Here is a 56,690-nt window from a genome sequence, read left to right on the forward strand (position 1 = left end):
CTTGGCGCCGTTGTCGGCGTCGGTGGCGGCGAGCTGGCCGCTGATCTGCGCATCTTCCTTCACGGTGCCAGTGGTGGCGCTGGCCACCGGTGCATCGTTGGTGCCGTTGATGGTCACGGTCACGCTGCTGCTGGTGCCGTCGGCGGCCTTCACGGTGAAGGTGTCGGTGAGCTTGTCGCCGACATTCAGCTCGTTGTAGGCGCTGTTGGCGGTGTAGGTCCAGGTGCCGTCGGTGCCGAGATTGAAGGTGCCGTGCAGGCCGGCGACGTTGCTCTGCGCCTGGAAGCTGGCCGGGCTGTCGACGTCGCTGATGTCCAGCTTGCCGCCGAGGGTCAGCGGGGCGTCGGTTTCATCGGCGCTGACGCTGCTCTGCCCGGTGATCACCGCCGCGTCGTTGGTGCCGGTGACGGTGATGGTGACGGTCTGCGGGTCACTCAGCGCGCCGTTGTTGTCCTTGGCCTGGTAGGTGAAGGTGACGTCGCGGGTTTCGCCATCGGCCAGGCTGTCGAAGTCCTTGCCGGGGTTGAAGCTGTAGCTGCCGTCGGCGTTGAAGGTCAGGCTGCCGTTGCCCTGGCCGACGCCAGTGGTCAGCTGGTAGCCGGTGACGCTGCCGTCCACGTCGCTGGCGGCCGGCACCTGGCCGTTGAGAACGGTGTTCTCCTCGGTGGTGGCGCTGCCCGGCTGGGCGACCGGGGCGTCGTTGGTGCCGGTGACGGTGATGGTGATGGTCTGCGGGTCACTCAGCGCACCGTTGTTGTCCTTCGCCTGGTAGGTGAAGGTCACGTCGCGGGTTTCGCCCTGGGCGAGGCTGTCGAAGTCCTTGCCGGGGTTGAAGCTGTAGCTGCCGTCCGGATTGAAGGTCAGGCTGCCGTTGCCCTGGCCGACGCCAGTGGTCAGCTGGTAGCCGCTGACGCTGCCGTCCACGTCGCTGGCGGCCGGCACCTGGCCATTGAGCACGGTGTTCTCTTCGGTGGTGGCTGCGCCCGGCAGGGCCACCGGCGCGTCGTTGGTGCCGGTCAGGGTCACGGTCAGCGTGGCGCTGCTGGTGGCGCCGTGCTCGTCGGTGACGGTGTAGGGCACCTGCACCACCTGGGTTTCGCCCTCGGCCAGGTGCTGGTAGGCCGGGTCCTTGCCATCGAAGGTCCAGCTGCCGTCCGGCTTCAGGGTGAAGCCCGCCGGCGGGTTGCCGTTGGTGGTGAAGGTCAGGGTGCTGCCGGTGTCGCGGTCGGTGGCCTGCAGTTGGCCGCCGATCACGCTGTCCTCGGTGACGCTGGCCTGGCCATCCTGGGCAACCGGCGTGTCGTTGGCGCCCTGCACGTTGATGGTGATGACGCGGGTGTCGGTAGCGCCGGACGGGTCGGTCACGGTGACGGTGAAGCTTTCGCTCGGGTTCTGCCCCAGGGGCAGGGCGTTCACCGCATTGGCGTCGACCACGTAGGTGTAGCTGCCGTCGGCGTTGACGGTGAGTTCACCGTAGGCGCCCTTGGTGCTGCCGCTCCAGGTCAGGTTGGTGTCGTCGACGTCGGTGGCGGTCAGTTGGCCCTTGATGTCGGCGAAGCTGTCGTTGGCGGCGGTGTCGGTGACGGTGCTGGTATAGGTGCCAGTGGCCACCGGAGCGTCGTTCACCGGGGTGATGCCGACGTTGACGACGAGCGTGCTGGACGCGCCACGGGCGTCGGTGACGATCACGGTGAAGCTGTCGGCGCCGTTGTAGTCGCCGTTCGGGTTGTACTGCCAGGTGCCGTTGGGATTGAGCACCAGCAGGCCGTTGGCCGGCGCCTGGCCGACGCTGTAGCTGATGGTGTCGCCGTTCGGATCGCGGGCGGCGAAGGTGCCCGTGAGCAGGGTGTCCTCGGCGGTGGTGAGGTTCAGCACACCGTTGCTGCCTTCGCCGAATTCGGGCGCGAGGTTGGGCGGCAGGTCGCCCTGGCGCTCGTCGCCCGCGGAGCCACCGTTGTCCAGGCCGGCGGTGGTGTAGCCGATGGTCGGGTCGACGTGCCCGGCGGTGGCATCGAGCACCACGAAGCTGTGACCGCCGCCAACGCCACCATTGCCGCCAGCTGCCGACGGAGCGGCAGTCGGGCCCGCTGCGGTGGGGGCGAGGGCCTGGGTCGGGTCGAGACCGGCGGCGATGGCCTTCTGCAGGTCCTCGGTGCTCGGCGCGTTGTTTGCCTGCACGGCTGCGTGGTGCGTCTCGGCCTGCGGCAGGTCGGCGCTGCTCCACTGGCTGTCGCGGCCCAGGTCAACCAGCTTGCCCTTGCCGACGTCGAGCGTCACCGCGCCGGAAGCGCCAGTGAGCAACTGCTCGCCCTGGTAGATGCGGTCACCTTCAACCAGGACGCGCTGGACGCCCTCGGGGGACACCGCAATCACTTGGCCGATGATGCTTTTTACGACGGCGACGACGCTGCTCATGCACTTCTCCTGGTGAGGCTTGCCTGGTTGCCGACCGGCCGCGTGCGAGGTCGGCTCAGGAGGCATTCCCTTGTCTGTAAGAGCAAAAAAGTTGGCGTCAAAATCATGGCTTATAGCGGATAGAAATTACGTATATGCCAATGTATTGACCATTCGATTGCCATCCTAAACAATTGGCAAATCGATGTCACTTTGATATCGGTGGCTCGCCCAAAAAAATTTAGCGTGAAATTCATCACGCTTTTTGATGCTTTCCTTGCAGCCATTCGCCGGTCTTTTGACGCTGATTGCGGCAATCGAATCGCTGCGGCTATCTCACTGATAAGGATGTTTTCCTCATGCGCATGCGATTCGCCCCTGTAGTGCCCTTCGCCCTGGCATTCGTGCTCCCCGTTCAAGCTGACTCGCTCAACCAGGCCATGCAGAAGGCTCTGGAGTACCACCCGGAAATCCAGGCCGGGGTGAATTCCCGCCTCGCCGCGGACAAGCAGCTGCGCGCTGCGAAGGGTGGCTACCTGCCGTCCGTCGACCTGACCGCCGGTTACGGCCGTGAAGGCTCCGACAACACCACCACCCGCGGCCAAGGCGACCACTGGGAAACCCTGAACCGTGGCGAATCCAACCTCGCCCTGCGCCAGATGGTGTTCGACGGCTTTGCCACCTCCAGCGAAGTCGGCCGCCAGCAGGCCAACGTGAACTCCCGCGCCTACGCATTGCTCGGCACCTCCGAACGCACCGCGCTGGATGTCGCCCAGGTCTACACCGATGTGCTGCGCCGTCAGGAAATGGTTCGCCTGGCCGAGGAAAACCTGAAGAATCACCAGCGCGTCTACGACCAGATCAGCCTGCGCAGTTCCCGTGGCGTCGGTCGCCTCGCCGACCAGGACCAGGCCGAGGCCCGCCTGGCCCAGGCGCAGAACAACCTGATGACCGAGAAGACCAACCTGGCCGACGCCCGCACCAACTACTACAGCGTGGTGGGCAGCGACCCGGTGGACCTGAGCGACCCGAGCGGTCTTGCCGGCCAGCTGCCGGATGACCTCCAGGCCGCCCGTCGCCAACTGGTCGAGAACAGCCCGATCCTGCGCTCCGCGGAGTCCGACGTGGCTGCCGCCGAGAAGCAGTACGAAGCAGCGAAATCGACCTTCTATCCGAGATTCGATGCAGAACTTTCCCGCGGTGCCGATAACAACCTCGACGGAGAAGAAGGCCACAACAACGAATGGCAGGCCATGCTGCGCATGCGCTACAACCTGTTCGCCGGTGGCAGCAACAAGGCCGAGCTGGAAGCCAAGTCGTACGAAGCGAACCAGGCCCTGGATATCCGCAACAACGCCCTGCGCCAGTTGAACGAGGAACTCGGATTGTCCTGGAACGCCCTGAACAACGCCCGTGATCAGCTGCCGATCGCCCGCCAGTACGTGGACTACAGCACCCGCGTGCGCGAGGCCTACCAGAAGCAGTTCACCATCGGCGAGCGCACCCTGCTCGACCTGCTGGACAGCGAGAACGAACTATTCAACGCTTCGCGCCGTCTGGCCGACCTGAAGTACACCGAGCTGTTCACCCAGTACCGCATCAAGGCCACCCTGGGCGAACTGCTCAAGAGCCAGGGTGTGGTCGCGCCGATGGCCGCGGTGGCTTCCGAAGACGTCAAGCCGAAAGTCCAGCTGCCCGGCCTCAACTAACCTGCCCGAGAGAGCATCCGCGTGGATCAAGAAGTCAGCGCCGTACCCCTAAGCCACGATCCACGCGGTCTGCTCGACGACCCGCTGCTGGACAGCCTGCTGACGCTCTGTCAGCTGCACCAGAAGCCGGCCAGCCGGGCCATGCTCACCAGCGGCCTGCCGCTGCCCGGCCAGCGCCTCTCCGCCGAGCTGCTGCCCCGCGCGGCCGCTCGCGCCGGCCTGCAGGGGCGCCTGCTGCAGCGCAAGCTGGAGCAGATTCCCGCCCTGGCGATGCCGGCCATGTTGCTGCTGCGCGAAGGACGCTGCGCGGTGCTGCTGGGCTGGGAGAGCAATGGCGATGCGCGCCTGCTGCTGTCCGAGAGCGACGGCGGCGAAGTCCGCGTCAGCCGCGAACTGCTCGGCGAGGACTACGCCGGCCAGGCCTTCTTCGCCCAGCCGCAGCACAAGTTCGACCTGCAGCACGGCGAACTCATCCCGCGCGCCAAGAGCTGGTTCCGCGACACCCTCAAGCGCTCGCGCTGGCTGTATGTCGACGCCGTCGCCGCGAGCCTGCTGATCAACCTGATCGCCCTGGCCGCGCCGCTGTTCGTGATGAACGTCTATGACCGCGTGGTGCCCAACCAGGCCGCCGCCACCCTCTGGGTGCTGGCCATCGGCATCAGCGGCGCCTACCTGTTCGACCTGCTGCTCAAGACCATGCGCGGCCTGTGCCTGGACCTGGCCGGCAAGAAGACCGACCTGATCATCTCGGCGACGCTGTTCGAGCGTATCGTCGGCATGAGCATGAAGTACCGCCCGGCGCGGGTCGGCTCGTTCGCCCAGAACATCCACGAATTCCAGACGCTGCGCGACTTCCTCAACTCGCTCACGCTGACCACCCTGATCGACATGCCCTTCACCCTGCTGATCCTGCTGGTGATCGGCATCATCGGCGGGCCGCTGGTGTTCGTCCCGCTGATTGCCTTCCCGCTGGCCGCCGGCCTGGGCTGGCTGATGCAGCGGCCCCTGGTGGAAACCATGAACCGCACCATGGCGCTGGCCGCCGAGCGCCAGTCGAGCCTGATCGAGACCCTCGCCAGCCTCGACGCGGTGAAGGTCAACAACGCCGAGAGCGAGCGCCAGTACCTCTGGGAGCAGACCATCGGCACCCTCAGCCGCCTGGAGCTGCGGGTCAAGCTGCTGTCGACCCTGGCAATGAACATCACCGTGCTGATCCAGGCGCTGGCCGGGGTCATCATGATCATCGGCGGCGTCTACCTGATCATCGCCGGCGACCTGTCCATGGGCGGCCTGATCGCCTGCTACATGCTCAACGGCCGCGCCCTCGGCCCGCTGACCCAGCTCTCCGGGCTGATCCAGCGCTACCAGCAGGCGCGCCTGTCCATGGCCACCACCAACCAGATGATGGAGCTGCCGCAGGAGCGCAATGCCGACGAACGCCCGCTGACCCGCTCGCAGCTGCGCGGCGGCATCGAGATGCGCGGCCTCGACTTCGCCTACCCGAACCAGCAGGTCGCGGCGCTGCACGGCATCAACCTGCAGATCCGCGCCGGCGAGAAGATTGGCATCATCGGCCGCAGCGGCTCGGGCAAGAGCTCCCTGGCCAAGCTGATCGTCGGCCTGCACCAGCCCGACAACGGCAACCTGCTGGTCGACGGCGCCGACGTGCGCCAACTGGACATCAGCGAGCTGCGCCACAACATCGGCTACGTGCCGCAGGACATCAGCCTGTTCAGCGGCACCCTGCGCGACAACCTGGTCAGCGGCGCGCGCTACATCGATGACGAACGCGTGCTGGAAGTAGCCGAGCTGACCGGCGTGAACGAGTTCGTCCGCCTGCATCCGCAGGGCTACGAACTGCAGGTTGGCGAGCGTGGCCACAACCTCTCCGGCGGCCAGCGGCAGAACGTCGCCCTGGCCCGCGCATTGTTGCTCGACCCGCCGATCCTGCTGCTGGACGAACCCACCAGCGCCATGGACAACGCCGGCGAGGAGCGCCTGAAACAGCGCCTGCAATCGATCATGGGCGAGAAGACACTGCTGCTGGTCACCCACCGCGCCTCCATGCTCAGCCTGGTGGAGCGCCTGGTGATCATCGACAAGGGCCGCATCATCGCCGACGGTCCGAAGGACGTGGTCATGGATGCACTGAAGAAGGGGCAGATCAGTGTCGCTTAATCCTCTGGGCAGTATCCGCCACTCTGTCCGTGGCTATTTCAAGGGCGGCGACAACCTCGCCGGCCAGCCGCTCCCGGAAGTCAGCAAGGCGCTGATCGAGGACGCGCCGCGCGTGGTGCGCCTGACCATCTGGATCCTCATCGGCTTCGTCGCCTTCCTGCTGCTCTGGGCACACTTCGCGCAGATCGACGAGGTCACCCGCGGCGAGGGCAAGGCCATCCCCTCGTCCAAGGTGCAGAAGATCCAGAACCTGGAGGGCGGCATCGTTTCGCAGATTTTCGTCCACGAAGGGCAGGTGGTGCAGGCCGGCGAGCAGCTGATGCGCCTGGATCCGACGCGCTTCCAGTCCAACGTCGGCGAAACCGAGGCCGACCGCCTGGCGATGTTCCTGCGCGTGGAACGGCTGTCCGCCGAGGTGGAAGAACGCGCGCTGAACATCCCCGATGACGTTCGCGCCAAGGTGCCCGGCCAGGCCAGCAGCGAAGAAGCGCTGTTCCACAGCCGCCAGCAGCAGCTCAAGGACGAAACCGACGGCCTACAGCAGCAACTGGTGCAGAAGCAGCAGGAACTGCGCGAGTTCGTCTCCAAGCAGGCGCAGTACCGCAACAGCCTGAACCTGCTGCGCCAGGAGATTTCCATGTCCGAGCCGCTGGTGGCCCAGGGCGCGATGTCCCAGGTGGAGCTGCTGCGCCTCAAGCGCGGCGAGGTGGAGAACCGTGGCCAGCTCGACGCCACCACCCTGGCGATCCCGCGGGCCGAGGCGGCGGTGAAGGAAGTGGAGCGCAAGGTTGCCGAAACCCGCTCGCGCTTCCGCAGCGACGCGCTGAAGGAGCTCAACGAAGCCCGCACCGAACTGAGCAAGGCCACCGCCACCGGCAAGGCGCTGGAAGATCGCGTCAGCCGCACCCTGGTCACCTCGCCGGTGCGCGGTATCGTCAAGCAGTTGCTGGTGAACACCATCGGCGGCGTGATCCAGCCGGGCAGCGACCTGATCGAGATCGTCCCGCTGGACGACACCCTGCTGGTGGAAGCGCGCATCCGTCCGCAGGACATCGCCTTCCTGCGACCCGGCCAGCACGCCATGGTCAAGTTCACCGCCTACGACTACACCATCTATGGCGGCCTGCAGGCGGACCTGGAGCAGATCGGCGCCGACACCGTCACCGATGACGACGGCAACAGCTTCTACCTGATCAAGCTGCGCACCCGCAAAAGCCACCTGGGCAGCGACGACAAGCCGCTGCTGATCATCCCCGGGATGATCGCCACCGTGGACATCATGACCGGCAAGAAGAGCATCCTCAGCTACCTGCTCAAGCCCATCCTGCGGGCCAAGGCGGAGGCGCTGCGCGAACGCTAAGCCGAGAAGGCCTGCGCAAAAGGGCCATCCCGTGGGATGGCCCTTTTTTGTGGGTGCAGGGTTTCAGCTGTGCGGGAGCAGGCTCTGTCTGTGATCAGCTCCACCCCTGCGCGTTGGCTTGAACACGCTTCGCGAGCAAGCTCGCTCCTACAAGAGCGCCATGCGGCAACCGGTATCTGTAGGAGCGAGCTTGCTCGCGAACCCGCCGAAGCGAATCAATACGCCACGGTAAACCGCTGCTGGTGATGGTTGGCCTGCTCGGCCTCGTCGAGCATCGCCACCGCCAGGTCCGGCAGGGAGATGCGGCTCTCGCCGTTGCCATCGAACAACACCTGGTCACCGCCGACGCGGAAGCTGCCGCTGCGGGTTTCGCCATCGAGCAGCATCGCCGGGCTGAGGAAGGCCCAGTCCAGTTCCTTCTCGGCGCGCAGCTGGTCCAGCGCGTCGGCGGCGCCCAGCGCACCCTGTTTCCATTGCTCGGGGAATTCCGGGCTGTCCACCAGACGTTGGCCGGGGGCGATCTCCAGGCTGCCGGCGCCGCCGAGCACCAGCAGGCGCTTCACATCAGCCGCCTTCACGCCGTCGAGAATGGCGCGGCTGCCCTTGGCGTGGGCGCCACGGATATCCGGATTGCCCCAGCCGGCATTGAAAGCGCTGATGACGACATCCTGGCCAGCGACGGCACGGGCGACCTGCGCCGGGTCGTAGACGTCGGCCTGGACCACCTTGAGGTTGTCGCGCGCCGGCAGCTTAGCCGGGTCGCGCACCAGTGCGGTCACGCTATGGCCACGGCGCAGGGCTTCTTCGAGGAAGTAATGGCCGACGTGGCCGGTGGCGCCGATCAGGGCAATGTTCATGGAATCACCTATTCGTGGGAGGGAAGGCCGCGCCTTGCAGCTATGGCCGGCAGGTGATTCATCTTCGTCCGGGTGTGGCTGTGGATAAAGCCACCCTCACGCCATGCACTCGTAAGCGTGGCTTCACAATAAGGTCAGTTATCGAAGAGTTTCTGCACCACCGAGAAGTCCTGCTCGCCATGCCCCTGTTTTACCAGCAGGCGATACAGCGCCAGTGCCAGGCTGCCCATGGGCGTGCTGTTGCCGCTGACCTGCGCCGTTTCCAGCGCCAGGCCCAGGTCCTTGGTCATCAGCGACGTCATGAAGCCACCGCTGTAGCCGCGTGAGGCGGGGGCATTCTCCATGACGCCGGGCCAGGGGTTGTACACCTCCAATGCCCAGTTGCCGCCGGAGCTGCGGCGCATGATCTCCGACAGCACGGCAGGGTCCAGCCCGTTGGCGGCGCCGAGGGCGAGGGATTCGGCGGTGCCGATCATCAGCACGGCGAGCAACTGGTTGTTGCACACCTTGGCGACCTGCCCGGCGCCGTCGCCGCCGGCGTGGAAGATGTTCCGGCCCATGGCGGAAAACACCGGGCGGGCGCGTTCGAGCACTTCGGCGTCGCCGCCGACCATGAAGGTCAGGGTGCCGGCGATGGCGCCGCCGGTACCGCCGGAGACCGGGGCGTCGAGCATGGCAATCCTGCGTTCGGCGGCGGCCTGGTGGACCTTGCGCGCCGAGGCGGGGGCGATGGTGGAGCACTCCAGCACCAGGGTGCCGGGGGCGATGTGCGCCAGCAGGCCCTCATTGCCCAGGTAGAGCCCCTCGACGTGCCCGCTGGCCGGCAACATGGTGACCACCATGTCGGCGCCGTCCACTGCATCATGAGCGCTGCGCGCAGCACTGGCGCCCTGGGCGACCAGGCCGTCGATGGCGCTCTGCACCAGGTCGAACACGCGCAGCAGGTAGCCGGCCTTGATCAGGTTGGCGGCCATGGGCGCGCCCATGTGGCCGAGGCCGATGAAGGCGATGGTTTGCATGCTGGTTTCCTCCTGTTCAACGACGACAGGCACTCCAGCGCTTTTGCTGTTTGTAGGAGCGAGCTTGCTCGCGAATCTGGCCCCGCTGCGAGGCCGTTCGCGAGCGAGCTCGCTCCTGCAGGGGGCTAGAGGTCCGCCAGCGGATGCTCGCCCTCCCAGGTCGCGTCGAAGTGCGCATTCACCACAGCATCAGGTATGGCAGCGATATCCGGCCAGTGCCAGTGCGGGGTGTTGTCCTTGTCGATCAGCCGGGCCCGCACGCCTTCCGGGAATTCCGGGTGGCGGCAGCAGTTCAGGCTCATCGCGTACTCCATGCGGAACACCTCGGCAGTCGACAGATGGCGCGCGCGGCGTATCTGTTCCCAGACCAGATGGGCGGTCAGTGGGCAACCTGCGGCGAGGGTCTTCGCCCCACGGGCAATCAGCGCGTCCTCGTCGTCGACCAGCGCGGTCAGCGCGTTCCAGGCCTCGGTGATGTTGGCGCTGTCGAGCACCGCGTCCAGGCGTTCGCGGCGCGGCAGCAACTGGGCATCCGGCAGCTCACCGCGAGCCTCGTTTTCCAGTGCCTGCAACAGGCTGTGCAGCTGCACCTCGGCCTGTTCGCGCCAGTTCAGTTGCACCAGGCCGTCGATCAGGTCTTCCTGCTGGGTGTCGAGCAGGAAGCGGTCGGCGAGGTCCAGGTCCAGGGCGTCGCGGGCGTTCATCTGCGTGGCGGTCAGGCCGAGGAACAGGCCGAGGCGGCCGGGCAGGCGGGCGAGGAACCAGGTCGCGCCGACATCCGGGTACAGGCCGATATTCACTTCCGGCATGGCCAGGCGGCTGCTCGGGGTGACGATGCGTATGCCGGCGCCCTGCATCAGGCCCATGCCGCCGCCCATCACGTAGCCGTGGGCCCAGCAGATCAGCGGCTTGCCGTAGGTGTGAAGGAGGTAGTCCAGGCGGTATTCGTCGGCAAAGAAGCGACGGGCCAGCTCCGGCACCTCGCCGGGCTTCTCGCGGCAGGCATCCACCAGCTTGCGTACGTCGCCGCCGGCGCAGAAGGCCTTGCCGCCATTGCCGCGCAGGACCACGCAGGCGATCTGCTCGTCGGCCTGCCAGACGCGCAGCTGGTGGTTCATCGCCTCGATCATCGGCAGGCTCAGGGCATTCAGGCTCTTCTCCGCATCCAGCGTCACCACGCCGATGCGGAAGCCGTGCAGGCCGGGGCGTTCTTCGAACATCACATTCATGGTCGGGGCCTTATTGGTTGCGCCAGTGCGGGTCGCGTTTTTCCAGGAAGGCATTCACGCCTTCACGAGTGTCGTCGGCGTCGAACAGGTCGACGAAGCGCTCGCGCTCCTCCGGCAGCCAGGTGCTCGGGCCGCGTTCGCGGGCGCCCTGGATCAGCGGCTTGATGGTGCGTACCGCCACCGGGCTCTGCCGCGCGACCTTGGCTGCCAGCAGCAGCGCCGTGCCGCGTGCTTCGCCGGTGTCGACGACCTGCTCGACCAGGCCGATGCGCAGCGCCGTCTCGGCATCCACGCGCTCGCCGCAGAGGATCATGCGCTTGGCCCAGCCTTCGCCCACCAGCCAGGGCAGTGCCTGGGTGCCGCCGGCGCAGGGCAGCAGGCCCACGGTCGCTTCGGGCAGGGCCATCTGCGCCTGACGTTCGGCGATGCGGATGTCGCAGGCGAGCGCGCATTCCAGGCCACCGCCCATGGCGTAGCCGTTGATCGCGGCGATCGACACGCCACGGAAATCGCGCAGCGCCTCGAAGGCTTCGCCGAAGCGCCGGGCCATCTCGCGGGCGCGGGCCTTGTCACCGTCGGCGAACATGTTCAGGTCGGCGCCGGCGGAGAAGAATTTCGGGCCCTGGCCGGTTACCACCAGGGCGTAGATGTCGTCGTCGCGGTTGAGGTGCTCGATCACCTGGCGCAGGCCGATCAGCGAATCGCGATCCCAGGTATTGGCCGGCGGATGGTTGATGGTGATCAGCGCGGTGTGGCCGTGTTTCTCGACGGTCAGCTTGTGGGTCAGGTCGAAGACTCCGGGCTTGTAGGGCTCGAGGGCGTTGCTCATGGGCATCTCCTTGTCGGTCATGGGCATGGACTCTAGGTGTGCGCGGCAGGGCGCGTCCATGTCCGATCTGTTCGATCGCACCCGCATTGGCGGGCGGTTTTTCCAGTGCCAGGCTCTTCGTAGGAGCGAGCTTGCTCGCGACCCAACCCCGCTGCGGAGATGGTTCGCGAGCAATAACGATGGCGTCCCCCTCGCTCCTACAGGGAAGGCTTCACAGCAAGCGGTCCAGTTACGTAGGGCGAATAACGCGCCAGCGTTATCCGCCATCCAGGCGTCGGCGGATAACCTGTTCCAGGTTATGCGCCCTACGGTTCGGCCATTTGATTTCAGAGCAGGCGGTCCAGCATCCCACCCTGTTCCAGTAAACGGCGGGCGACGATCACCCGCATGATCTCGTTGGTGCCTTCGAGGATCTGGTGCACGCGGCTGTCGCGCACCCAGCGCTCCAGCGGGTAGTCGTTGAGGTAGCCGTAGCCGCCGTGGAGTTGCAGCGCCTCGTTGCACAGGGCGAAGCAGCGGTCGGTGGCAAAACGCTTGGCCATGGCGCAATACAGCGTCGCCTCGCCGTCCTTGTGGTCCAGCTTGTGCGCGGCCAGGCGCACCATCTGCCGGCTGGCGGTGAGGTCGGTGAGCATGTCGGCGAGCTTGAACTGCAGCGCCTGGAACTCGGCCAGCGCCTTGCCGAACTGCTTGCGCTCCTCGACATAGCGCAGCGACTGCTCCAGCGCCGCCTGGGCCGCGCCGAGGGAGCAACTGGCGATGTTCAGGCGGCCGCCGTCCAGGCCCTTCATGGCGTAGACGAAGCCCTGGCCCTCCGGCCCGATGCGATTGCCGGCGGGAATGCGCACGCCTTCGAAGGTGATGGTGCGGGTCGGCTGGGCCTTCCAGCCCATCTTGTCCTCGTTGCGGCCGTAGCGGATGCCCTCGGCGTTGGCCGGCACCAGGAAGCAGGAGATGCCCTTGGCGCCTTCCTCGCCGGTGCGCGCCATGACGATCAGCACGTCGGTGGCGCCGGCGCCGGAGATGAAGGTCTTGGCACCATCCAGCACGTAGTCGTCGCCATCGCGCTTGGCGCGGGTGCGCAGGCGCGCGGCGTCGGAGCCGGCGTCCGGCTCGGTGAGGCAATAGGAAGCGAGCAGTTCGCCGCCAATCAGCCCCGGCAGCCACTGCTCCTTGAGCGCGGCGTCGCCGAAGCTGGCGAGCATCCAGCTGGCCATGTTGTGGATGGTCATGTAGGCGGTGGTGGCGACGCAGCCGGCCGCCAGTTGCTCGAAGATCAGCGAGGCAGACAGCCGCGACAGGCCCAGGCCGCCGTCTTCCTCGGCGATGTACAGGCCCAGGTAGCCCTGCTCGGCGGCGCGGCGGATCACCTCCACCGGGAAGTGGTGCTGGCGATCCCAGTCGGCGGCGTGGGGCGCCAGCTCGCGGCTGGCGAAGGCACGGGCGCTATCCACCAGCAGGCGTTGTTCTTCGGACAGATCGAAATGCATGCAGCTACCTCTGGTTGTTCTTGTCGGCTACAGCAGCGTGCGCAGGGCACGCCTGGTTGTTCGGTTATAGCGGTTGCGTCTGCCGCTGTGGATTGACGATCTTGTGTAGGGGATGGACGATCTTGGTCTTGCCGTCGCCGGAATACCGAACATGTCCCGTCCGCTGATTTCCACCTGGCCGCTGCCGCAGCAAGGCGTTCGCTTTATCACCCCACCGCGCCTGCGCCGTGCGCTGGACCGCCATCCGCTCGGTCAGGCCTGCTATCCGCTGGCCCTGGGGTATTACCCGGCGGCGGTGGGGCACCGCATGGAGCGGCAGGTGCCGGACGATCACCTGCTGATCTACTGCAGCGCAGGGCATGGCTGGCTGGAAACGCAGGATGGACGATTCGAGGTAACCGGCGGCGACCTGCTGGTGCTGCCCAAGGGCCGCGCGCATGCCTATGGCGCCGATCCCCAGCGGCCCTGGTCGATCTTCTGGGTGCACCTGGAAGGCCGCCTGGCGGAGGACTTCCTGCGCCCGCTGGGCAAGTCGCCGCGCCTGCGCGTGGGTGTGCAGCCGCGCCTTCTCGGGGAGTTCGATGCGTTACTGGCGCTGCGTCGGCAGGGCCTGAGCCTGCCGCACTTCATCCATGCCGCTCACCTGTTGCAGAGCCTGCTGACCTCGCTGGCCCTGCGCCCGGCGCGGGCGCGGCTGAAGTCCGGGCGGGTGCTGGACGTGGAGGCGGTGCAGGCGATGATGCACGAGCACCTGCACGATGCGCTGAACCTCGACGAGCTGGCGGCGCAGTTCCGCCTGTCGCGCTTCCACTTCGCCAAGACCTATCGCGCACTGACCGGGCAGGCGCCGATCCAGGACTTCATCCGGCTGAAGATGACCCACGCCTGCCGCCTGCTGGACCAGGGCAATCTCGAAGTACGCCAGGTCGCCGAGCAACTGGGCTACGCCGATCCGTACTACTTCTCGCGGCTGTTCAAGAGCGTGGTGGGCATGGCGCCCAGTCACTACCGGGCGCTGCATACCGGCTGAGTCATTGCAGGGTCAGCGGCTTGCCCGCGGCGCTGCGTTCGGCCTGCCACTCGGCGAGGCTCGGAGCCGCTTCGGGGCCGTCCATGTGCTCGACGATCTCGAAGTAGTCCTGGTGCAGCGGGTCGCGCAGTACCTCGTCGCGCGGCTTCACCTTTACCACGTAGACGCGCTGGATGTTCTGGTGGTCGAAGTCGCGCCATTGCTGCTCGCCCTTGAGCAGGTTGTAGCGGTGGCCTTCCAGTGCCTTGACCAGCGCGTCGCTGTCCAGGCTGCCGCTGCGTCTGGCGGCGTCGGCCCATTGGTAGACGATGCTGTAGGCCGAGGCGGCGGAGCTGGCCGGGTAGACCCCGTAGCGCTGGGTGAAATCGCGCACGAAGGCCTGGCCGCGTGCCGAGCCTTCGCGCTCGGGCACCTGCCAGGTCCAGGGTTCGGTGCCGATCACGCCCTGCATCAGGCCGGGGCCGGCCAGCTCGACCATGCTCTGGGTAAGGTTGGGCGCGATGATCTGGTGGTTGCGCGTCAGCCCCAGTTCATCGGCGATGCGCATGGCGTGCACGAGGTCCTCGCCGAACAGAGCCAGCACCAGCACGTCGGCCTGGCTCGCGGCCGCCTGGGTCAGTGCGTCGCGATAATCGGAGAGGCGCGCGCCGGGGAAGGGCACCTTGATCGACGGATGCCGGGCGGCGTCCTCGGTGCCGGTGTAGTGGCGCAGCGAACTTTCGGTGGTCAGGCCCCAGGTGTAGTTGGCGGTGACGTAGAAGTAGCGCTTGCCCGGCAGCGTGCGGCCCAGGTAGCTGCCCAGGGCGCGGGCGCTCATCCAGGCGCTGTTGCACTCGCGGAACATGTAGCGCTGGCCGTCCTTGCCGGTGGTGTCGTTGGAGTAGGTGAGGGTGCCGAAGTACAGCAGCTTCTTCTGCGCCGCGCGTTCGCCGGCGGCGATGGCCACCGCGCTGGAAGCCCCGCCAAAGAACATCGCCGCGCCGTCGGCGGCCATGGCGTCGATATTGCGCAGGGCCTTTTCCGGGCGCGAGGCGTCGTCCTTGCTCAGCAGGTGCAACGGCCGGCCGAGCACGCCGCCCTGGGCGTTGATCTCGTCGATGGCCAGCAGCGCGCCGCGCATCTGTGCCAGGCCTTCTTCCTTGTAGGAGCCGGTGCGCGGGTAATTGAGGCCGAGGTTGATCGGTTCGGCGGCGTGCGCCAGGCAGCTGAGGGCAGCCACCAGCGAGAGTGCGGCAGTCAGAAATCGCATGTTCGTTCCCTGTTGTTTTTATTGGCGGGTGAAGCGAAGAAGGGACTGTGCACAGACTGGCTGGCCACTCCCATTGGCCTTTGGTCGAATCCGGGCGTGGCGAAAGGACGCAAGCTGGCGCATGGCGTCACCTGCGCTGGCGTGCTTGAACGTGCGCACTGCCCTGTGGCTCGCTAGTCTTCGCCGACTACCCGGAGAAGGAACCCGTTGATGCTGCCTGTGATCGCCGAACTGCTGCTGACCCTGGCTTGCGCTGTCGCCGCCTGGCTTGCCCTGCGCGGGCAAATGGGCTGGCGGGCGCTGGGGTTCCTGTCCATGGGCGTGGCGGCGCTGCTGGGCGCGCTGGAGTATGGCGGCGTTGCGGCGATGGCCGAGCCGCACCACCTGGCCAGCGTCGTGTCGGGCGCCGTCGGTTTGCCATTGATTGCGCTGGGGCGGCTGACCGGCGCTCCGGTGCAGCGGGCGCTGGTGCTGCTGGCGTGCATGGCGCTGGTGCTGTTGCCGTCGCAGGTCACGCTGCTGAGCAACCTCCTGGCGCTACTGGTGATCGCCTGGCCCGGGCGTTCGCGGCGCTATGCGCTGGCCCTGCTCGGTGCGCTGCTGTTCATCGGCAGCGGGCTGCTGATCGGCACCCGTGGTGAGTTGGCCGGTGTACCGCGTCGCGAACTGTTCCACCTCGGCCTGACGGTGGCGGTGCTGGCCTGGACGCTGGCGGGCCTGGGCAGCGGGCTGCCGCGCCTGTCTCAGGCACTCGCGGCGCGGCACAAGGCGCCTTGACTTGGCGGGGGCGCTTGCTTAGCGTGCCGGTTCGTTTCACCAGGCAGACGCACCATGACCAACGAAGATCGCATCAAGCTGGAAGCCAGCTGGAAAGAAGCCCTCCACGAGGAATTCGACAAGCCCTACATGAAGCAACTGGGTGAATTCCTGCGCGCGGAGAAGGCTGCCGGCAAGGTGATCTTCCCGCCCGGGCCGCTGATCTTCAATGCGCTGAACACCACGCCGCTGGAGCGCATCAAGGTGGTGATCATCGGCCAGGACCCGTACCACGGCCCCGGCCAGGCCCACGGCCTGTGCTTCTCGGTGCAGCCGGGCGTGCCGACGCCGCCGTCGCTGCAGAACATCTATAAAGAGCTGCAACGCGACCTCAATCTGCCGATCCCCAACCACGGCTATCTGCAGCACTGGGCCGAGCAGGGCGTGCTGCTGCTCAACACCTCGCTGACCGTCGAGCAGGCCAACGCCGGCTCCCATGCGAAGGCCGGCTGGCAGCCCTTCACCGACCGGATTATCGAAGTGGTCAGCGAGCGCTGCGAGAACCTGGTGTTCCTGCTCTGGGGCTCCCACGCGCAGAGCAAGCAGAAGCTGATCGACCCGCAGAAGCACCTGGTGCTCAAGTCCGCGCACCCGTCGCCGCTGTCGGCCTACCGCGGCTTCCTCGGCAATGGCCACTTCAGCCGCACCAACAAGTTCCTCGAACAGCACGGCCTGACGCCCATCGACTGGTCGCTGCCGCCGGTGTGATGCCGATGCTCCGGCGTGCATGGCTGGCTGTCCTGCCGGGGCTGATGCTCGGCGCGAGCGGCTTTGCCGCCGGCTCCCACCTCGAAGAGTGGCGCTCCACCGAATCGGTCCAGTGCCTGTACGAAATCGACCAGGTGGCCCGCGCCTTCGTGGCCGCCGAGAACGCCCGCAGCAACACCACCTGGACCGTCGCCGAAGCCAATCTCAAGATCCTCGTCGCCCGCTGCTCGGTGCCGCTGGATGCCCGCTGGGGGGAGATTCGACTCTCGGCACCAGACGGGCGCGCGCTCACCCGCAAGGTCGTTGAAGTCGTCTGCCCCAAGCCGGTCAGCGGTGAGCGCTGGAAGGTTCCGCTGCGCGTTTCCCGCGCATCCTGATCCCGCTAAAAAAGAGGCCCGCACGAAGGCGGGCCTTGAAAGTCGCCGCGCGTCTCGACGCGGCGAGCGTGGTTGTGTTTACGCGGCGTCAGCCAGCGCCTCGCGGGCGCGGCGGGTGCGCTTGCGCCAGGCGCGGTACAGCGGCAGGCCGAGCATCAGCGCGACCAGTGCCCAGGTGCCGATGGCGATGGGGCTGGACCAGAGGATGCCCAGTTCGCCGTTGGAGATGGACAGCGCGCGGCGCAGGTTCTGCTCCATCAGCCCGCCGAGGATGAAGCCCAGCAGCAGTGGCGAGAGCGGGAAATCCAGCTTGCGCAGGATGTAGCCGAGGATGCCGATGGCGACCATCAGGAACAGGTCGAAGGTGGTGGCGTGCACGGCGTAGACGCCGATCGCGGTGATGATCGCGATGCCCGGCACCAGCGCCCAGTTCGGCACCGAGAGGATGCGGGTGAACACCCGGACCATCGGCACGTTGAGGATGATCAGCATGACGTTGGCGATGAACAGCGAGGCGATCAGGCCCCAGACGATGTTCGGCTGCTCCTGGAACAGCAGCGGGCCGGGGGTGATGTTGTACAGGCTGAGCGCGCCGATCATCACCGCAGTGGTGCCCGAGCCGGGCACGCCGAGGGTCAGCATCGGCACCAGGGCGCCACAGGCGGAGGCACCGATGGCGGTTTCCGGGGCGGCGAGGCCGCGCAGGTCGCCCTTGCCGAACTTGCCCGACTCCCCGGCCATTTTCTTCTCGGTCATATAGGCCACGGCGCTGGCCAGGGTCGCCCCGGCGCCGGGCAGTACGCCCATGATGAAGCCGAGCAGGCCGCAACGCAGGTTGACCACGGCGACCGAGGCGGCTTCCTTGGCGTTGAACAGCATGCGCCCGCTGGCTTCGACCATCTTGTGGCCGTGGTGGGTCTTCTCCAGCAGCAGGAGGATTTCGCTCACCGAGAACAGACCCAGTACCAGCACCACGAACTGGATGCCGTCGGAGACGTGGATGTTGTCGAAGGTGAAGCGGTACACGCCGCTGTTGGCGTCGATGCCGACGCTGGAGAGGAACAGCCCGAGCAGCGCTGCCAGCAACGTCTTCAGCGGTCGGTCGCCGGCCAGGCCGCCAAGGGCGACGATGGCGAAGACCATCAGCACGAAGTATTCCGCCGGGCCGAAGGCGATCGCCCATTTCGCCAGCAGCGGGGCGAACAGCACCATGCCGCAGGTGGCGATGAAGGCGCCGATGAACGAGCTCCAGGCCGACAGCGACAGGGCCACGCCGGCCAGGCCGTTGCGTGCCATGGGGTAGCCGTCGAGGGTGGTCATCACGGTGGAGGCTTCGCCGGGGATATTCAGCAGGATCGAGGAAATCCGCCCGCCGTACTCACAGCCCAGGTACACGGCGGCCAGCAGGATCAGCGCCGACTCCGGCGGCAGGCCGAGGGCGAAGGCCACCGGGATCAGCAGGGCCACGCCGTTGATCGGGCCCAGGCCCGGCAGCAGGCCGACGACGGTGCCGATCAGCGTGCCGATCAGCGCGGTGATCAGATTGTAGGGGGTCAGGGCAACACCGAAGCCCTGGCCGAGGTAGCTCAACGTATCCATGATTCAGTCCTCAGAGCAGGGGATCGAGGATGCCCAGCGGCAGCGGGACGTCCAGGGTGCGGTCGAACAGCACGTAGAGGCCGATGGCGAGCAGCGTGGCAGTGACCACGCTGGCCAGCGGGCGGCCGCCGTAGATCAGCGCGATGAAGGTGCCGACCAGGGCACTGGCGGGGATGAAGCCCAGCGGCTCGAACAGCCCGGCGTAGACCGCCAGCAGCACGACGCAGAGCACCACCTTGGCCAGCAGCGCGCCTTCCAGCGCGGGCTCGTCGTCCTCGCGCTTGATCGGCGTCGGCCGCACGATCAGCCAGGCGAGGCCGGCGGCCATCAGGCCCAGGCAGAGCAGCGGATAGGCGCGCGGGCCAACCGGTTCGTAGGAAAAGGGCGCCTGCAGCTGCCAGGCGATCAGGGCGAAGGCGACGCAGGCGAACAGCCAGGCGCCGGCGAACAGCCGCTGGAAGAGGCTGGTACGGGACATGGGGAGTCTCCTTGCGCCGCCTTCGCTGAAGGCGGCGCCGCACGGGGCGTTACTGGATGAGGCCGAACTCGCGGGCGAGCTGCTTGTACTGGGCCACCTGCTGCTTCACGTAGGCGTCCAGTTCCGGGCCGGTCATGGCGAAGGGGAACAGCTCGCGCTGGTCGCGCAGCTTGGCGAAGTCTTCCGAGGCCAGCAGCTTGTCGAACGAGGCCTTCCAGAACTGGTAGTCCTCGTCGCTCACCTTCGGCCCGACGTAGAAGCCGCGCACCACCGGCCAGACGATGTCGAAGCCCTGCTCCTTGGCGGTGGGGATGTCGGCCATGCCTTCATCCTTCAGACGCTCTTCGGAGAACACCGCAAGGATGCGCATCTTGCCGGCGCGGATGTGCGGCATGGAGTCGGAGATATCCGTGCTGCCGACCTGGATGTGCCCGCCCAGCAGCGCCGTGGCGATCTCGCCGCCGCCTTCCAGGGCGACGTAGCGCAGCTGCTTCGGATCGATGCCGGCAGCCTTGGCGATCAGCGCGGTCTGCATCCAGTCCTGGCTGCCGACGGTACCGCCGGAGCCGATCACCACCTTGCCCGGGTCGGCCTTCAGCGCAGCGACCAGGTCGCCGAGGTTCTGGTACGGCGAGTCACTGGGCACCGCGATGGCGCCGTAGCTGGTGCCCACGGCGGCCAGCCATTTCACGGCGTTCTCGTCGAAGCGGCCGAACTTGCCCTGGGCCAGGTTCAGCAACGAGCCGCTGGAGAAGGCGGTGATGGTGTTGCCATCGGCCGGGCGCTGGGCGACCACCGCGTTGTAGGCCACGGCGCCGACGCCGCCGGGCATGTAGGTGACGCGCATCGGCTTGGTCAGCAGCTTCTCGTCCACCAGGGCGCTCTGTGCCAGCTTGCAGGTGAGGTCGAAGCCGCCGCCGGGAGAGGCCGGGGCGATGCATTCCGGGCGCTTGGGCTCGGCCATCAGTTGGCTGGCGGCGAGCAGGGTGGCGCCGGCCAGGGTCAGGTTGCGCAGGACGGTGGACATGGTGCGATTCCTCTTATTGTTGTCGGTTTACCAGATCGCCAGGGAGTAGCTGAGGTAGATACGTGTCTCGTCGGCGTCCCGCGCGAAGCTCGAACGGTAGGTGGCGTTGCGCACGCGCACTGCCACGTCCTTGAGCGGGCCGCTCTGGATCACGTACTTGATGTCGGTGTTGCGCTCCCATTCCTTGCCGTGACCGTCCATGCCGTTGATTTTGGCATTGTCGCCGCTGATGTAGCGATTCATCAGGGTCAGGCCGGGGATGCCGAGGCCGGCGAAGTCGTAGTCGTGGCGGACCTGCCAGGAGCGCTCGTCGGTCTCGGCGAAGTCGCCGACCTGGACGAAGTTGACCAGGTAGGGGTTGCTGCCATCGATGTAGGGGAAGGCGCTGTCGCCGCTCATCTGCTGCCAGCCGAGGCTGAACTTGCTGGCGCCCAGGGCGTAGCCAAGCAGGCCGTTGAAGGCGCGGTTGTCGATCTCTCCGCCGCGCGCCTCGCCCTGGTCGTCGCTGACGGCCAGGCGTACATCGGCGCTGAACTTGCCGGGGCCCAGCGGGTAGGCCGCGAGCAGGCCGACGAAGTGCTGGCGGTAGACCTCGTCCAGCTGCGCGTAGTGGTAACGACCGGTGAGGTTATCGGTGAACTTGTAGTCGCCGCCGGCCAGATCGTAGTGCTTGCCTTCGGCGCTGCCACCGGAGAAGCGACGGTTCTTGTTGTTCAGCGCCAGGTCGGTGTAGTCGCTGGAATCGCGGTCCTTGACCTTCTCCAGGCGCCCGCCGGTGAAGTTCAGGCCCGGCAGGTCGGTGGAGTTGAGCAGGCCGCCCTCGAAGGTCTGCGGGAACAGACGGCTGTCGTTGGGCTGCAGGGTTGGCAGGTCGGGGATCAGGCTGCCGATCTTCAGCTCTGTCTCGGAGGCCTTGAACTTGGCAGTCAGGCCGAGCTTGCTGTACTCGTCGGCGGCGCGGCCGTCATCGTGGGTCGGCAACAGGCCGGTGCCGGTGCGGTCCGGCGAGGAATCGAGCTTCAGGCCGAGCATGCCCATGGCATCGAGGCCGACGCCGATGGTGCCGGGGGTGTAGCCGGACTGGAAGTCGAGGATGAAACCCTGCGCCCACTCCTCGCGCTTGGACTGGCCGGCGCCGTCACGGAAGTCGCGGTTGAAGTAGATGTTCTGGGTGCTGAGCGTGGCGCTGCTGTCTTCGATGAAGCCGGCGGCATCGCACAGCGGGGCGACCCCGGCGAAAGCCAGCAGGGCGGGAGTCAGGCAACGGCAATTGGGCTTGGCGAAAGCCGGTGCAGCCAAAGGCTGGGCGGTGGGCATCTGTGGTCTCCGTTCTTGTTGTTGTCGCGCAAGGGCACCACGCCGCCTTGCGCTCTGTTGACGGTCTTCGCCGTCGTCGAGTCCGCTTCTCCCGCCGTTGCGCCTGGGCAGTCGGCGCTGAAAGTTCGGGGTTGGGAGGCGGCTCGTTGGCGATGCTAACGGGCTAAGCTTTCGCCAGGCTTTCAGTCTCCTTTCGCAGTGATTTCAGCGAATTTCCCCCATTCACAGCGGCTCGCGGATGGGTAAACTGCCGGCCCGAACCTGTAGTCCGAGGGGTAGAAACGCGTGCGAATTCTCCTGGTTGAAGACCATCCGCAACTCGGCGAAAGCGTCGCCCAGGCGCTCAAGGGCGCCGGCTGGACCGTGGACCTGCTGCAGGATGGCGTGGCCGCCGATCTGGCGCTGGCGAGCGAGGACTATGCGCTGGCGATCCTCGACGTCGGCCTGCCTCGGCTGGACGGCTTCCAGGTGCTGGCGCGTCTGCGCGAGCGCGGCAAGACCCTGCCCGTGCTGATGCTCACCGCCCGCGGCGAAGTGCGCGACCGCGTGCACGGGCTGAACCTGGGCGCCGACGATTACCTGGCCAAACCCTTCGAGCTCACCGAACTGGAAGCGCGGGTGAAGGCCCTGCTGCGTCGCAGCGTGCTCGGCGGCGAGCAGCAGCAACGCTGCGGCGAACTGGTCTACGACCTCGGCGCGCGGCGCTTCACCCTCGCCGAGCAGGCGATGAACCTGACCTCCCGCGAGCAGGCCGTGCTGGAGGCGCTGATTGCCCGGCCGGGGCGGGTGATGAGCAAGGAGCAACTGGCGGCACAGGTGTTCGGCCTGGACCAGGACGCCAGCGCCGATGCCATCGAGATCTACGTGCATCGCCTGCGCAAGAAGCTCGAGGGCAGCTCGGTGCGCATCGTTACCTTCCGCGGCCTGGGTTACCTGCTGGAAGCCCAGGATGGCTGAACGGCGCTGGGCCTTCCCGGGTACGGGCAGCCTGCGCGGGCGCCTGCTCTGGCGCCTCGGCGGCCTGCTGCTGGTGCTGTTGCTGATCGGCAGTGCGGCGACCTACTGGCGCGCCCGGCACGCGGCCGACATCGCCTATGACCGGACCCTGCTGGCGTCGGCGCGGGACATTGCCGATGGCCTCTACGCCAGTGACGGCACCCTGCGCGCCAATGTGCCCTACGTGGCGCTGGACAGCTTCGAGTACGACAGCGCCGGGCGCATCTTCTACCAGGTCATCGACCCCCAGGGAAAGATGATCTCCGGCTATGAGAACCTGCCGCCGCCGCTGCCGACCACGCCGCGCACGGACGACTACCCGGCGCTGGCCAAGTTCTACGATGCCACCTACGAAGGGCAGGGCGTGCGGGTGGTCAGCCTGCTGCAGCCGGTGAGCCAGCCGACGGTCAACGGCATGGCGGAAATCCGTGTCGCCGAAACCATGGGCGCGCGCGAGCGGCTGGCGCGCAACCTGCTCGCCGACACGCTGCTCAACCTGGCGCTGTCGGCCATCGCCGCGCTGATGATGGTCTGGTACGCGGTGAGCGCCGGCCTGCGCCCGCTGGATCGTCTGCGTGAGGCCGTGGAAGATCGCCAGCCGGACGACCTGCGGCCATTGCCGGAAGTCCGCGTGCAGAAGGAGCTGCGTCCGCTGGTGGCGGCGCTCAACCACTTCACCGTGCGCCTGCGCGGGTTGTTCGACCGGCAGTCGCAGTTCATCGCCGAGGCCTCCCACGAACTGCGTACCCCGCTGGCGGCACTCAAGGCGCGGCTGGAGCTGGGCCTGCGCGAGCAGGACCCGCAGCAGTGGCGGGCGACGCTGGCGGATGCGGTGCAGAACACCGACCGGGTGACCGGGCTGGCCAACCAGTTGCTGTCGTTGGCGCGGGTGGAGAGTGGCGCGCGCGCCATCGCCGAAGGCGCCGGGGAGCGCATCGAACTGGGCCAGCTGGCCCGCGAACTGGGCCTGGCGCTGGCGCCGCTGGCCTATTCGCGCGGCGTCAGCTTGGCGCTGGAGGCTGCCGAGCCGGCCTGGGTGAAGGGCGATCCGACCCTGCTCAACGAGCTGCTCAGCAACCTGGTGGACAACGCCATTGCCCACGCCCCGGCGGACGGCAACGTGATCATCCGCGTGCGCTCGCCGGCGGAGCTGGAGGTCGAGGACGACGGCCCCGGCATCCCGCCGGAAGAGCGCGACAAGGTATTCCGCCGCTTCTACCGCCGCCGCCAGCAGGGCACCGGCCTGGGGCTGGCCATCGTCGGCGAGATCTGCAGCGCCCACCGCGCCCGCATCGAGCTGGGCCAGGGCGAACTGGGCGGGCTGCTGGTGCGGGTGACCTTCCCCGCGGAAAACGCCTGAGCCAGAAACGCGAAACCCGCCGGTGAGGGCGGGTTTCGGTGTTGGGCGAAAGCATCGCGGACGGAGTCCGCTCCTACCCGGAGCTTGATCCCTGCGTAGGAGCGGACTCCGTCCGCGATCGATCACCGCCGGCGCAATGGTCTGCCGTTACTGCAGCATGCTCATCGCCGCTTCCATGGCGGCGGAGAGGTCTTCGTCTTCCTTCACGTCCGCTGTCGGGTCCAGGCCCAGCTTGGCGAAGGCCGGGATGGTCGCCCAGTCCAGCTCGGTGTAGGGGTGCTGGCTGCCGAGGTAGCTCTGCAGGGTGGCGACCTGGACGATGTCCACGTAGTCGACCTTGGCCGAGTCGCGGGTGAAGTCCAGGTGTTGCCCCGGCACCGCAGCGATCGGCGCCGGGAAGTCCCAGGCCTTGAGGATGCGGTCGCCGATGATCGGGTGGATGCGCTCGATCACGTGGTTGAGGCTGATGGAGTCGGCCAGCAGTTCGCTGTGCTCCTCGGCGTAGGTGAGGATCGGCAGCACGCCGATCTGGTGCACCAGCCCGGCGAGGGTCGCCTGGTCCGGCGCCAGGCGGGTGTAGTGGCGGCACAGGGCATGGCAGATGCCGGCGATCTCGGTGCTCTTGTTCCACACCTCGCGCATCTTGCGATCGACCACGTCGGACGTGGCCTGGAACATCTGCTCCATGGCCAGGCCGGTGGCCAGGTTGCAGGTGTAGTTGATGCCCAGGCGGCTGATCGCCATCTGCAGGTCGGTGATTTCCTTGTTGGTGCGCAGCAGCGGGCTGTTCACCACCTTGATGATGCGTGCGGTCAGGGCAGCGTCGTTGCCGATCACCTTGCTGAGGTCCTGGATGCTGATGTCCGGGTCTTCCGCCGCCTCGCGGACGCGCAGGGCGACTTCCGGCAGCGTCGGCAGCACCAGCTCATCGTTATCGATAGCCCGCAGCAGTTCCTGTTGTACTTTTTCGGCAAGCTTGCTCATGCAGTGTCCTTCAGGGAAAGCCGGGCTCCCCGCCCGGCACGGAATTCAGCGCTGGATCTCGCGGTCGCTGTCCAGAACGTAGGGCAGGTCCAGCAGGCGCAGGGGCTGGTCCTCGCCCAGGCGCACATTGCCGTCGGCAGCGGCGTCTTCCTGCAGCACGGCGAGCAGTTCCACGCCATCGGCCGCGCGGGCCGCCAGTACCACTTCGCCGACGCTGCTGGAATGCACCGGCGAGAACAGCTCACGGCCCGGCTCCGGCAGGTCGGCACCATCGAGTTTCAGGCGCTGCAGGCGGCGCTTGAGGCGGCCGAGGTACTGCATGCGCGCGACGATTTCCTGGCCGGTGTAGCAGCCTTTCTTGAAGCTCACGCCGCCCACCGCCTGCAGGTTGATCATCTGCGGGATGAATAGCTCGCGGGTGGCGCCGAACACCTGGCCGACGCCGGCACGGACCTGGCCGAGCAGCCAGTCGTTGAGCTCGGCGTGGGGCAGGCGAGCCTGCAGCAGCTCGGCAATGGCGGCGGCGCGTTCGGCCGGCGCCCAGAGTTCGACGCGGCCCTGGCCGAGGCCGATGGCGATCAGGCCGTCGGCCCGTGCCACCTGGTCGGCTTCGCCGGAGAGCGCCAGGCCCAGCTCGGCGAGTACGGCATCGGCACCGCTCAGGCCGAAGCGCGCCCACTGGGCGCTGTCATCGGCGAGGGTGGCCTTGGAAAACACCGCGTACTTCTTCAGGTCGGTCAGTTGGCTGTCCAGCAGGTCCCTGGCCATGGCCAACAGGAAGCCTTCGCCCTCGGCGAGGATGCGGAAGCTGGAGGTCATGCGGCCCTTGGGCGTGCAGCGAGCGCCGAGGCTGGAGTATTCGGCGTTGAGATAATTGAGATTGCAGGTCAGCTGGCCCTGGAGGAATTTGCCGGCGTCCGCGCCACGGACGGCGAGAATCCCTTCGTGATTGAGTTCGGTGTAGAAAGCAGAGTCGGTCATCACGATTCGCTGGAAGAAAGTTAGGGGCCTCATGATAGAGCCCGGGCCGTGCCTTGTCAGCGGGTGCCGGGGGAGTCGAGCATGCGTATAATGCCGCTCGGCTCGCGCCGTCCGTCGACTTCGCGAGCGACAACACGTATTCGCCCGCTGTTAATCGAGGTGCCCGCAGATGACCGACGAAACCGAACTCAAACGCCTTTTCTGGCACAGCCGCCGCGGCATGCTGGAACTGGACGTCCTGCTGGTGCCCTTTGTCCAGGAAGTCTACCCGGGCCTGCCCGCCGATGATCAGGCGCGCTTCCGCAAGCTGCTGGAATGCGAGGACCAGGACATGTTCGGCTGGTTCATGCAGCGCGGCGAGCCGGAAGATGCCGACCTGCGCATCATCGTTCGGATGATCCTGGACCGTGTCCAGCCGAAGTGACCCCTTCGAATGCCGCTGGCAACCGTCCGTCGGTTTGCTGGCGGCCTATCTCGCCGCGCAGTTCGGTGCCGTCCTGGCGCTGCTGCTCGCGGAGATTCCCCTGCACTGGAAGACGCTCGGCCTGAGCCTCTGCCTGCTGCATGCCTGCTGGGTTGTGCCTGGGCGGATTCTATTGCGCGCGGCGGATTCGGTACGTGCGCTGCGCCACAACGCCGAGGGCTGGCAGCTGTGGAGTGCGCGGGAGGGCTTCCAGCCGGTGCAGTTGCTGCCGGACAGCCTGGCGTTGCCCTGGTTGATCGTCCTGCGTTTCCGCCGTCCCGGCGACTGGCTGGCGCGCAGCGTCTGTGTTCCCGCCGATGCCCTGGCGCCCGAGCTGCACCGGCGCCTGCGCGTGCGGCTGCGCTTCAGTCGCAGTAGGTGGGCGGCGCCAGGATAGTGTCGCGGGCCTCGGGCAGCAGGTCCGGGTAGTCCAGCGTGTAGTGCAGGCCGCGGCTCTCGTGACGCTGCATGGCGGAGAGGATGATCAGCTCGGCCACCTGGGCGAGGTTGCGCAGCTCGATGAGGTCGCGGCTGACCTTGTAGTTCGAGTAGAACTCGTCGATTTCGTCCAGCAGCAGACGCACCCGGTGCTGGGCTCGGGCCAGGCGCTTGTTGGTGCGCACGATGCCCACGTAGTCCCACATGAAACGCCGTAGCTCGTCCCAGTTGTGCGCGATGATCACGTCCTCGTCGGAATCGGTCACCTGGCTGGCATCCCAGCACGGCAGCGCGACCAGGGGCTGTGCCTTGGGAAGCTCGGCGAAGATGTCGGCGGCAGCGGAGCGGGCGTAGACGAAGCACTCCAGCAGCGAGTTGCTGGCCATGCGGTTGGCGCCGTGCAGGCCGGTGAAGGTGGTTTCGCCGATGGCGTAGAGGTTCGGTACGTCGGTGCGACCCTGGGAATCCACCAGTACGCCGCCGCAGGTGTAGTGCGCCGCCGGCACCACCGGGATGGGTTCGCAGGTGATGTCGATGCCGAAGTCCAGGCAGCGCTCGTAGACGGTGGGGAAGTGTTCGCGGATGAACTCGGCCGGCTTGTGACTGATGTCCAGGTAGACGTAGTCGATGCCCAGGCGCTTCATTTCATGGTCGATGGCGCGGGCTACCACGTCACGCGGGGCGAGTTCGCCCAGGGCGTGGAAGCGCGGCATGAAGCGCTCGCCGTTGGGCAGACGGAGCAGGGCGCCTTCGCCGCGCAGCGCCTCGGTGATCAGGAAACTCTTGGCCTGCGGGTGGTACAGGCAGGTCGGGTGGAACTGGTTGAACTCCAGGTTGCCGACCCGGCAGCCGGCGCGCCAGGCCATGGCGATGCCATCGCCGGAGTTGCCGTCGGGATTGCTGGTATAGAGGTAGACCTTGCTGGCGCCGCCGGAGGCGAGCACGGTGAAGCGCGCGCTGAAGGTATCCACTTCGCCGGTGGCGCGGTCCAGCACGTAGGCGCCCAGGCAGCGCTGGCCGTTCATCGCCAGTTTTCGCTCGGTGATCAGGTCGACGGCGACCCGTTGCGACAGCAGTTCGATGTTCGGCCGTTGGCGTGCCTGCTCCAGCAGCGTATTGAAGATGGCGGCGCCGGTAGCGTCGGCGGCGTGGATGATGCGCCGGTGGCTGTGACCGCCCTCGCGGGTCAGGTGGAATTCGAAGCCGCCGTCCTCGCGGCCCGGCTCGTGGTCGCGGGTGAACGGCACGCCCTGCTCGATCAGCCACTGGATGGCCTCGCGGCTATGCTCGACGGTGAATTTCACCGCGTCCTCGCGGCACAGGCCGGCACCGGCTACCAGGGTGTCCTCGACGTGGGATTCCACGGTATCGGTGTCATCCAGCACGGCAGCGACCCCGCCCTGGGCCCAGAAGGTGGAGCCCTGGGACAGTTCGCCCTTGCTCAGCACGGCAATCCGCAAGTGCGAAGGCAGCGTCAACGCCAGGGTCAGGCCGGCGGCCCCGCTGCCGATCACTAGGACATCATGCTGGAAATGCTGACTCATACCCGGCTCCACAAAATGGCGCCCTAGTATATAGAAGGGGGCCACGGCACAATACTGGCGAACCGATGACACCGAAGGTGCGTGCGGCGGGACGGCAGTCGCAGGGCGGGAGGCATTCTTCCCCGCTCAAGCCGGCCTGGCGGGCGTCCGAGGGCGTCGAAATCATTGAAGGATCACGGTAAATCCCCGGAACTTTTTCAGGCGTTCCGGTTCGAACGCGGAATACCCAATCAGCTTTGCGCGCAGATTGACATTGCGCGGAAGGGGAGCGGGTGTTCCGCCCGGTACAGTTGAATTTGACGGGCTTCGGACGCATGTCGGGGTCCGGTTGCCGCCAATGTGAAAAAACTGTGCGGCGTATGCTTGGAGGGGAGAACTTTTGCAAAAGACCCGAGTCTATCTTGGCAGGACGATTCACCAGGGTGCTCGAAGCTCCTCCAGGTTTTCAGAGGAGCATTCATGCTAACCCAGGAAACGGATCAGCAACTGGTTGAACGGGTACAGCGCGGAGATAAACGGGCCTTCGACCTGCTGGTGCTGAAGTACCAGCACAAGATTCTGGGGCTGATCGTGCGATTCGTGCACGACGCCCAGGAAGCCCAGGACGTCGCACAGGAAGCGTTCATCAAGGCGTATCGCGCCTTGGGTAACTTCCGCGGTGACAGTGCCTTTTATACCTGGCTGTACCGTATCGCCATCAACACCGCGAAGAACCATCTGGTTGCGCGCGGTCGGCGGCCGCCGGACAGCGATGTCACGGCAGAGGACGCGGAGTTCTTCGACGGCGATCACGCCCTGAAGGACATCGAGTCGCCGGAAAGAGCCATGCTGCGGGATGAGATCGAGGAAACGGTCCATCGCACCATCCAGCAGTTGCCCGATGATTTGCGCACGGCCTTGACCCTGCGTGAGTTCGAAGGCCTGAGTTACGAAGATATCGCCACCGTGATGCAGTGTCCGGTGGGAACCGTCCGCTCACGGATCTTCCGTGCGCGGGAAGCGATCGACAAAGCTTTGCAGCCTTTGTTGCATGATGAAGTCTGATACAGCGGCAGAAGCCAAGAGAGGTACCGCTATGAGTCGTGAAGCCCTGCAGGAGTCGCTGTCCGCTGTTATGGATAACGAAGCGGATGAGCTGGAGCTGCGGCGTGTGCTTGCAGCCTGCGGCGAGGACGCCGAATTGCGGGCCACCTGGTCCCGTTACCAACTGGCCCGTGCAGTGATGCACCGTGAGCCGGCCATGCCCAAGCTGGACATTGCAGCTGCCGTCTCCGCCGCATTGGCCGATGAGGCCGTACCGGCGCCGCGCAGTCGCAATCCCTGGCGCAACGTCGGCCGCCTGGCCGTCGCCGCCTCGGTGACCCTGGCCGTGCTGGCCGGTGTGCGCATGTACCACCAGGATGACAGTGTTGCCAACGGCCTTGCCCAGCAAGGCGCCACTCCGCAGATCGCCCTGCCGCAAGTGCAAGGCCCGGCGGTATTGGCAGGCTACACTCAGGACGAGGCGCCGCAGGTGATCACCAATGCCCAGGGCGGGCAGACCACCTGGCACGAGCAGCGTCTTCCGGGTTACCTGCGTCAGCACGCGCAGCAGTCCGCTGTCAGCGGCACCGACAGCGCCCTGCCTTACGCGCGCGCCGCGAGCCTGGAAAGCCGCTGATTTGCGACCTTAAGGAGCGACATGCGCGCTACGACAGCACTGTTGTTCTTCCTCGGCGGTCTGCTGGCATTGCCAGTCCAGGCCGCCGATGCGTTGGACTGGATCAAGCGCCTCTCCGAGGCTGATCAGCAACAGAACTTCCAGGGTACCTTCATCTACGAACGCAGCGGAGCCTTCACCACCCACGATGTCTGGCATCGTGTGGAGAGCGATGGCTCCGTGCGCGAGCATCTGGTCCAGGTCGATGGGCCGCGCCAGGAAGTGGTGCGCGTCGATGGCGCTACCCAGTGCGTAGGCGGGGGGATGTCGGGCCAGGTGTCGACCGGTGAGATGTGGCCGGCACGCAAGCTCAATCCGACCGATCTGTCCGCCTACTATGACGTTCGCGTCGCCGGCGAGTCGCGCATTGCCGACCGCCCGGCAGTGGTGCTGGCGGTGATCCCGCGTGACCAGCATCGCTACGGATTCGAGCTGCACCTGGACAAGCAGACCGGCCTGCCGCTCAAGTCCCTGCTGCTCAACGACAAGGGTCAGATCATCGAGCGCCTGCAATTCACCCGCATCGACATGGCGGCGCCGGACGACGGCGAGCTGCAGCCGAGCTCGGCATGCAAGCCGGTGAAGGAAGCGAAGGTCGCCGAAGTGAAGACCAACTGGCACTCCGAATGGGTGCCGCCGGGCTTCACCCTGAACAGCACGCTGCAGGAACGCAGCCCGGTTTCCAATGACCAGGTGCTTTGCCTGGCCTATGGCGACGGCCTGGCGCGCTTCTCGGTGTTCCTCGAGCCGCTGCATGGCGCCAAGGTCGATGATGCCCGTACCCAGTTGGGCCCGACCACTGTGGTGTCGAGGCGGTTCGCCAGCGAAGACGGCGGCACCATGGTGACAGTCGTCGGCGAGATACCCAGTGGCACGGCCGAGCGCGTGGCGTTGTCCATGCGGCCATCGGGAGCCCAGCCACAGTGATCCAGGAGCGGGGGAGGGTGATTGCGATCGAGTCTGGCGCTGTCCAGGTCGAAACGCTGCGCCGCTCCACCTGCTCGGGATGTTCAGCCAACGCCGCTTGCGGTCATGGGCTGGGTGAGCGACTGGGGCTTCTCCAGCGGCGTGGCCGCGTAACCACGTCGATCCCCTGGAGTCCGGCTTCATCGAGCCTTAAGCCAGGCGATGAAATCCTGCTTGGCATGGACGAAGAGCTTCTGCTCAAGAGCGCCCTGCTTTTCTATCTTTCCCCACTGATCGGACTGTTCGCGCTGGCGCTGCTGGCGGCATGCTTCGATCTGAGGGAACCTCTCATCATCGTGGCCGGGCTGGCGGGATTCCTGCTGACCTGGCTGCTGGTGCGTCACTACGCGCGACGCCATACGGATGATCCGGCGATGCAACCGGTTGTGCTGCGTGCGCTGGTCGGTGGGCCGCCCGGCCCTGTTTAGTGATCTTCCCAATCAACATCACGGGAGCTGTAGTCAATGCAAACCCTGAAACGCAGCATGGCTGCGCTGGTCGCCCTGCTGGCCCTGAGCCTGTCGGTCACCGCGCGGGCTGAACTACCGGACTTTACGCCGCTGGTCGAGAAGGCTTCGCCGGCGGTGGTCAACATCAGTACCACGCAGAAGCTTCCCGATCGCTCCAACGCGCAGATGGGCATTCCGGACCTCGACGGCCTGCCGCCGGGCCTGCGCGAATTCTTCGAACGCAGCATTCCCCGCGGCCAGGGGCAGGCGCCCCGTGGCCAGCAGCGTGAAGCCCAGTCGCTGGGCTCGGGCTTCATCATTTCCGATGATGGCTACATCCTCACCAACAACCACGTGGTGGCCGATGCTGACGAGATCCTCGTGCGCCTGTCCGATCGCAGCGAGCACAAGGCCAAGCTGGTCGGTGCCGATCCGCGCAGCGATGTGGCCGTGCTGAAAATCGACGCCAAGGGCCTGCCGACGCTCAAGCTGGGCGATTCCGACAAGCTGAAGGTCGGTGAGTGGGTGCTGGCCATCGGTTCGCCGTTCGGCTTCGATCACTCGGTGACGGCCGGTATCGTCAGCGCCAAGGGCCGTAGCCTGCCGAACGAGAACTACGTGCCGTTCATCCAGACCGACGTGGCGATCAACCCGGGTAACTCCGGCGGCCCGCTGCTGAACCTGCAGGGTGAAGTGGTGGGCATCAACTCGCAGATATTCACTCGTTCCGGCGGCTTCATGGGGCTTTCGTTCGCGATCCCGATCGATGTGGCGCTGAACGTCGCCGATCAGCTCAAGGCTGGCGGCAAGGTCAACCGTGGCTGGCTGGGCGTGGTGATCCAGGAAGTGAACAAGGACCTGGCTGAGTCCTTCGGCCTCGACAAGCCGGCCGGCGCGCTGGTGGCGCAGTTGGTGGAAGATGGCCCGGCAGCCAAGGGCGGCCTGCAGGTGGGGGACGTGATCCTCAGCCTGAATGGCCAGACCATCAACGAATCCGCCGACCTGCCGCACCTGGTGGGCAACATGAAGCCCGGCGACAAGGCGTCCCTAGAAGTCATCCGTGACAATAAGCGCCAGACCCTGAGCATGACCATCGGCAGCCTGCCGGACGACGACGATGCCGTTGCCGCGGTCGAAGGCAAAGGCGCCGAGCGCAGCAGCAACCGCATGGGCGTGACCGTGGCGGAGCTGACTGCCGAGCAGCGCAAGTCCCTGGATATCAAGGGCGGCGTGGTGATCAAGGAAGTGCAGGGTGGACCGGCGGCGATGATCGGCCTGCGTGCGGGCGACGTCATCACCCACCTGAACAACCGTGCAGTGGATTCTTCGAAAACCTTCAGCGAAATCGCCAAGGCGCTGCCGAAGGATCGTTCGATCTCCATGCGCGTGCTGCGCCAGGGTCGTGCGAGCTTCATCACCTTCAAGCTGACCGAATAAGGTTGGCGCACCGAAAAAGGGCGGTCTCGACCGCCCTTTTTCATGCCTGACCGTCCGGCGCGGCGTGACGCCCCTGGCTGTATTCAGGTAAACTCCCCGGCTATTTTTCGGCGGACCGCCGCCTTCAGCCTTCCGAGTGTGTTCGCCGTGAGTGACCTGAGTCATATCCGCAATTTCTCCATCATCGCCCACATCGACCATGGCAAGTCGACGCTGGCAGACCGCTTCATCCAGATGTGCGGCGGCCTGTCCGACCGCGAGATGGAGGCCCAGGTTCTGGACTCCATGGACCTGGAGCGTGAGCGCGGCATCACCATCAAGGCGCACAGCGTCACCCTTCACTACAAGGCGAAGGACGGCAAGACCTACCAGCTGAACTTCATCGATACCCCCGGCCACGTCGACTTCACCTACGAAGTCAGCCGCTCGCTGGCCGCCTGCGAAGGCGCGCTGCTGGTGGTGGACGCAGGCCAGGGCGTGGAAGCGCAGTCGGTCGCCAACTGCTACACCGCCATCGAGCAGGGCCTGGAAGTGATGCCCGTGCTGAACAAGATGGACCTGCCGCAGGCCGACCCGGACCGCGTGAAGGACGAGATCGAAAGCATCATCGGCATCGACGCCACTGACGCCGTAGCCTGCTCGGCCAAGAGCGGCATGGGCGTGGAAGATGTACTGGAGCGCCTGGTCACCGCCATCCCGGCGCCCGAAGGCGAGATCGACGCGCCGCTGCAGGCGCTGATCATCGACTCCTGGTTCGACAACTACCTGGGCGTGGTCTCGCTGGTGCGCGTCAAGCACGGCCGGGTGAAGAAAGGCGACAAGATCCTGGTGAAGTCCACCGGCAAGGTCCACCAGGTGGACAGCGTCGGTGTCTTCACCCCCAAGCACACCGAGACTCCGGACCTCAAGGCTGGCGAAGTGGGCTTCATCATCGCCGGCATCAAGGACATTCTCGGGGCCCCGGTGGGCGACACCCTGACCCTGAACAACACGCCCGACGTGGACGTGCTGCCGGGCTTCAAACGCATCAAGCCGCAGGTCTACGCCGGCCTGTTCCCGGTCAGCTCCGATGACTTCGAAGACTTCCGCGAAGCCCTGCAGAAGCTGACCCTGAACGACGCGGCGCTGCAGTACGAACCGGAAAGCTCCGAGGCCCTGGGCTTCGGCTTCCGTATCGGCTTCCTCGGCATGCTGCACATGGAGATCATCCAGGAGCGCCTGGAGCGCGAATACGACCTGGACCTGATCACCACCGCACCGACCGTGATCTTCGAGATCGTGCAGAAGAACGGCGACATCCTCTATGTCGACAACCCGTCCAAGCTGCCCGACCTCTCGTCCATCGATGAAATGCGCGAGCCGATCTGCCGCGCGACGATTCTTGTGCCTCAGGAGCACCTGGGCAACGTCATTACCCTGTGCATCGAGAAGCGTGGCGTCCAGCGCGACATGCACTTCCTCAGCGGCCAGGTCCAGGTGATCTACGACCTGCCGATGAACGAAGTGGTGCTGGACTTCTTCGACCGCCTGAAGTCCACCAGTCGTGGCTATGCTTCGCTGGATTACAGCTTCGATCGCTTCGAGCCGGCCAACCTGGTGCGTCTCGATGTGCTGATCAACGGCGAGAAGGTCGACGCCCTCGCTCTGATCGTCCACCGCGACAACGCCCCCTACAAGGGCCGTCAACTGGTGGAGAAGATGAAGGAATTGATTCCGCGGCAGATGTTCGATGTCGCGATTCAGGCAGCCATCGGCGGGCAGATCATCGCTCGCTCGACGGTCAAGGCGCTCAGGAAGAACGTGCTGGCCAAGTGCTATGGTGGTGACGTGAGCCGTAAGCGCAAGCTGCTGGAGAAGCAGAAGGCCGGTAAGAAAAGGATGAAGCAGGTCGGTAGCGTGGAGATTCCGCAGGAAGCCTTCCTCGCTGTGCTCAAAGTGGACAGTTGAACCCTATGACCCTGAATTTCCCGCTGTTGCTGGTGATTGCCGTCGCAGTTTGCGGCGTTCTCGCCCTGGTGGACCTGGTGCTGTTCGCACCGCGCCGCCGGGCAGCCATTTCCGCCTACGAGGGCACGGTCGGCGAGCCCGACCCGGAAGTGCTGGAGAAGCTCAACAAGGAGCCGGTGCTCGTCGAGTACGGCAAGTCGTTCTTCCCGGTGCTGTTCATCGTACTGGTGCTGCGTTCGTTCCTGGTCGAGCCGTTCCAGATTCCGTCCGGCTCGATGAAGCCGACGCTGGAAGTGGGTGATTTCATCCTGGTGAACAAGTTTGCCTACGGCATCCGCCTGCCGGTGCTGGACACCAAGGTGATCCCGGTGGGAGACCCGCAGCGTGGCGATGTCATGGTGTTCCGCTATCCCAGCGACCCGAACATCAACTACATCAAGCGGGTCATCGGCGTGCCGGGTGACACCATCCGCTACACCAGCGACAAGCGCCTGTACATCAACGACCAGGCCGTGGCCGAGTCGCTGGTGGGCGAGGAGCCGGGCACCCTGGGCAGCGTGACCCTGTACCAGGAGAAGCTGGGCGCCGTGGAGCACATGATCCGCAAGGAAATGACCCGCTTCCGCATCGAGCCGGGCAAGCAGTGGAAAGTGCCGGCCGGCCATTACTTTATGATGGGCGACAACCGCGACAACTCCAACGACAGCCGCTACTGGAACGATCCGAAGATTCCGAAAGAGCTGCTGGGCATGGTTCCGGACCGCAATATCGTCGGCAAGGCGTTCGCGGTCTGGATGAGCTGGCCGGACCCGAAGATGCGCAACATGCCGAATTTCTCGCGAGTTGGTGTGATTCACTAAACTTGTGAGACGGTCCAGGCCGGCAACGCTGGAACGATGCTAGAAAAATGGGCGGGGCTGCACGCGGGGAGCGAGGCAGCCCCGCTTTACTTGGACCCGTCGCGCCTGGCGGGCAAATAAGAAAGATACCGACATGAGGTCGATATGACGTACGCACGTTCGCAGAAGGGAATGTCGTTGCTGGGTTGGCTGGTCGTGCTTGCCGTCGTGGCATTCCTTGCCAGCGCCGCGTTCAAGATCATTCCGCACTACATGGACTACTACGCCATCGAGAAGGCCGTTACTTCGGTGGAAACCGACAAGGCCGCGGAAGTGCACTCGGTTCCGGAGTTCTACGCCTATGTGAACAAGGCGCTGATGCTCAACAACATCCGTGACCTCAATCTGGAAGATGCCCTGGACGTGAAGCTCGAGAACAACGAGTTCCGCGCCCACCTGAAATACGAAAAACGCGAGCCACTGGTACAGAACATCGACCTGGTGGTGAAATTTGACAAAGAATTCCGTGTACGAATGCCGTGAGTAACAACAGCCTGGATCGACTCGAGCGCAAGCTTGGCTACACCTTCCGCGACCAGGACCTGATGGTCCTGGCGCTGACCCATCGCAGTTTCGCCGGGCGCAACAACGAGCGCCTGGAGTTCCTCGGTGACGCCATCCTCAACTTCGTCATCGGCGAAGCTCTGTTCACCCACTTTCCCCAGGCCCGCGAAGGCCAGCTGTCTCGCCTGCGCGCGCGACTGGTGAAAGGCGAGACCCTGGCCCTGCTGGCTCGCGGTTTCGAAATCGGGGATTACCTGCGACTGGGCTCGGGCGAGCTGAAGAGCGGCGGTTTCCGTCGCGAGTCGATCCTGGCAGACGCCATGGAAGCGCTGATCGGCGCCATTTATCTGGACACCGGCATGGATTCCGCCCGTGAGCGGATCATGGACTGGCTCGGCCCGCAGTTGCGCGAGCTGACCCCGGTGGATACCAACAAGGACCCCAAGACCCGCCTGCAGGAATTCCTGCAGTCCCGCGGGTGCGAACTACCGCGCTACGACGTGGTGGATATCCAGGGCGAACCGCATTGCCGCACTTTCTTCGTGGAGTGCGAGGTGGCCCTGCTGAATGACAAGACCCACGGTCACGGCGGCAGCCGCCGCATCGCCGAGCAGGTGGCAGCCGCCGCCGCGCTGGCAGCCCTGGGCGTGGAGAATGGCCATGAGTGAGCACGAGCAAGACCAGCACGACCCATCCGAGCAGGATGAAGCAGGAGCCGTTCGTTGCGGTTACGTTGCCATCGTCGGCCGCCCCAATGTCGGCAAGTCGACCCTGCTCAACCACATCCTCGGGCAGAAGCTGGCGATCACCTCGCGCAAGCCTCAGACCACCCGCCACACCCTGCTGGGCATCAAGACCGAGGGTGACGTGCAGGCGGTGTATGTCGACACCCCTGGCCTGCACAAGGACAACGACAAGGCACTCAACCGCTACATGAACCGTTCGGCCAGTGCCGCGCTGAAGGACGTCGATGTGGTGATCTTCGTCGTCGACCGCAACCGCTGGACCGACGAAGACCAGATGGTCTACGACAAGGTCAAGTACGTGAGCTGCCCGGTCCTGCTGGCGGTGAACAAGGTCGACCGCATGGAAGACAAGGGCGACCTGCTGCCGCATCTGCAATGGCTGGCCGAACAGCTGCCGAACGCCGAAGTCGTGCCGATTTCCGCCCAGCACGGGCAGAACCTTGACGTGCTGGAGTCCCTGGTGGCCGAGCGCCTGCCGGAGAGCGAGCACTTCTTCCCGGAAGACCAGATCACCGACCGCAGCAGCCGCTTCCTTGCCGCCGAACTGGTGCGCGAGAAGATCATGCGCCAACTCGGCGCCGAGCTGCCGTACCAGGTCACCGTGGAGATCGAGGAGTTCAAGCAGGACGGTCCTATCCTGCACATCCATGCGCTGATCCTGGTCGAACGCGACGGCCAGAAGAAGATCATCATCGGCGAGAAGGGCGAGCGCATCAAAAGCATTGGCCAGAACGCGCGCAAGGACATGGAAGTGTTGTTCGATTCCAAGGTCATGCTCAACCTCTGGGTGAAAGTGAAGGGCGGCTGGTCCGACGACGAGCGCGCACTGCGTTCGCTGGGCTACGGCGACCTCTGACCCTCGACGCCCCGCGAACTTCGCGGGGCGTACCCTGCGGGTGCCTGAGCGCATCCGCTTCCCGACTTCCACTCCAGGCGTAGCGCCATGAGCCTCGCTTCCACTGCCCAAGCCGCCTTCGTCTTGCACAGCCGTCCCTACAAGGAAACCAGCGCGCTGGTGGATTTCTTCACCCCGCAGGGGCGTCTGCGTGCTGTGCTGCGCGGCGCGCGGGGCAAGGCTGGTGCGCTGGCGCGGCCGTTCGTACCGCTGGAAGCCGAGTTCCGCGGGCGCAGCGAGCTGAAGAACGTCGTGCGCCTGGAGCCCCATGGCATTCCCAATCTGCTCAGTGGCGAGGCGCTGTTCAGCGGCCTGTACCTGAACGAGCTGATGATCCGCCTGCTGCCGGCGGAAGACCCGCATCCCGCGCTGTTCGAGCACTACCGCGCGACCCTGCCACTGCTGGCGGCTGGCAGGCCGCTGGAGCCGCTGCTGCGCTCCTTCGAATGGCGCCTGCTGGACGACCTGGGCTATGGTTTTTCCCTGGACACCGATATCGTCGGCCAGAGCGTCGCCCCCGACGGTCTCTACCGCCTGGTGCCCGACTCGGGCCTCGAGCCGGTCGGCAGCCTGCAGCCGGGCCTGTTCCACGGTGCCGACCTGCTCGCCATGGCCGAAGCCGACTGGAGTGCCCCCGGTGCCCTGGCGGCAGCCAAGCGCCTGATGCGCCAGGCTCTGGCGCCCCATCTTGGCGGCCGACCGCTGGTCAGCCGCGAGCTCTTCATGAATCGCAAGGACAACTCCCGTGACTGAAGCCAACCGTATCCTGCTCGGCGTGAACATCGACCACGTCGCCACCCTGCGCCAGGCCCGCGGCACCCGTTATCCCGACCCGGTGAAAGCCGCGCTGGACGCCGAGGAAGCCGGCGCCGATGGCATCACCGTGCACCTGCGCGAAGACCGCCGGCACATCCAGGACCGCGACGTGCGCGTGCTCGCCGAAGTGCTGCAGACGCGCATGAACTTCGAGATGGGCGTCACCGAGGAGATGATGAAGTTCGCCGAGATCATCCGCCCGGCCCATGTCTGCCTGGTGCCGGAAACCCGCCAGGAGCTGACCACCGAAGGCGGCCTGGACGTCGCTGGCCAGGAAGCACGCATCCGCGAAGCAGTGCAGCGCCTGGCGGCCGCCGGTTGCGAAGTGTCGCTGTTCATCGATCCGGACCAGCGTCAGATCGAGGCTTCTGCACGTATTGGTGCGCCGGCCGTCGAGTTGCACACCGGCCGCTACGCCGATGCGCACAACCCGGCCGAAGCCGCCCATGAGCTGGCGCGCATCCGCGATGGTGTGGAGTTCGGCCTGTCCCACGGGCTGATCGTCAACGCCGGCCACGGCCTGCACTACCACAACGCCGAGCCGGTAGCGGCGATCGCCGGGATCAACGAGCTGAACATCGGCCACGCCATCGTTGCCCACGCGCTGTTCGTCGGCTTCAAGCAGGCGGTTGCGGAAATGAAGGCGCTGATCGTGGCGGCGGCGAATCGCTGAGTGTTGCCGGCTTTGCTTCGCGAGCAAGCTCGCTCCTACACAGGGGCCGAGCTTGCTCGCGAACCGATCTAGGGTTTACGCGCCACCAGCGTAGCGCGCAGCGGTGCCGGCAGGCCTTCGATGGTGCGGTCATGGTCGTCCGGATCGAGGAAGTCCGGCAGCGACTGGTAGCGCATCCACTCGGTCGCTCGCTGTTCTTCCACCGAGGTACGGCTGATGTCCACGCTGCGCACGTCGGTGAATCCGGCGCGACGCAGCCACAGCTCCAGCGCCGGCACCGATGGCAGGAACCACACGTTGCGCATCTGCGCGTAACGGTCTTCGGGCACCAGCACGGTGTTCACGTCGCCTTCCACCACCAGGGTTTCCAGCACCAGTTCGCCTCCCTTGAGCAGGCAATCTTTCAGCGCGAGCAGATGGTCGATGGGCGAGCGGCGGTGGTAGAGCACGCCCATGGAGAACACGGTGTCGAAGCCTTCGAGCTTCTCGGGCAGGTCTTCCAGGGCGAGGGGCAGGTGCCAGGCCGGCAGGTCCGGCAGGTAACGCTTCATGGCGAGGAACTGGCAGAAGAACAGCCAGTTGGGGTCGACGCCCACCACACTGCGCGCGCCGGCGCCGAGCATGCGCCACTGGTAGTAGCCGTTGCCACAGCCGACATCCAGCACGCGCTTGCCGGTCAGATCGAGGTGCGGCGAGACGCGCTGCCATTTCCAGTCCGAGCGCCATTCGGTGTCGATATGCACACCGAACAGGTGGAACGGACCTTTGCGCCAGGGAATCAGCCCTTGCAGGGCCAGCTTGAGCTGGTCGCGGGTGGCCTCGTCGCAGGCGCCTTCCAGATTGAAGCGTTCGCGCAGTTCGATGGCGGCAGGCTGCAGTTCGGGCAGACGATCCACCGCCGCCAGCCAGCGCTCCAGGTCGCCATGGCCGTCGTCGACCTTGGCAGCCAGTTGCGCGGGCAGCGCGGCGGCCCAGGATTCCAGCGGTGTGCCGGCCAGTTCAAGGCCGAGGCGGTCGAGGTCGAAGCGTTCGATCATGGCAGGGCAATCAGGGAAGCGAAGTTGAGGCATTGGAACCAGGGCACGACCTTGGAGAAACCGGCGGCCAGCAGGCGCTCGCGGTGGGTTTCCAGGGTGTCGGGACGCATGACGTTCTCGATGGCGGTGCGCTTCTGGGCGATTTCCAGTTCGCTGTAGCCATTGGCGCGCTTGAAGTCGATGTGCAGGTTGGTGAGCAGCTCGTGCTCCTGTTCGTCGGCGAAGCGCAGTTTTTCCGAGAGGATCAGCGCACCGCCCGGGAGCAGGGCGCTGTGCAGCCGGGCAAGCAGTTCCAGGCGTTGTGCAGGGGCGATGAACTGCAGGGTGAAGTTCAGCGCGATCAGCGAGCAGGGCTTGAGGTCCAGGGTGAGGATGTCCGCCTCGATCAGTTCGACCGGCAACAGCTCCTGGTGCATGGCGTCCTGGGCGCGCAGGTATTCACCGCAGCGCTCGATCATCGGTGCGGAGTTGTCGACGCCGATGACGCGGCAGCCATCGGTTTTCACGTGGCGGCGCAGTGCCTGGGTCACGGCGCCCAGTGAGCAGCCGAGGTCGTAGAGCACACTGTTCGGCGCTGCGAAGCGCGCACCGAGCACGCCGATGTTCTCGACGATGGTGGGGTAGCCCGGCACCGATCGCTTGATCATGTCCGGGAAGACGCGCACCACGTCCTCGTTGAAGGTGAAGTCGGGAACCTGGGCTTGCGGCTGGGCGAAGATGCGGTCGGATTCGCTCACGCTGGATGGGGCCTCGTTACGCTGAACAGGCAACAGGGCGCGGCGCGCCCGGTGTGCCGGGGCGCGCATTGTAGCCGAGGCGCGAAGTGCGCCCAAGCGTCAGCCGATAAGGGTCACTTGAGCTGGTCGGAGAAGTATTCGCCGGCGCCCTGCAGCGGGCCGAGGGGGTTCTTCTTGTCTTCCATGCGGCGGATATTCGGCTCGCCGTTGCTGGTCTTGTGCACCACCACGTCATCGATCAGCACGAACACCGGGCGGAACGACCAGCCCTGCACCTGGCGGCGCTTGCGGAAGTTGAAGATGTCGGCCCAGAAGCTGCCGACGCGCTGGCTGTCGGTCTTGTTGAAGTCGAAGGCGTACCCCACGCAGCGGTCCTTGGCCTGCAGGCAGGTCACCAGGCCGTCAGGCAGGTAGTCGATGGGGATATTCGGCTGCACGAAGAGCAGGCGCACGTCGATGAACGACAGCATCTTGGCATTGCCCTGGGACAGCGGATCGAAGCCCAGCGCGTAGAGCTGCGACTTGGTGGTCTTGCCAGGGTCAACCTGGTTATAGCGGCTCTGTGCATCCTGGTAATCCAGGAATGGTGATTGCACTTCCGCGCGTTCGCTGGGCAGCAGGCTGCCACAGGCCGAGAGAGTCAGGCAGGCTCCCAGCAACAACATCGAGCGAACTACTGCACGCATGGAGCTCCCCTTTTCCCAGTCTCTTATGATTGATCTATAGCCGATGACAGAGGGCTCTGCCGGACTTTTCTCACGCCTTCGCAGGACTAGTCAACGGCGATGCCATAACCCTGCATCAGGGGCTTCCACTGGTCGTTGCGGCGCAGCTCGCGCAGGCCTTCGTCGAGGTCGCTCAGGCGCTCCTGCACACCCTCCAGGCGCGGATTGAGAGCAACGTACATAGGGCGTTTATCGGCGAGCTCGCCGACGGCTTTAATGCTCCCCGACAGGCCATGACGGTGCAGGTAGTGTTCGACGATCTGGCTGTCCTCGAGCAGCACCGTGATGCGCCCCAGCAGTAGTTTCTGGATATTGCGTTCGAGCACTTTCTCGCCGCTGAGTACCTGCACCTGTTCATGGTTGGAGAGGTGCTGGTCGCGCCAGGCGTCGAGTTCCCTGCCGTACGAATAACCCTGCGCCAGGCCGATGGACTGGCTGCTCAGCGAGGTCGGGCCCTGCCAGGTCCAGGGGTTGTCCTTGCGTACATAGAAGCGCATGGTCACCCAGCCGATGGGCTCCTCGCCGATCAGCAGTTCCTCGGACTCTTCGCTGTATGCGCCGACTACGCCGTCGACCAGGCCTTCGCGAGCCATCTGCAGGGCGCGCGGCCAGGGCAGGGGTTCGAACAGCGGTGGTTGCGGCAACACCTGGCCGAGGGCTTCGAGGAGGAAGCCGGGCTTTTCCGGATTGTCCGGGCAGAGGTAGGGGCACCAATCGTCGCCGGCCAGGCGCAGGGGCTCGGCGCTGGCCAGCGCCGAGCAGAGGAGCAGCAGCGGTGAAGCGATTCGCAGCATGTCAGGCCCGGGAAGTGGTTTGTCCTTCCGAGTATGGCAGAGCGATATGACGGGATGTGACCGAAGCGGCGATACCGAACTGGCCGAGCCAGTAGGTGAGCATGATGGCGTAGGAGGAGCCATCGAAGGCGGCGACGAAGCGGCTGAAGCCGATCATCGAATCGGAGCTGACGAACAGCAGTGCGCCGAGGGCGGCGAACATGCGGCTGGCATTGGCGATCGAGGACACGCCAAGTCGGGCAATGGCGCGCCAGAGCATCGCGCTGATGGTCAGGCTGTACAGTGCAATGGGTAGCAGCAGGGGGCCGAGGCCACGGCTGTAGAGCAGGGCGAACAGACCGCCGCCCAGCGCACCGGCAACCAGCAGGCCGAGCGGGGCGAAACGGCGGCTGTCGCCCAGGTAGGCGACGAGGTAGGCCAGATGCGCGAGCAGGAAGGCGGCCAGGCCGGGGACGAAGGCATTGATCGGCCATTCCAGCAGGATGTCGCCGAGCATCGACAGCACCAGGCCGATGGCGACCCAGCGGCGATAGCCGTCTGCAGGGGTGCCGAGGATCCAGAACAGCATGGCCAGCACCGGCAGCGGTTTGCACAGCATGCGGAGGATGGGCAGGTCGAAGGTCACGGCAAACAGGTAGGCGGCACCGCCGATCAGTGCCAAGAGTGCCCAGCGCATGGGGATCCCTCCCGAGGAAATGAACGCCCACTGTGCCGCAGCGCCGCGCCCGGCCTACAGGCCGAAGGCGCCAGCGCGAGCGGCTTATGGCGCCGGGTATCGCCGCATTACTTCACGGCGATGGGGCAGACGAAAGTCTGCGCGGGGGCGACTTCTGCTTCCCAGGGCCGGCGGTAGGCCAGTTCCAGGGTGTCTTCGCCGGCGGCGGTCACGCGGAAGCGCCAGGTGGATTCGCCGGCGCTGCCGACCAGGCCTGCGTCTTCCGGGTTGCTGTAGACCTCCGGTCCGAGGGCGCGCAGCAGGCCGTTGGCGGCGTTGCGCAGTTCCCAGCGGAAGCCGGTGGTGGGGTTGCTCGGCAGGATCAGCACAAGCTCCTGGCCGGTGTGCAGTTTCAGTGGTTTGCAGTCGCTGGCGTCTTCCAGGGTGACCACGGGTTTGCTCTGTCCGGCGCAGCCGGCGAGCAGGGCCAGGGTGAGGGGCAGCAATGGGCGGTACGACGGCATGACGGCTCCTGGGAGGGGACAGGTTGGGCCGCAGGATAACGCAATCGGGCTTGAAGCGGACTTTGTCCGTTTTGTGCGTGTTTGGGGTTGGGAGTTTCTGCGCCGCTTTTGCGTGTGTTGAGAGATTTTATTTCGCCCCCTCGGGCGAGTTACTTCTTCCAAACGCCGAAGAAGTAACCAAGAAGGCTTGCCCCTCCATCCGGTTTTTCGCTTAGGCGAAAAATACCCTCGTTGAAGCGGAGTTTCAGGGGCACGCCACGACGGGCCATCCCTGGCCCATCGTGGCTCTCGCGACATCCATGTCGCTCAACCCCTGAAACCCCGCTTCAACGAGGCCTCCTGAAAGGGGCAGTTCGGAGTGTGTGGTGGTTTCTCTGGAAGTCTCTTACTAGCCAAAGCCGAGGCAGAGGAGATAAAGCTTTTCGTAGGAGCGAGCTTGCTCGCGAACCTGGCCTCGCAACGGAACGTGTTCGCGAGCAAGAACTAGGCGTCCCCCTCGCTCCTACAGGTCGAATCCGCTGCAGGAGCGTGGCATGTCCGCGATCAGCCGGACGCAGCCAGTCAGCCGGGGAACAACACCTTCGCCACATCCCCATAGCGTTTGGCAAAGTGCACCGTCAGCCCTTCCTTCAGGTACTCCGGCAGTTCCTCGAAGTCGCCGCGGTTGGGCTCGGGCAGGATCAGCTCGAAGATCTTCTGCCGGCGCGCCGCGATGACTTTTTCGCGCACCCCGCCAATCGGCAGGACCTGTCCGGTGAGGGTCAGCTCGCCGGTCATCGCCACGCCCTTCTTCGGCGCCTGCTTGCGCGCCAGGGACAGCAGGGCGCTGGCCATGGTGACGCCGGCGCTGGGGCCGTCCTTGGGCGTGGCGCCTTCGGGCACGTGCACGTGGACGAAGGCCTGGTCGAAGAAGGTCGGCTCGCCACCATACTTCTTCAGGTTCGAGCTGATGTAGCTGTAGGCGATCTCCGCCGATTCCTTCATCACGTCGCCCAGTTGCCCGGTCAGCTTGAAGCCGCGGTTCAGCGTGTGGATGCGCGTCGCCTCGATGGGCAGGGTCGCGCCGCCCATGCTGGTCCAGGCCAGGCCGGTGATCACGCCGACGCCGGAGAGCACCTGCTCGGTACGGAACACCGGCATGCCCAGGTACTCCTCGAGGTCCTTGGCACCGATCTTCACCGTCGATTCGGGATTCTCCAGCAGCTTCATCACCGACTTGCGTACCAGCTTGCCGAGCACTTTCTCCAGCTGGCGCACGCCGGCTTCGCGGGCGTACCCCTCGATCACTGCACGCAGGGCAGCGTCGTTGATCGATACGCGGTTCTTCGGCACGCCGGCCTTTTCCAGCTGCTTGGGCCACAGGTGGCGCTTGGCGATGGCGAGCTTTTCCTCGGCGATGTAGCCGGACAGGCGAATGACTTCCATGCGGTCGAGCAACGGGCCGGGGATGGAGTCCAGGGTGTTGGCGGTGCAGACGAACAGCACCTTGGACAGGTCCAGGCGCAGGTCCAGGTAGTGGTCGAGGAACTCCACGTTCTGCTCCGGATCGAGCGTCTCCAGCAGCGCCGAGGCAGGGTCGCCCTGGTAGCTGCTGCCGAGCTTGTCGATCTCGTCGAGCATGATCACCGGGTTCATCACCTCCACCTCTTTCAGCGCCTGCACCAGCTTGCCGGGCAGGGCGCCGATGTAGGTGCGGCGATGGCCCTTGATCTCGGCCTCGTCACGCATGCCGCCCACACTGAAGCGATAGAACGGCCGCCCCAGGCTCTCGGCGATGGACTTGCCGATGCTGGTCTTGCCCACACCGGGCGGGCCCACCAGCAGCACGATGGAGCCGGCGATCTCGCCCTTGAAGGTGCCCACCGCGAGGAATTCGAGGATGCGGTCCTTCACGTCTTCCAGGCCGGAATGGTGGCGGTCGAGGACCTTGCGCGCGTGCTTGAGGTCGAGCTTGTCGACGCCCATCAGTCCCCACGGGACGGAGGTCGCCCAGTCGAGGTAGTTGCGCGTGACGGCGTACTCCGGCGAGCCGGTCTCCAGGATCGACAGCTTGTTCAGCTCTTCGTCGATGCGCTTCTTCGCCTGCTCGGGCAGGACCTTGCCTTCGAGGCGCGCGCGGAATTCGTCGGAGTCGGCGCTCTTGTCGTCCTTGGTGATGCCCAGCTCCTGCTGGATGATCTTCAGCTGTTCCTGCAGGAAGAACTCGCGCTGGCGCTCGCCGATCTTGCGATTCACCTCGGCAGACAGTTCCTTCTGCAGGCGCGCGACTTCCACTTCCTTGCGCAGCAGCGGCAGCACCTTCTCCATGCGCTTGAGGATCGGCACGGTATCCAGCACGCCCTGCAGCTCGGCACCGGGGGCGGTGGTCAGCGCCGCAGCGAAGTCGGTCAGCGGCGATGGGTCGTTGGGGTTGAAGCGGTTGAGGTAGTTCTTCAACTCTTCGCTGTACAGCGGGTTGAGCGGCAGCAGCTCCTTGATCGCATTGATCAGGGCCATGCCGTAGGCCTTCACCTCATCGCTGGGGTCGCTGGGGGTGTGCGGATACTCCACCTCCACCAGGAAAGGCGGGCGATGGCGCTTGATCCAGCCGCGGATGCGTACGCGCGACAGGCCCTGGGCGACAAACTGCAGCTTACCGCCCTCGCGGCTGGCGTGGTGCACGCGCACCAGCGTGCCGTGCTCGGGCAGGCTGTCCGGGTCGAAGTGGCGCGGGTCGTCCGGCGGATTCTCCATGAAGAACAGCGCCAGGCTGTGGTGCTCGGTCTTGGCGACCAGTTCCAGCGTCTCCGCCCAGGGCTCCTCGTTGACGATCACCGGCAGGACCTGCGCCGGGAAGAAGGGCCGGTTGTGGATCGGAATGACGTAGACCGTGGTCGGCAGGTTCTGCCCCGGCAACACCAGCCCGGTGTTGCTGACCTCTTCGGCGCTATGGATATCGTGAATCTCGTCGTGGTCGCTCATGAGGCACCTGACTGATTGAACATGACAGTCTAGATGGGGAAACCGGCTCGGGGTTTCAATCCCATGCTGCTGCAGGATGTGTCTGGAGCATGTTGCGGCCGATTGTGTCCGACTTGAGCTTACGAACGGATTAGCGGGCGCGGGCGCAGGAAATCACTGGGAGGCCGGCCGAAGTGGCGGCTGAACATCGCGCTGAAGGCGCTGGGCGTGCTGTAGCCGACTTCCAGCGCCACGTTCAGCACGCTCTCGCCCAGGGCCAGGCGTTCCAGCGCGGCCAGCAGGCGTGCCTGTTGCCGCCATTGGCCGAAGGTCAGCCCGGTTTCGCGGGAGAACCAGCGCTGAACCGTCTTGCTGTCCACGTTCAGTTTCGCCGCCCACTCGTCCAGGCCGGCGTTGTCGCCGGGCTGCGCCTGGATGGCCTGGCACAGCGCGCGCAGGCGCGGATGGGCGGGCAGCGGCAGGTGCAACGGCAACATGGGGTCTTCGCGCAGCTCGTCCAGCATCAGGCCGAGGACGCGCCCGTCGCGGGAGTCCGGGGTGACCTCGCCACTGATCGACAGCGCGGCCAGGATCAACTCCCGCAGCAGCGGCGAGACTGCCAGCACACAGCAGTCCGGCGGCAGGTGCGGGGCGCTGCCCGGCTCCACATAAAGCGTGCGTACCTGCACGTCGCCGACCATCCGCGTCCAGTGCTCCACGCCGCCGGGTATCCACAGGCCGCGGTTGTCCGGCACCACCCACTGGCCGCTGGCGCTGCCCACCACCAGCACGCCGCGCACGGCATAGAGCAACTGCGCGCGATGGTGGCTGTGTGCGGGCACCTGATGGCCGTCGGGGAAGTCCAGGGCAATGGCCGCCACCGGGCTGGCGGCCCGTTCGTCGCCGTGGTTTTCCGGCAGTTGGCCTGCGGTGTCCTTTTTGCGCATGTGGGTGCCTGTTTGTCGTTAGACGACCACTTTCCTTCATCGCTAGGCTGCTGAACAGTCCCCATCTGCCCTGATGATCCTGCTATGACCGAACTTTCCATGAACGCACTGGCCTCCATCACCGAGCAACTGGCCCGCATTGCCCGGCTGCTTGAACAATCCCTGCCTGCGCGCCCCGAGTTGGCGTTGGCGGAGGGCGCCATCGCCCACCTGTGGGAATACCGCCAGGGCCAGCCGCGCCTGACGCCGGTGATCGAGCCGGCGCTGATCGCCTTCGATGACCTGCGCAATGTCGACCGGCAGAAGGCGCTGATCGAGCAGAACACCCGTCAGTTCGTGTCCGGCCGCCCGGCCAACAACGTGCTGCTGACCGGCGCCCGCGGCACTGGCAAGAGTTCGCTGGTGAAGGCCTGCCTGCATGCCTTTCATGCCGAAGGGTTGCGCCTGATCGAGGTGGACAAGGAGCATCTGGCCGACCTGCCGCAGATCATCGACCTGCTGCGCCAGCGCCAGGAGCGTTTCATCCTGTTCTGCGACGACCTGTCCTTCGAGGATGGCGAAACCGGCTACAAGGGCCTGAAGACCGTGCTCGACGGCTCGGTGGCCGGGCAGTCCGGCAACGTGCTGATCTACGCCACTTCCAACCGTCGCCACCTGCTCGCCGAGCGTGCCGAGGACAACCTGTCCTTCCAGCGCAGCGAGAGCGGCGAGTTGCACCCGGGCGAGGCGGTGGAGGAGAAAATCTCGCTCTCCGAGCGCTTCGGCCTGTGGATATCTTTCTATGCCTTCAGCCAGGAGCAGTACCTGGAGGCAGTCGCCCGCTGGCTGCAATACCACGGCCTGGGCGGCATAGCGCAGGAGGAGTGGGAACAGGCGGCGATCCGCTGGGCGACCCATCGCGGGTCGCGGTCCGGGCGGATCGCCGCGCAGTTCGCCCGGGATTACGCCGGGCGTCGGCCTTAGCCTTTAGAAGGCCACTTTTACCCCCGCCTGGATACCACGCCCGCCAGCCGGCACGCTGTCTCGCAGGATCGAGCTGGCGTAGCGCACGGTCTGGTTGGTCAGGTTCTCGCCCTTGACGAAGGCCAGCCAGCGGCTGTCGCCCAGGTCGAAGCGGTAGCCGAGGCTGGCGCCGAGGGTGGTGTAGCCGTCGGTGCGCAGTTCGTTCTCCGGCACGCGGTTCTGGTCGGCAGCGTATTCCACGTCGAGCCGCGCCTGCCACTGCTGCAGTTCCCACAGCAGCGCGCTGTTCAGGCGCAGCGGGGCGATGCGCGGCAGGGCTTCGCCGGTGTCCTTGTTCTTGGCGCGGGTGTAGTCGCCGGACAGTTCCAGGTCGAAACGGCCATAGGGGCTGTCCAGCAGGTGGATGCGATCCTGCGCCTCGACGCCATAGAAGTCTGCCTTCACGCCACTGTAGAGGTATTCGGGCAATGCCTCGTCGTCGCCAGCGCCCACCACCGCGCCTTCCTCGTCGCGGTAGCGCCCGCTCGCCAGCAGGCCGATGTAGTTGGAGAAGCGGCTGTAGAACACGCCGACGCTGCCTTTGTGCCGGCCGCTGTCGAAGCGCAGGGCGAGGTCGGTGGACACGGCTTTTTCCTTGCTCGCGTTCGCGTCACCCACTTCATAGGTGCCGGTGGCCGCGTGAGCACCATTGGCGTACAGCTCGTAGAAGGTCGGCGCGCGTTCGGTGTAGGCCAGGGTGCCAGCCAGTGACCAGACCGGCGTCAGCTTGTACACCGCGCCCGTGGACAGGCTGCCCGCGGTGAAGCTGCGTGAACCGTCGTTCTCGGCGAAACGTTCATTGTCCTTGGCGTTCGGCTCGATGCGCGTGTGCTCGGCGCGGCCGCCCAGGTTCAGCGCCAGGCGCTCGGTGGCCTGCCAATTCTCCAGGAAGAACAGCGCGGCGCTGTCGGTCTCGGTATGCGGCACGAAGGCCTCTTCGCCCAGCGCCGAGAAGCGACTGTTGGCCACTTGCGCGCCGACGATGCCTTCAACCGGGCCGATCGGTTTGTGCCGCGCCTCGATGCGCGCCTCGTAGCCGTCGTTCTTGAAGGTGGTGCCAGTCTCGCCGTCCTCGATTTCCTTGTGCTGGTACTCGGTGTAGGCCGCGTCCAGCTTGACCGAGCTGAAGGGGCCGTCGAGGTCGCGGATTTCCGAGGCGAAGGCGTAGCGGTCCTGCTGCATCTTCAGGCGCACGTCGTCCTCGGCGGGCGATCCATAGTTGCCGTCGTAGCCGCTGTAGGACAGCCCCGCATAACCGTGATCCCAGTGGTAGCTGCCGCCGATGGCACCGCTGTCCTGGCGGCCGTCGCTGTTGTTCACGCGGTGCTTGGCGTCGTCACCATCGGTTTGGCGTTGGCGCGCGGAGTGAGCGTAACCGGGAATGCGCAGGTCATTGAACTCGCGGGAGCCGGCATCGAGGTGCAGGGCGAAGTTGCCGTCGCCGGCTTCGAGCGCGCCGGCGGCACTGCGGGTGGTGTCCGCGCCGCCGTAGCGCAGCTCGCCCTGGCCGTGGATACCGTCCACTGGTTCGCTGGGGATGCGGTTGTCGAAACTGTTGACCACGCCGCCGATGGCGTTGCCGCCGTAGAGCAGGGCGGCCGGGCCGCGCACGACTTCGATGCGCTCGACCACGTTGGGGTCTTCCGGCACGGCATGGTCGTAGGACAGCGACGAGGCGTCCAGCGCGCCCACGCCATTGCGCAGGATACGGATACGGTCGCCGTCCATGCCGCGGATCACCGGGCGGCTGGCGCCGGGACCGAACCAGGTGGAGGAAACGCCCGGCGTGCCATTGAGGGTTTCACCCAGGCTGCCTTTCTGCCGCAGGGTCAGTTCATCACCCGTCAGCACGCTGCTGGGAGCAGCGGGGGAGGCATCACCCAGCGGGTTGGCGGTGATTACCTGTGGCTCCAGCTCGGTGGGGGCGGCATCGGCCAGCGAGGGTGCGCCGGCGCACAGGGCCAGGCCCAGCGGTGCAAGGCGCCAGCGCGGGCGGGGAAGGAATGGGGGCATGACGAACTCCTGGTTTTCTTCTGGCAAAGCGAACCCCTCCCTCGTGGTCAGGGATGCGCCAGGCGGCGGGGAAGGGGCTATGGGGAAGCGTTATTTGTTATAACATAACATATCTGTTGGTTAGCAAGACTTTCTGGCTTAGATGCTTTGTTGCTTTTGCTTCTTTGCAGTTGCGCCGGGTTGCACCTTTCGGCTGGGCAGGCTGAACGAAATTTCGTACCATGCTCAAAATTTGATCAGTTTGCGCCATGTTCGATACCCGCCTCGCCACGCTGTCCGACCAGACCGACCAGCACGCCCATGACCATCACCAGTTGGTGATGTCTCTGAGCGGCCGCGCGGAATTCGAGATCGGCGGCGCCGCTGGTGAGGTTTGCCGCATGCGCGCCTGCCTGGTGCCGGGGGATATCGACCACGAGTTCGCCGGGCTCGGTGATAACCGCATGCTGATCGTCGACCTGAATGAAGCCGGCACCAGTGAGCAGGACCGCGAACTGTTGGCGCGGCTGTTCGAGGTGCCGCGCTACCCGACCCTGGATGCAGATTTCCAGCACCTGCTCAGCTACGCCGGAGCGGAGATCGCCCGCTACGGCGATGACCCGTTGCTCGCCCGTGCCCTGGGCGGTGTTTTGCTGCGTGCATTGCATCTGCGACTGTTCGGCGAGGAGCGTGCGCCGCGCAACGGGCCGCTGGATCTGCAGCGGCTGGACGGCTACATCACCGATCATCTTTCCCGGCGCATCACCGTGGCCGAGCTGGCGCAGGTTGCCTGCCTGAGCCCCAGCCACTTCCATGCGCAGTTCAAGGACCGCGTCGGTCTAACGCCGCACCAGTATCTGTTGCGCCAGCGTCTCGACCGTGCCGCGCGGCTGCTGCGGGAAACCGACCTGCCGCTGGTCGGGGTGGCCGGCGAGTGCGGTTTCTCCAGCCAGAGCGCGCTGACCACGGCAATGCGTCGCTACCTGGGATTGACCCCGGGCAGCCTGCGGCGCAGCTGATTTCGTTAGCCTGCGCCGGCCTGATTGCTGATCGAATGGTCAATTGTCGGCCTGTGGGGCCGGAGTCTTTTGCAAGAACTCCAGAGCTTTCAGCAAGAATTCCTCAGGGTGCAACCCATAGAGTCCGCCCACCGCGTTGCTGGTGTTCCAAGGTGCAACCCGGTCAGACCAAGAACAACAGCCAGCTCGATACGCGGGAGGGGCGCCATGCCCATCACCGGTTCTGTCTTTGCCTGTCGCGCGCCTGCACCTGGCCGCGTCACTTCCTTCACGGCCCGGCCTGCAGCGCCTGCCCGTGGCCTCGCGCCGTCACCGGTCGGACCGGTGCAACCGCATCGCCTGCTTTCTGTACAATCCGCGCCCTCGCGCGCCGGCCACTCCCTGCCGCTTCTTCATGCGTGCGTGTGCTCAATTTCAGTTACTGCCGACGAGCTTCGTCGCCAGCCCCGTATTGTGCGGCTGGGGAGAATTCGTCGGGAGCGGGGCGCCCACTTCGGCGCCTGAAGGATGACCGGGCCTGGCCCGGGAAACGGCCCGCACCTCGCTTACCGGCGAAGGCGGGACGGAAGTCGCCGTGGTGAGACGGCGGCTGCAGGAAGACGCCAGCAAGGACGAGGGCGTGCCTGCGTCGGGATGCGTAGCGGTTCGGTGCCTGTTTGGCATCACGCGCAACCCGGTTTGCCTGTGAGCAAGCGCTAACCGGCCGGCGTCAACCATGCCGGCTGCCAGTCAAGGGTTCGCGATACCCCGCGAGCCTGGATAAAAACAAGCTGTAGGGGAGTCCCCATGAGCGTCAACACGCCAACACTGATCACCTTCGTGATCTACATCGCGGCCATGGTTCTGATCGGCTTGGCCGCCTATCGTTCGACCAACAACTTCTCCGACTACATCCTCGGTGGCCGCAGCCTCGGCAGCTTCGTCACTGCGCTGTCGGCTGGTGCCTCGGACATGAGCGGCTGGCTGCTGATGGGCCTGCCGGGCGCCATCTACCTGTCGGGCATCTCGGAAAGCTGGATCGCCATCGGCCTGATCTGCGGCGCCTACCTGAACTGGCTGTTCGTCGCCGGCCGCCTGCGCGTGCACACCGAGCACAACGGCAACGCCCTGACGCTCCCGGACTACTTCAGCACCCGCTTCGAGGACAACAGCCGCATCCTGCGGGTGATCTCCGCGCTGGTGATCCTGGTGTTCTTCACCATCTACTGCGCCTCTGGCATCGTCGCTGGCGCCCGCCTGTTCGAAAGCACCTTCGGCATGTCCTACGAGACCGCGCTGTGGGCCGGTGCTGCCGCGACCATCGCCTACACCTTCGTCGGCGGTTTCCTGGCGGTGAGCTGGACCGACACCGTGCAGGCCTCGCTGATGATCTTCGCGCTGATCCTCACCCCGGTGATCGTGCTGTTCGCCACCGGTGGCGTGGAACCGACCTTCGCCGCCATCGAGCTGAAGGACGCCGCCAACTTCGACATGTTCAAGGGCGCTTCCTTCGTCGGCGTGCTGTCGCTGATGGCCTGGGGCCTGGGCTACTTCGGCCAGCCGCACATCCTGGCGCGCTTCATGGCCGCTGATTCGGTGAAGTCGATCCCGGCTGCCCGCCGCATCTCCATGACCTGGATGATCCTCTGCCTGGGCGGCGCCGTCGCCGTGGGCTTCTTCGGCATCGCCTACTTCCAGGCGCATCCGGAACAGGCTGGCGCGGTGGGCGAGAACCACGAGCGCATCTTCATCGAACTGGCGAAGATCCTCTTCAACCCGTGGATCGCCGGCGTGCTGCTGTCCGCCATCCTCGCCGCGGTAATGAGCACCCTGAGCTGCCAGCTGCTGGTGTGCTCCTCGGCGCTGACCGAAGACTTCTACAAGGCCTTCCTGCGCAAGAACGCCAGCCAGCTTGAGCTCGTCTGGGTCGGTCGCGCCATGGTGCTGCTGGTGGCGCTGGTGTCCATCGCCCTGGCTGCCAACCCGGAAAACCGCGTCCTCGGCCTGGTGTCCTACGCCTGGGCCGGCTTCGGTGCTGCCTTCGGTCCGCTGGTGCTGTTCTCCGTGCTGTGGAAGGGCATGACCCGCAACGGCGCGCTGGCCGGCATCATCGTCGGTGCGGTCACCGTGATCGTCTGGAAGCAGTTCGGCTGGCTCGGCCTGTACGAGATCATTCCGGGCTTCATCCTCTCCAGCCTCTCCATCGTGGTGTTCAGCCTGATCGGCTCGGCACCGTCGAAGGCGATGATCCAGCGCTTCGAGGAAGCCGAGGCGGAATACGCCGAGGCCACTCAGCCGGCCGGCACTGCCGTGACCAGCCGCTGATCCTGCGCTGAATGAAAAAGGCCGCGCTCCCGCAAGGGGCGCGGCCTTTTTCATTGGGGCTCTTTGTAGGAGCGAGCTTGCTCGTGAATTCGCCCGACACCCATGGCATCAAGGGGGGTGCGAGCAAGCTCGCTCCTACAGGTCTTCGCTCCTACGCTATTCGGTGAGTCCGGCGTGTGGCGATTAATGCGAGGTGTGCCCGCCACTCATCGCCGCCGCATAGCGCCAGCAGGCGAACAGGCACAGCAGCAGGCCGACCACTGCCAGCGCGCCGCCGACATAGCCGATCCATTCCAGCCCCATGCCCACCGCCACGCGGCTGCCCAGCAGCGCACCGCCGCCGATACCGACGTTGTACAGGCCGGAGAACATCGCCATCGCAACGTCGGTGGCATCGTGGGCCAGTTGCAGCACCTTGGCCTGCAGCGCCAGGCCGAAGCAGAGGATCGCCGCGCCCCAGAACAGGCTCAGGCCCAGCAGCGCCGTGGGCGAGTGCGCCAGCGGCATCAGCAGCAGGAGCGAGCCGCCAAGCACGGCGATGGCCAGGCACGGGAAGGCGCGCGGAAAGCGTTCGCTGTAGCGGCTGAAGAGGATCGAACCGAACATTCCGGCGCCGCCGAACAGCAGCAGGAGCAGGGTGGTCTGCTGGCTGTCCAGCGCGGCGATCTCCCGCGCGAACGGTTCGATGTAGCTGTAGGCGGTGAACTGCGCGGTGATCACCAGCACGGTGAGCACATACATCGACACCAGCGCCGGGCGGCGCAGCAGCAGCGGCAGGCTGCGCAGCGAACCGGAGTTCTGGCTCGGCAGCAGCGGTAGCGCGCGGGCCAGCCAGAGCACGACGAGTACCGAAACGCCGGCAATTGCCAGGAAGGTGGTGCGCCAGCCCATCGCTTCACCCAGCACGCGGCCCAGTGGAATGCCCAGCACCATCGCCAGGATGGTCCCGGTGGCCAGCAGGCCGAGGGCTTTCGCCTGCTGCCCCGGCGGCGCCACGCGCACGGCGAGCGAGGCGGTGATCGACCAGAACACCGCGTGGGCGAAGGCGATGCCGAAGCGGCTGATCATCAGCACCGTGAAGTTCCAGGCGAAGCCGGAGAGCACGTGGCTGACGATGAACAGGCAGAAGATCACCACCAGCAGGCGGCGGCGTTCCATGTTGCGGGTCAGCTGCATCAGCGGCAGCGAGGCCAGCGACACGACCCAGGCGTAGAGCGTGAGCATCAGCCCGGTCTGTTCCGGGCGCATGTCGAAGCTGCGGCCGATGTCGCTGAGCAGGCCCACCGGGACGAACTCGGTGGTGTTGAAAATGAAGGCGGCGATGGCCAGGGCGATGACGTTCAGCCAACTGCCGGTACGGGTGTCTTGCGCGGTTGTCATGGGAATCCTGAGGTGAGAGGGGGCTCAGGCCGTGCCTTGGGATCACGCAGGGGCGTGTCGCGGGCAAAGAAGAATTGTTGTTGCGGCGGAGTGCAATTCTAACCACGCATCCCGCTCCGCGCACGGCAAAGGGACGCCTGCGCGGGCGCAGCGGCAGGCTCAGGCGGCGTTGTCGATCAGCGGATCAGCCGCCTGCGCCGCTTCCTCGGCCAGCCAGTCGAGGAACGCGCGCACTGGCGGATGGCGCTCGCGCCCTGGCACGCACAGTGCGGTATAGCGGGCACCGGGCACGTTGATCTCCGGGCGATACGGCACCAGCAGGCCCTTCTCCACACACTCGGATACCAGCAGCGAGCTGGCCAGTACCAGGCCCTGGCCGGCGATCGCCGCCTGCAGGGCGTAGAACTCCTCGTCGTACTCGCGTTGCACGGCGCAGGTCAGCAGGCATTCCTCGCCGGCCATCTGGCACCAGGCCTTCCAGCCGCGTTCGTAGAGCTCGGAATTGTGCCAGCGCACGCTGATCATCTCCGGTACTTCCACGTCGGCGCTGGCCACCAGCGCTGGCGCGCCATACACGGCGAAGCGTTCGGCCAGAAGGAACTGGCTGTGCATGCGCGGGTAGTCGTTGAAACCGTAACGAATCGCCAGGTCGACGCTGGCGTCCTGCTGCAGGTCGAGCAGTTCGCACTGGCTGTCCAGGCGCAGGCGGATATGCGGATGGCGCGCGTAGAAACGGCCCAGGCGCGGCACCAGCCAGAGCGCAGCGAACGCGGGGGTGGTGGAGATCGTCAGGCTGCTGGCGCTGCGCTGCGGGCGCAGGCTGTCCACCGACTGCGAGACCTCCAGCAGCGCACCGTGCAGGCTGCGGAACAAGCGTTCGCCGGCCTCGGTCAGGCGCACCTGGCGTGGCAGGCGCTCGAACAGCGGCAGGCCCAGCCATTCCTCCAGCGCGCGGACCTGGTGGGAAACCGCCGTGGGCGTCACCGCCAGTTCCTCGGCGGCGGCCTTGAAGCTCAGCTGGCGCGCAGCGGATTCGAAGGTGCGCAGGGCGGGAAGCGGCAGGTTGGCGAACATTCGGTGCTCCATGGATGAGTTGAATTCATCTGGAGGGAAATTCCCTCAGTTGTCCGTCTTTCCACCTGGAAATAGCTTAGGCAGCAATTGGAGGCCA

At 65.9% G+C, this 56,690-nt stretch carries 51 protein-coding genes; 26 read left to right on the forward strand and 25 right to left on the reverse strand.

The genetic code is table 11. The annotated features are described in order from the left end of the window. On the reverse strand, nt 1–2,415 hold a 2,415-nt coding region (locus tag N5C91_RS02515; RefSeq protein ID WP_279827651.1), incomplete at its 3' end, for a retention module-containing protein. Nucleotides 2,416–2,753: 338 nt separating this feature from the next. Between N5C91_RS02515 and N5C91_RS02520 the strand changes: the two genes are divergently transcribed. The 3 genes from N5C91_RS02520 to N5C91_RS02530 are packed head-to-tail and all read left to right on the forward strand — an operon-like array spanning nt 2,754 to nt 7,641. Next, complete coding sequence (locus N5C91_RS02520; RefSeq protein WP_236171961.1) at nt 2,754–4,103, forward strand: TolC family outer membrane protein; 1,350 nt, start codon at nt 2,754–2,756, stop codon at nt 4,101–4,103. Between the two features lie 21 nt (nt 4,104–4,124). Next, a complete protein-coding gene (locus N5C91_RS02525; protein WP_236200669.1) occupies nt 4,125–6,281 on the forward strand; it encodes a type I secretion system permease/ATPase in 2,157 nt (718 codons plus the stop codon). Next, complete coding sequence (locus tag N5C91_RS02530) at nt 6,271–7,641, forward strand: HlyD family type I secretion periplasmic adaptor subunit (protein ID WP_236171958.1); 1,371 nt, start codon at nt 6,271–6,273, stop codon at nt 7,639–7,641. The genes N5C91_RS02525 and N5C91_RS02530 overlap by 11 nt, the downstream gene beginning before the upstream one ends. A 215-nt stretch (nt 7,642–7,856) precedes the next feature. Here the strand turns inward: N5C91_RS02530 and N5C91_RS02535 are convergent, their stop codons facing one another. The 5 genes from N5C91_RS02535 to N5C91_RS02555 form a co-directional block, all read right to left on the reverse strand. Further along, nucleotides 7,857–8,498: an NAD(P)-dependent oxidoreductase gene (locus tag N5C91_RS02535; RefSeq protein WP_279827663.1), complete on the reverse strand. Its 642-nt coding sequence runs from the start codon at nt 8,496–8,498 to the stop codon at nt 7,857–7,859. Between the two features lie 134 nt (nt 8,499–8,632). Beyond that, nucleotides 8,633–9,517, reverse strand: a complete 885-nt coding sequence (mmsB, locus tag N5C91_RS02540; protein ID WP_279827667.1) for a 3-hydroxyisobutyrate dehydrogenase — start codon at nt 9,515–9,517, stop codon at nt 8,633–8,635. Nucleotides 9,518–9,642: 125 nt separating this feature from the next. Next, the gene (locus tag N5C91_RS02545) at nt 9,643–10,746 is read right to left on the reverse strand and encodes an enoyl-CoA hydratase/isomerase family protein (protein ID WP_279827670.1); all 1,104 of its coding nucleotides are present in this window, start codon (nt 10,744–10,746) and stop codon (nt 9,643–9,645) included. Between the two features lie 10 nt (nt 10,747–10,756). Further along, nucleotides 10,757–11,575, reverse strand: a complete 819-nt coding sequence (locus N5C91_RS02550; RefSeq protein WP_236171952.1) for an enoyl-CoA hydratase — start codon at nt 11,573–11,575, stop codon at nt 10,757–10,759. Between the two features lie 326 nt (nt 11,576–11,901). Continuing rightward, nucleotides 11,902–13,065, reverse strand: a complete 1,164-nt coding sequence (locus N5C91_RS02555) for an isobutyryl-CoA dehydrogenase (protein ID WP_279827672.1) — start codon at nt 13,063–13,065, stop codon at nt 11,902–11,904. A gap of 151 nt (nt 13,066–13,216) precedes the next feature. On the opposite strand from N5C91_RS02555, the gene N5C91_RS02560 reads away from it, so the two are divergent. Beyond that, nucleotides 13,217–14,095, forward strand: coding sequence for an AraC family transcriptional regulator (locus N5C91_RS02560; RefSeq protein WP_236171949.1), 879 nt, complete (start codon nt 13,217–13,219; stop codon nt 14,093–14,095). A 1-nt stretch (nt 14,096) separates the two neighbouring features. On the opposite strand, the gene N5C91_RS02565 is transcribed toward N5C91_RS02560, so the two are convergent. Then, complete coding sequence (locus N5C91_RS02565) at nt 14,097–15,344, reverse strand: ABC transporter substrate-binding protein (protein WP_279827676.1); 1,248 nt, start codon at nt 15,342–15,344, stop codon at nt 14,097–14,099. A 210-nt stretch (nt 15,345–15,554) separates the two neighbouring features. On the opposite strand from N5C91_RS02565, the gene N5C91_RS02570 reads away from it, so the two are divergent. Genes N5C91_RS02570 through N5C91_RS02580 form a run of 3 tightly spaced genes read left to right on the forward strand, consistent with a single transcriptional unit; the run spans nt 15,555 to nt 17,245 of the window. Then, the gene (locus N5C91_RS02570) at nt 15,555–16,121 is read left to right on the forward strand and encodes a hypothetical protein (protein WP_279827677.1); all 567 of its coding nucleotides are present in this window, start codon (nt 15,555–15,557) and stop codon (nt 16,119–16,121) included. A 54-nt stretch (nt 16,122–16,175) separates the two neighbouring features. Next, nucleotides 16,176–16,868, forward strand: a complete 693-nt coding sequence (ung, locus tag N5C91_RS02575) for a uracil-DNA glycosylase (protein ID WP_236171944.1) — start codon at nt 16,176–16,178, stop codon at nt 16,866–16,868. 5 nt (nt 16,869–16,873) lie between these two features. After that, on the forward strand, nt 16,874–17,245 hold the full coding sequence (locus N5C91_RS02580; protein ID WP_279827682.1) for a hypothetical protein: 372 nt from the start codon (nt 16,874–16,876) through the stop codon (nt 17,243–17,245). Nucleotides 17,246–17,323: 78 nt separating this feature from the next. On the opposite strand, the gene N5C91_RS02585 is transcribed toward N5C91_RS02580, so the two are convergent. From N5C91_RS02585 to N5C91_RS02600, 4 genes are read right to left on the reverse strand one after another with little or no spacing between them, the layout of a single operon-like run. Further along, nucleotides 17,324–18,844: a tripartite tricarboxylate transporter permease gene (locus N5C91_RS02585; protein WP_236200661.1), complete on the reverse strand. Its 1,521-nt coding sequence runs from the start codon at nt 18,842–18,844 to the stop codon at nt 17,324–17,326. Nucleotides 18,845–18,854: 10 nt separating this feature from the next. Further along, a complete protein-coding gene (locus N5C91_RS02590; RefSeq protein ID WP_279827686.1) occupies nt 18,855–19,322 on the reverse strand; it encodes a tripartite tricarboxylate transporter TctB family protein in 468 nt (155 codons plus the stop codon). Nucleotides 19,323–19,371: 49 nt separating this feature from the next. Beyond that, nucleotides 19,372–20,349, reverse strand: a complete 978-nt coding sequence (locus tag N5C91_RS02595; RefSeq protein ID WP_236171935.1) for a tripartite tricarboxylate transporter substrate binding protein — start codon at nt 20,347–20,349, stop codon at nt 19,372–19,374. A gap of 27 nt (nt 20,350–20,376) precedes the next feature. Beyond that, nucleotides 20,377–21,666: an OprD family porin gene (locus N5C91_RS02600; RefSeq protein WP_279827690.1), complete on the reverse strand. Its 1,290-nt coding sequence runs from the start codon at nt 21,664–21,666 to the stop codon at nt 20,377–20,379. Between the two features lie 285 nt (nt 21,667–21,951). On the opposite strand from N5C91_RS02600, the gene N5C91_RS02605 reads away from it, so the two are divergent. Continuing rightward, a complete protein-coding gene (locus N5C91_RS02605) occupies nt 21,952–22,623 on the forward strand; it encodes a response regulator (protein WP_024765529.1) in 672 nt (223 codons plus the stop codon). After that, entirely contained in the window at nt 22,616–24,022 is a 1,407-nt protein-coding gene (locus N5C91_RS02610) for a sensor histidine kinase (protein WP_236171931.1), read from the forward strand. Before N5C91_RS02605 ends, N5C91_RS02610 begins: the two co-directional genes overlap by 8 nt. A gap of 147 nt (nt 24,023–24,169) precedes the next feature. Here the strand turns inward: N5C91_RS02610 and N5C91_RS02615 are convergent, their stop codons facing one another. Beyond that, nucleotides 24,170–25,006, reverse strand: coding sequence for an HDOD domain-containing protein (locus N5C91_RS02615; protein ID WP_236171929.1), 837 nt, complete (start codon nt 25,004–25,006; stop codon nt 24,170–24,172). A 45-nt stretch (nt 25,007–25,051) separates the two neighbouring features. Then, nucleotides 25,052–25,987, reverse strand: coding sequence for a folate-binding protein YgfZ (locus N5C91_RS02620; RefSeq protein WP_279827702.1), 936 nt, complete (start codon nt 25,985–25,987; stop codon nt 25,052–25,054). A gap of 169 nt (nt 25,988–26,156) precedes the next feature. Here N5C91_RS02620 and N5C91_RS02625 point away from each other — a divergent pair, with 169 nt between their 5' ends. Together N5C91_RS02625 and N5C91_RS02630 are read left to right on the forward strand one after the other, a co-directional pair. After that, nucleotides 26,157–26,411 (forward strand): succinate dehydrogenase assembly factor 2, encoded by a 255-nt coding sequence (locus N5C91_RS02625; RefSeq protein WP_024765533.1) that lies wholly within the window; start codon nt 26,157–26,159, stop codon nt 26,409–26,411. Next, on the forward strand, nt 26,395–26,847 hold the full coding sequence (locus N5C91_RS02630; protein ID WP_279827709.1) for a protein YgfX: 453 nt from the start codon (nt 26,395–26,397) through the stop codon (nt 26,845–26,847). The genes N5C91_RS02625 and N5C91_RS02630 overlap by 17 nt, the downstream gene beginning before the upstream one ends. Here N5C91_RS02630 and nadB read toward each other — a convergent pair. Next, nucleotides 26,816–28,432, reverse strand: a complete 1,617-nt coding sequence (gene nadB / locus N5C91_RS02635; protein WP_279827712.1) for an L-aspartate oxidase — start codon at nt 28,430–28,432, stop codon at nt 26,816–26,818. The two genes, N5C91_RS02630 and nadB, sit on opposite strands and share 32 nt — an antisense overlap. A gap of 459 nt (nt 28,433–28,891) precedes the next feature. Between nadB and rpoE the strand changes: the two genes are divergently transcribed. The 12 genes from rpoE (at nt 28,892) to pdxJ (ending at nt 39,463) form a co-directional block, all read left to right on the forward strand. Next, a complete protein-coding gene (gene rpoE, locus N5C91_RS02640) occupies nt 28,892–29,476 on the forward strand; it encodes an RNA polymerase sigma factor RpoE (protein WP_024765535.1) in 585 nt (194 codons plus the stop codon). Nucleotides 29,477–29,507: 31 nt separating this feature from the next. Further along, nucleotides 29,508–30,092, forward strand: coding sequence for an RseA family anti-sigma factor (locus tag N5C91_RS02645; RefSeq protein ID WP_024765536.1), 585 nt, complete (start codon nt 29,508–29,510; stop codon nt 30,090–30,092). Between the two features lie 21 nt (nt 30,093–30,113). Then, a complete protein-coding gene (locus N5C91_RS02650; RefSeq protein ID WP_236171917.1) occupies nt 30,114–31,058 on the forward strand; it encodes a MucB/RseB C-terminal domain-containing protein in 945 nt (314 codons plus the stop codon). Next, nucleotides 31,055–31,525 (forward strand): SoxR reducing system RseC family protein, encoded by a 471-nt coding sequence (locus N5C91_RS02655; protein WP_279827719.1) that lies wholly within the window; start codon nt 31,055–31,057, stop codon nt 31,523–31,525. Before N5C91_RS02650 ends, N5C91_RS02655 begins: the two co-directional genes overlap by 4 nt. Nucleotides 31,526–31,561: 36 nt before the next feature. Next, complete coding sequence (locus N5C91_RS02660) at nt 31,562–32,983, forward strand: DegQ family serine endoprotease (protein ID WP_236171914.1); 1,422 nt, start codon at nt 31,562–31,564, stop codon at nt 32,981–32,983. A gap of 147 nt (nt 32,984–33,130) precedes the next feature. Continuing rightward, a complete protein-coding gene (gene lepA / locus N5C91_RS02665; RefSeq protein ID WP_024765539.1) occupies nt 33,131–34,930 on the forward strand; it encodes a translation elongation factor 4 in 1,800 nt (599 codons plus the stop codon). Nucleotides 34,931–34,935: 5 nt separating this feature from the next. Then, entirely contained in the window at nt 34,936–35,790 is an 855-nt protein-coding gene (lepB, locus tag N5C91_RS02670; RefSeq protein ID WP_236171912.1) for a signal peptidase I, read from the forward strand. A gap of 144 nt (nt 35,791–35,934) precedes the next feature. Then, complete coding sequence (locus tag N5C91_RS02675; RefSeq protein WP_236171911.1) at nt 35,935–36,312, forward strand: DUF4845 domain-containing protein; 378 nt, start codon at nt 35,935–35,937, stop codon at nt 36,310–36,312. Next, nucleotides 36,309–37,001, forward strand: a complete 693-nt coding sequence (gene rnc, locus N5C91_RS02680) for a ribonuclease III (protein ID WP_279827724.1) — start codon at nt 36,309–36,311, stop codon at nt 36,999–37,001. The genes N5C91_RS02675 and rnc overlap by 4 nt, the downstream gene beginning before the upstream one ends. Then, nucleotides 36,994–37,935, forward strand: a complete 942-nt coding sequence (gene era / locus N5C91_RS02685; RefSeq protein WP_279827726.1) for a GTPase Era — start codon at nt 36,994–36,996, stop codon at nt 37,933–37,935. Before rnc ends, era begins: the two co-directional genes overlap by 8 nt. 87 nt (nt 37,936–38,022) lie before the next feature. Continuing rightward, nucleotides 38,023–38,727, forward strand: coding sequence for a DNA repair protein RecO (gene recO / locus N5C91_RS02690; RefSeq protein WP_279827729.1), 705 nt, complete (start codon nt 38,023–38,025; stop codon nt 38,725–38,727). Further along, entirely contained in the window at nt 38,720–39,463 is a 744-nt protein-coding gene (gene pdxJ / locus N5C91_RS02695) for a pyridoxine 5'-phosphate synthase (protein ID WP_017517398.1), read from the forward strand. Before recO ends, pdxJ begins: the two co-directional genes overlap by 8 nt. Nucleotides 39,464–39,531: 68 nt before the next feature. Here the strand turns inward: pdxJ and cmoB are convergent, their stop codons facing one another. From cmoB to N5C91_RS02735, 8 genes are all read right to left on the reverse strand, one after another. Next, nucleotides 39,532–40,500 carry a tRNA 5-methoxyuridine(34)/uridine 5-oxyacetic acid(34) synthase CmoB gene (gene cmoB / locus N5C91_RS02700; protein ID WP_279827736.1) on the reverse strand — a complete coding sequence of 323 codons (969 nt, stop codon included), beginning with the start codon at nt 40,498–40,500 and terminating at the stop codon, nt 39,532–39,534. Beyond that, the gene (gene cmoA / locus N5C91_RS02705; protein ID WP_279827739.1) at nt 40,497–41,237 is read right to left on the reverse strand and encodes a carboxy-S-adenosyl-L-methionine synthase CmoA; all 741 of its coding nucleotides are present in this window, start codon (nt 41,235–41,237) and stop codon (nt 40,497–40,499) included. Before cmoA ends, cmoB begins: the two co-directional genes overlap by 4 nt. 113 nt (nt 41,238–41,350) lie before the next feature. Continuing rightward, nucleotides 41,351–41,923 (reverse strand): hypothetical protein, encoded by a 573-nt coding sequence (locus N5C91_RS02710; protein ID WP_081517641.1) that lies wholly within the window; start codon nt 41,921–41,923, stop codon nt 41,351–41,353. Between the two features lie 86 nt (nt 41,924–42,009). Next, a complete protein-coding gene (locus N5C91_RS02715) occupies nt 42,010–42,756 on the reverse strand; it encodes a transporter substrate-binding domain-containing protein (protein WP_279827746.1) in 747 nt (248 codons plus the stop codon). Nucleotide 42,757: 1 nt separating this feature from the next. Next, on the reverse strand, nt 42,758–43,432 hold the full coding sequence (locus N5C91_RS02720) for a lysoplasmalogenase (protein ID WP_279827749.1): 675 nt from the start codon (nt 43,430–43,432) through the stop codon (nt 42,758–42,760). A 107-nt stretch (nt 43,433–43,539) separates the two neighbouring features. Then, nucleotides 43,540–43,935 carry a protease inhibitor I42 family protein gene (locus N5C91_RS02725; RefSeq protein ID WP_236171896.1) on the reverse strand — a complete coding sequence of 132 codons (396 nt, stop codon included), beginning with the start codon at nt 43,933–43,935 and terminating at the stop codon, nt 43,540–43,542. A gap of 561 nt (nt 43,936–44,496) precedes the next feature. Continuing rightward, nucleotides 44,497–46,896: an endopeptidase La gene (gene lon, locus N5C91_RS02730; protein ID WP_236171894.1), complete on the reverse strand. Its 2,400-nt coding sequence runs from the start codon at nt 46,894–46,896 to the stop codon at nt 44,497–44,499. Nucleotides 46,897–47,015: 119 nt separating this feature from the next. Further along, nucleotides 47,016–47,822 carry a helix-turn-helix transcriptional regulator gene (locus N5C91_RS02735; RefSeq protein WP_236201414.1) on the reverse strand — a complete coding sequence of 269 codons (807 nt, stop codon included), beginning with the start codon at nt 47,820–47,822 and terminating at the stop codon, nt 47,016–47,018. Nucleotides 47,823–47,921: 99 nt separating this feature from the next. Here N5C91_RS02735 and N5C91_RS02740 point away from each other — a divergent pair, with 99 nt between their 5' ends. Beyond that, nucleotides 47,922–48,785: an ATP-binding protein gene (locus N5C91_RS02740; protein WP_279828216.1), complete on the forward strand. Its 864-nt coding sequence runs from the start codon at nt 47,922–47,924 to the stop codon at nt 48,783–48,785. A 3-nt stretch (nt 48,786–48,788) separates the two neighbouring features. Here N5C91_RS02740 and N5C91_RS02745 read toward each other — a convergent pair whose 3' ends face one another. Next, nucleotides 48,789–50,837 carry a TonB-dependent receptor gene (locus tag N5C91_RS02745; RefSeq protein ID WP_279827761.1) on the reverse strand — a complete coding sequence of 683 codons (2,049 nt, stop codon included), beginning with the start codon at nt 50,835–50,837 and terminating at the stop codon, nt 48,789–48,791. A gap of 248 nt (nt 50,838–51,085) precedes the next feature. On the opposite strand from N5C91_RS02745, the gene N5C91_RS02750 reads away from it, so the two are divergent. Then, the gene (locus N5C91_RS02750) at nt 51,086–51,835 is read left to right on the forward strand and encodes an AraC family transcriptional regulator (protein ID WP_236171887.1); all 750 of its coding nucleotides are present in this window, start codon (nt 51,086–51,088) and stop codon (nt 51,833–51,835) included. 786 nt (nt 51,836–52,621) lie between these two features. After that, nucleotides 52,622–54,139, forward strand: a complete 1,518-nt coding sequence (gene putP / locus N5C91_RS02755) for a sodium/proline symporter PutP (RefSeq protein ID WP_279827765.1) — start codon at nt 52,622–52,624, stop codon at nt 54,137–54,139. 183 nt (nt 54,140–54,322) lie between these two features. Here putP and N5C91_RS02760 read toward each other — a convergent pair whose 3' ends face one another. Both N5C91_RS02760 and N5C91_RS02765 read right to left on the reverse strand, forming a co-directional pair. After that, nucleotides 54,323–55,519 (reverse strand): sugar transporter, encoded by a 1,197-nt coding sequence (locus N5C91_RS02760; protein WP_279827768.1) that lies wholly within the window; start codon nt 55,517–55,519, stop codon nt 54,323–54,325. 159 nt (nt 55,520–55,678) lie between these two features. Then, a complete protein-coding gene (locus tag N5C91_RS02765; RefSeq protein ID WP_279827771.1) occupies nt 55,679–56,593 on the reverse strand; it encodes a LysR substrate-binding domain-containing protein in 915 nt (304 codons plus the stop codon). Nucleotides 56,594–56,690 lie beyond the last annotated feature (97 nt).

It is taken from the genome of Pseudomonas sp. GD03903, assembly GCF_029840045.1.
GTDB classification, from domain to species: Bacteria; Pseudomonadota; Gammaproteobacteria; order Pseudomonadales; family Pseudomonadaceae; genus Pseudomonas; species Pseudomonas pseudonitroreducens.

Coding starts and splice junctions, on each gene's coding strand:
- N5C91_RS02520 (WP_236171961.1), top strand. CDS start 2,754: ATGCGCATGCGATTCGCCCCTGTAGTGCCCTTCGCCCTGGCATTCGTG.
- N5C91_RS02535 (WP_279827663.1), bottom strand. CDS start 8,498: ATGAACATTGCCCTGATCGGCGCCACCGGCCACGTCGGCCATTACTTC.
- mmsB (WP_279827667.1), bottom strand. CDS start 9,517: ATGCAAACCATCGCCTTCATCGGCCTCGGCCACATGGGCGCGCCCATG.
- N5C91_RS02545 (WP_279827670.1), bottom strand. CDS start 10,746: ATGAATGTGATGTTCGAAGAACGCCCCGGCCTGCACGGCTTCCGCATC.
- N5C91_RS02550 (WP_236171952.1), bottom strand. CDS start 11,575: ATGAGCAACGCCCTCGAGCCCTACAAGCCCGGAGTCTTCGACCTGACC.
- N5C91_RS02555 (WP_279827672.1), bottom strand. CDS start 13,065: ATGCATTTCGATCTGTCCGAAGAACAACGCCTGCTGGTGGATAGCGCC.
- N5C91_RS02560 (WP_236171949.1), top strand. CDS start 13,217: ATGTCCCGTCCGCTGATTTCCACCTGGCCGCTGCCGCAGCAAGGCGTT.
- N5C91_RS02565 (WP_279827676.1), bottom strand. CDS start 15,344: ATGCGATTTCTGACTGCCGCACTCTCGCTGGTGGCTGCCCTCAGCTGC.
- N5C91_RS02570 (WP_279827677.1), top strand. CDS start 15,555: ATGCTGCCTGTGATCGCCGAACTGCTGCTGACCCTGGCTTGCGCTGTC.
- ung (WP_236171944.1), top strand. CDS start 16,176: ATGACCAACGAAGATCGCATCAAGCTGGAAGCCAGCTGGAAAGAAGCC.
- N5C91_RS02580 (WP_279827682.1), top strand. CDS start 16,874: ATGCTCCGGCGTGCATGGCTGGCTGTCCTGCCGGGGCTGATGCTCGGC.
- N5C91_RS02585 (WP_236200661.1), bottom strand. CDS start 18,844: ATGGATACGTTGAGCTACCTCGGCCAGGGCTTCGGTGTTGCCCTGACC.
- N5C91_RS02590 (WP_279827686.1), bottom strand. CDS start 19,322: ATGTCCCGTACCAGCCTCTTCCAGCGGCTGTTCGCCGGCGCCTGGCTG.
- N5C91_RS02595 (WP_236171935.1), bottom strand. CDS start 20,349: ATGTCCACCGTCCTGCGCAACCTGACCCTGGCCGGCGCCACCCTGCTC.
- N5C91_RS02600 (WP_279827690.1), bottom strand. CDS start 21,666: ATGCCCACCGCCCAGCCTTTGGCTGCACCGGCTTTCGCCAAGCCCAAT.
- N5C91_RS02610 (WP_236171931.1), top strand. CDS start 22,616: ATGGCTGAACGGCGCTGGGCCTTCCCGGGTACGGGCAGCCTGCGCGGG.
- N5C91_RS02615 (WP_236171929.1), bottom strand. CDS start 25,006: ATGAGCAAGCTTGCCGAAAAAGTACAACAGGAACTGCTGCGGGCTATC.
- N5C91_RS02620 (WP_279827702.1), bottom strand. CDS start 25,987: ATGACCGACTCTGCTTTCTACACCGAACTCAATCACGAAGGGATTCTC.
- N5C91_RS02625 (WP_024765533.1), top strand. CDS start 26,157: ATGACCGACGAAACCGAACTCAAACGCCTTTTCTGGCACAGCCGCCGC.
- nadB (WP_279827712.1), bottom strand. CDS start 28,432: ATGAGTCAGCATTTCCAGCATGATGTCCTAGTGATCGGCAGCGGGGCC.
- rpoE (WP_024765535.1), top strand. CDS start 28,892: ATGCTAACCCAGGAAACGGATCAGCAACTGGTTGAACGGGTACAGCGC.
- N5C91_RS02645 (WP_024765536.1), top strand. CDS start 29,508: ATGAGTCGTGAAGCCCTGCAGGAGTCGCTGTCCGCTGTTATGGATAAC.
- N5C91_RS02650 (WP_236171917.1), top strand. CDS start 30,114: ATGCGCGCTACGACAGCACTGTTGTTCTTCCTCGGCGGTCTGCTGGCA.
- N5C91_RS02660 (WP_236171914.1), top strand. CDS start 31,562: ATGCAAACCCTGAAACGCAGCATGGCTGCGCTGGTCGCCCTGCTGGCC.
- lepB (WP_236171912.1), top strand. CDS start 34,936: ATGACCCTGAATTTCCCGCTGTTGCTGGTGATTGCCGTCGCAGTTTGC.
- N5C91_RS02675 (WP_236171911.1), top strand. CDS start 35,935: ATGACGTACGCACGTTCGCAGAAGGGAATGTCGTTGCTGGGTTGGCTG.
- era (WP_279827726.1), top strand. CDS start 36,994: ATGAGTGAGCACGAGCAAGACCAGCACGACCCATCCGAGCAGGATGAA.
- recO (WP_279827729.1), top strand. CDS start 38,023: ATGAGCCTCGCTTCCACTGCCCAAGCCGCCTTCGTCTTGCACAGCCGT.
- cmoB (WP_279827736.1), bottom strand. CDS start 40,500: ATGATCGAACGCTTCGACCTCGACCGCCTCGGCCTTGAACTGGCCGGC.
- N5C91_RS02710 (WP_081517641.1), bottom strand. CDS start 41,923: ATGCGTGCAGTAGTTCGCTCGATGTTGTTGCTGGGAGCCTGCCTGACT.
- N5C91_RS02715 (WP_279827746.1), bottom strand. CDS start 42,756: ATGCTGCGAATCGCTTCACCGCTGCTGCTCCTCTGCTCGGCGCTGGCC.
- N5C91_RS02720 (WP_279827749.1), bottom strand. CDS start 43,432: ATGCGCTGGGCACTCTTGGCACTGATCGGCGGTGCCGCCTACCTGTTT.
- N5C91_RS02725 (WP_236171896.1), bottom strand. CDS start 43,935: ATGCCGTCGTACCGCCCATTGCTGCCCCTCACCCTGGCCCTGCTCGCC.
- lon (WP_236171894.1), bottom strand. CDS start 46,896: ATGAGCGACCACGACGAGATTCACGATATCCATAGCGCCGAAGAGGTC.
- N5C91_RS02735 (WP_236201414.1), bottom strand. CDS start 47,822: ATGCGCAAAAAGGACACCGCAGGCCAACTGCCGGAAAACCACGGCGAC.
- N5C91_RS02740 (WP_279828216.1), top strand. CDS start 47,922: ATGAACGCACTGGCCTCCATCACCGAGCAACTGGCCCGCATTGCCCGG.
- N5C91_RS02745 (WP_279827761.1), bottom strand. CDS start 50,837: ATGCCCCCATTCCTTCCCCGCCCGCGCTGGCGCCTTGCACCGCTGGGC.
- N5C91_RS02750 (WP_236171887.1), top strand. CDS start 51,086: ATGTTCGATACCCGCCTCGCCACGCTGTCCGACCAGACCGACCAGCAC.
- putP (WP_279827765.1), top strand. CDS start 52,622: ATGAGCGTCAACACGCCAACACTGATCACCTTCGTGATCTACATCGCG.
- N5C91_RS02760 (WP_279827768.1), bottom strand. CDS start 55,519: ATGACAACCGCGCAAGACACCCGTACCGGCAGTTGGCTGAACGTCATC.
- N5C91_RS02765 (WP_279827771.1), bottom strand. CDS start 56,593: ATGTTCGCCAACCTGCCGCTTCCCGCCCTGCGCACCTTCGAATCCGCT.